Here is a 57,016-nt window from a genome sequence, read left to right as displayed (position 1 = left end):
GTGACGTCCTTGACGAACACGATCCCGTCGTACGCGGCGAGGTGCGCCGGGTCCAGCGGGGCGTACCCGAACCAGGGGGACACCCGGAGGGCGGGCCGGGCGTCGCCGAGGACGGCGGCCAGGCGGCGGGCATCGACGACGTGGCGGTCCTCGGGGAGCGCGTAGAGGAGCCCTTCGAGGGTGTCCGGGGGCGGGGCGTCCACTCCCCGGTGCCGGATCGTGCCGAGGGCCGTGGCCAGGAAGGCGAATTCCTCACCCACCTGCGCGCGCACGATCGCGCCGGAGCTCCACCACTCGAACGGGACGTCGCCCATCCGCATCGTGCTCTTGTCCCGCTGGAAATGCGCGTTGTGGCCGTGGAGCAGCGCCGGGCCCCGCTCGGCGACGGCGAGGATATTGGCGGCGATCATCGAACTCCGCAGGCCCAGCAGCCGCGGCATGCGGCCCGGTGAGGTGTCGGCCATCCACTGGTGATAGCGGAGCAGGCCGGTGGCGGCACGCCCGTACAGGCGGGCCCGGTCCCAGCCGTCCCGCGAGGAGCCCGCGATCAGCTGCGGCGTCTCCGCCTCGAGCAGCGCCACGAGGTCGTCGGCGAGCAGCAGGAGCTGCCTGGCCTCGGCCGACCGCCCCACGGACTGGGACGGGTCCATCATCGTGGCGGGATTGGCCCAGCGGTCGTCTGCGCCGAGCAGGCGGTCGAGCGTCTCCGCGTCGCAGGGAAGCAGGTCCGCGTCCACCCCGGCCGCGAGGTAGCCGTGGAGGGCGGTCAGTGCCTGCCGGGGGCTCGCGGCGTGGCTGATCTCCAGCGGGCCGTCGAGACCGGCGAAGCGCACCTGCTCGGACGCGGGGCGTCCCTCGTTGTACGCGCGCATCCAGCGCACGAGCTTGCGGTTGGCCGCGGACGCGCCCCATCCGTGGCTGAAGCCGCGTTTCATGACCTCGTCGAGGCTGCCCGTGCCCGAGGTGACGTAGTCGTCCACGACCAGGCCCATCAGGCAGTCGCTCTCGATGCCGATCGTCCGGTAGCCCTCCTGCTCGACGAGCCGCCGGAAGAGCGCGTTGCGCACGTCGAGCAGGAGGTCTTCGCCATGGGTGGGCTCGCCCAGGGCGAGCAGCCGTGGCCGGCCCCGGAGCAGCCTCATGACGGAGGCGGCCTCGACGGCCTGGACGGCGTCCTTGATGCCGATATCCATACCTTCAACGGTATCGTTGAACTTCCACGTGGAGACTTGTCTGGCAGACCACCAGGTTTTCACGGTGAAACTCTCAACTGACGGGTACAAGCACCCCGGCGTACGGCGACGCCTCGTCCGGGCCGGAAAACGCCGACGCCGCGGGGGCACGGCTGCGCGTGCGATCCCGCGGCGGTTCGTCCCCTGGGAGGGACGGCGTCAGGAGAGGTGGGCGGTGTCGTTGAGCGCCCGTACGACGGCGGGCCCGTCGGCGTAGTAGTCGATCGCCGACAGGCAGGCCAGGTCGAGGTGCATCCGATAGAGGGCCTCCGGCGGAGCGCCCAGCGCGAAGCGGACCAGCATCTTGATCGGGGTCACGTGGGAGACCACGACGACGCTGCGGCCTTCGTGGGCCTTCACGATGCGGTCCCTCGCCTGCTCGACCCTCCGGGCGGTCGACGCGAAGCTCTCCCCGCCGGGCGGCGCCGTGTCGGGGTCGGCCAGCCAGGCCGCCAGTTCGCGGGGCCAGCGCTGCTGGATCTCCGCGAACGTGTGCCCCTCCCAGTCGCCGAAGTCGGTCTCGCGGAGGTCGTCGTCGACCAGCACCGTCAGGCCCGTCCGGGCGGCGACCGCCTCCGCCGTCTGCCGGGCGCGCGCGAGCGGGGAGGCGACGATCACCTCGACCTCGTACGGCTGCCGCGACAGGCGCAGGGCGGCGGCCTCGGCCTGCGCGAGGCCGGTGGGGGTGAGCGACGGGTCGCCCAGCCCGGAGAACCGCTTCTCCACCGACAGCGGCGTCTGCCCGTGCCTGAGCAGGAGCAGCGACGTGGCGACACGGGTGGCCCGCGGCATCCATCCGTGCCCGCGCCTGTCGTGGGACGTGGCGGTTCCGGCCGCCGTGCCCGCGTCCCCGTCGGCGGTCCGCACACCGGGCGCGCCGGAAGTCCCCGAGCGCCCGTCGGCGGCGGCCGGAGCCGAGCCCACAGGAGCAGGGGCGGCCGGAGCAGGGGCGGCGGAGGGCTCGTCGAACAGCGTGGGCGCGTCGGTGTTGGGCGGCTCGGCGCCGGGCTCGACGACCGGGGCGGACTCCGGCGCCGAGGTGATCTCGCTCGCCTGCCAGGTCTCCCCGCGGGCCGCCGCGTCCATCGCCTCGTTGGCGAGCCGGTCGGCGTGGCTGTTGCGCTCGCGCGGAATCCACGTCCAGGTGACCCGGAACCGCCGGGCCAGGCCCGCCGCCTCCAGGGCGAGCGGCCGCAGGCCCTCGTGCTTGACCTTCCACCGGCCGGCCATCTGCTCGATGACCAGCTTGGAGTCCATCCGCACCTCGACCTGCCCGCCCTCGGCGCCGAGCGCGAGCAGCGCCCGGAGCCCGGCGATCAGGCCGCGGTATTCGGCCACGTTGTTGGTCGCGGTGCCGATCGACTCGGCCGCCTCGGCGAGCACCCGCCCGGCGTCGTCCTTGACCACCGCGCCGTACCCGGCCGGGCCCGGGTTGCCCCGCGACCCGCCGTCGGCCTCGACGATGAAGCCCCCCGTGGCACCCATCGCGACCGTCACAGACCGGACTCGGCCGTACGCACCAGGATCCGGCGGCACTCCTCGCAGCGGACCACCTCGTCGTGCGCGGCGGCCCGGATCCGGTTGAGGTCGGCGATCGACAGGCTCGTGCGGCAGCCGAGGCAGCGGCCGCCGTGCAGCATGGCGGCGCCGACGCCGCTCTGCTCGCGCATCTTCTCGTACAGCCCGAGCAGGTCGGCGGGAACGTCGGCGGTGATCGCGGACCGGCCGGAGGTCAGCTCGCCGGACTCCTTGTCGATCTGGGCGAACGCCGCGTCCCTGCGGTCCTCGGCGGCGCGCAGCGTGCCGGTCACCTCTTCACGCTCTGCCTTGAGCGTGGTGACCCGGGCGTCGGCCGCCTCCCGGCGCTCCATGATCTCCAGCACGACTTCCTCCAGGTCCGACTGCCTGCGCCGCAGCGAGACGAGCTCGGACTGGAGGCTCGCCAGATCCTTGGGCGAGGAGACCTGCCCGGAGTCGAGGCGCTTCTGGTCGCGCTCGACCCGGACGCGTACGGCGTCCACGTCCGACTCGGCCTTGGCCTGGTCGCGGGCGAGGTCGCCGGCCTCGGTCTCGGCGGCGATGATCTGCGTGGAGACCTGGGCCAGCCTCTTGGACAGCTCGTCGATCTCGGCGAGCTCCGGCAGGCTGCGCCGGCGGTGCCGCAACCGGTCGAGCCCGGTGTCGAGCTCAGCGAGATCGAGCAGACGCTTCTGTGCTTCAGGTGCGGCCTTCATCCCAAATCCCTCAAGATGCTCGGGGGTCCAAGTCGGTGGTCGTCGCCGTCCAGGCGTCCGTGACGGCGTCTGAGACGCGCGCCTCAACAGTAATGCCCCTGGCCGCCAACGCTGACGTCAGCCGCCGGGCGGCGTCCGCCAGCCACGGCCATTCGGTGGCCCAGTGGGAGGCGTCGACGAGCGCCGGCCCGTCCGCCTCCATGTGCTCGCTCGCCGGATGGTGCCGCAGATCGGCCGTGAGGAAGACGTCCACGCCCGCGGCCCTGGCCGTGCCCAGCAGGGAGTCGCCCGCGCCGCCGCAGACGGCGACGGTCCGCACCGGCCTGCCGGGATCCCCCGCGACCCGCAGCGGCCCCGCCGTACGGGGCAGGCCCGAGGCGGCCAGCGCCGCGAACTCCCGCAGTGGCATCGGGGCGGGCAGGTCCCCGATCCGGCCGAGCCCGCGCCGCGGGTCGGCAGCGGAGGGTTGGAGGGGCCGCAGGTCCCCGGTCAGGCCGACGGCCCGCGCGAGCGCGTCGGAGACCCCCGGGTCGGCGACGTCGGCGTTGGTGTGCGCGGCGTAGAGCGCGGCGCCGCCGCGGATGAGCCGGTGCACGACCCGGCCCTTGAAGGTGGTGGCGGCGACGCTCGTGGTGCCGCGCAGATAGAGCGGGTGGTGGGTCACGACGAGGTCGGCCCCCCAGCCGAGTGCCTCGTCCACGACCACGGCGACCGGGTCGACCGCGAACAGGACCTTCCGTGCGGCCTGCTCCGGGTCGCCGCAGACGAGGCCCACCGCGTCCCAGGACTCGGCCCACGAGGGGTCGTACAGCGCCTCCAGGCACTCGACCACCTCGGCGAGGGTGCAGGAGATCGATTCCACCCGCGCACACTACAGCCTGCTGGCGGAACGACCCGGGAAGAGTAACGTCCCCATTGACCCCGCCGTCAGGAAGGATCCCCAGCGTGCCCGTCGACACCATGCCCGTTGACCAGCAGAGCCTGCACGTCAGGTCCGTGGTCGCCGACACCCACAACGACCTGCTCATGGCCGTCTCCGCCCGGCCGCCCGCGATGTGGGCCTCGTTCTTCCGCGAGCGGTGGCTCCCCCAGCTCGTCGAGGGCGGGGTCGACGTGCAGGTGCTGCCCGTGTTCGTGGAGAGCCAGTTCCGCCCGGAGGGCGCGCTGCGCCAGACCCTGCGGATGATCGAGTGCGCCCACGTGCTGGCCGAGGGCAACCCCGACGCGGTGGCGCTGTGCCACGACGGGCGGCAGATCGACGAGGCCCTCGCCCTCGGCAGGATCGCCCTCGTGCCGGCCCTGGAGAGCATGCCGGGGATCGACGAGAGCGTCGAGCTGATCCCGGCCCTGCACCGCCTCGGGGTCCGCGTCGCCTCGATCGCCCACTGGGGCCGTACGGCTCTCGCCGACGGCAGCGGCCAGGACGGCACCGGCTCCAGGCTCACCAGCCACGGCGTCGAGGCGCTGCGCGAGATGGAGCGGCTCGGCATGCTCTTCGACATCTCGCACCTCGGCGCCACGGGAGTCGCGCACGTGCTGGAGATCGCGACCCGGCCCGTCATCGCGACCCACTCCTCCGCCCGCGCCCTGCGCGACCACCACAGGAACCTCACCGACGAGCAGCTCAGAGGCGTCGCCGCGGGCGGCGGCGTCGTCTGCGTGAACTTCCTCGCCGCGTTCCTCACCGAGGACGCCCGCTCGGCCACGATCGACCACCTCGTGGACCACATCGAGCACGTCGCGGGCGTCGCCGGCATCGACCACGTGGGCCTCGGCCCCGACTTCATGCGCGAGGTGAACGAGGACCTCACTCCGCCGTGCTGCGAGGGCTTCAGCTACTCCGGGATCGACTCGAACGCCGCCATTCCCGGGCTGGAGGGCCCGCGTGGCCTGCCGCTGGTGACCGACGCGCTGGTCAAGCGGGGCTTCTCCGAGGAGGAGATCCAGAAGATCCTGGGCGCCAACGTGATGCGCCTGTTCCGGGCAGAGCTGGGCCGCCCCGCTCATGAAAGGCCCGCGCATGAAGGGCCCGCCCGGGAACGGCCTGAGCCGGAACGGCCCCGGCGGTGAATCTGGAGGCCATGCTGGCCGACCTCGAGGAGCTGGTGCTCTGCGAGTCGTACTCCACCGACCACGAGGCGGTGGCGCGCAGCGCCCGCGTCGTCGGGGCGCTGGGCCGCAGGCTGCTGGGGGCCGAGCCGGAGACCCTGGTCGTCGGCGGGGTGACCCACCTGCGCTGGTCGTTCGGCCCGCCGCGGGTCCTGCTGCTGGGCCACCACGACACGGTCTGGCCGGTCGGCACGCTGCGCGAGCACCCGTGGTCGGTGCGGGACGGGGTGGCGCGGGGCCCGGGCGTGTTCGACATGAAGGCCGGCCTCGTGCAGCTCTTCCACGCGGTCGCCTCGCTGCCGTCCCCCGACGGGCTGACCGTGCTCGTCGTCGGGGACGAGGAGCTCGGCTCGCCGACCTCCCGCCCGCTGATCGAGTCGATCGCGTCGCGGTGCGCCGCCGCGTTCGTGCTGGAGGCCAGCGCGGACGCCGGCGCGCTGAAGACGGCGCGCAAGGGCATCTCGCGGTATGAGCTGACCGTGCACGGCCGGGCCGCGCACGCCGGTCTCGAACCCGAGCTGGGGGCCAACGCCGGCGTCGAGCTGGCCCACCAGGTGCTGGCCATCGCGGGCGTCGCGGCCCAGGTCGACTCGTCGTCCAGGGCGGGGGCGACGTCGGTGACCCCCACCATGCTGACGGCGGGGACGAGCACCAACACGGTGCCGGCCCTGGGCCGGGTGGCGGTCGACGTCCGCGTGCCGGACCGGGCGGCGCAGCGCCGGGTGGACGAGCTGATGCGCGCGCTGGCCCCGCGCACTCCGGGCGTCCGGCTGGAGCTGCGCGGCGGGCCGAACCGCCCGCCCCTCGACCCCGCCGCCTCCGCGGGGCTCTTCGAGGTCGCCGTACGGCTCGCCGCCGAGCTGGGCATGGCGCCGCTGCGCGGGGCGTCGGTCGGCGGCGGCTCGGACGGCAACTTCACCGCGGGCGCCGGCTGCCCGACACTCGACGGCCTCGGCGCGGTGGGCGGCGGCGCGCACGCCGCGGACGAGCACGTCCTGGTCGCCGAGATGCCGGTCCGCGCCCGCCTGGTCGCGGCGCTGGCCGAGTACGTGCTGTCGGGCGGGCCGATCACCGGCGGCGCCCATCCCGCACGGCGGGACATGAGACGGACCGCCGGGGATGCCGCGTGAACCCCTGCGGCCCCGCCGCCGCCTGGGACCAGGCGGCCGGGGCGGCCGAGCGGCGCGGCCTGCGAGTCGCCGAGCTGCGCACGATCGCCGAGTTCGAGCGGGTGGTCCGGCTGTTCGACGGCATCTGGCGGCCGGAGCCGTGGAACCCGCCGATCACGGCGGAGCTGATGCGGGCGCTGTCGCACGCGGGCGGATACGTGTCCGGGGCGTTCGACGGCCGGGAACTCGTCGGTGCCGCGGTCGCCTTCCTCGCCGCGCCCGCGGGGCAGGCGCTGCACTCGCACGTGACCGGCGCCGTACGGCCCGGCGCCGGGTTCGCGCTCAAGCTGCACCAGCGGGCCTGGGCCCTGGAACGCGGGCTGAGCCGGATCACCTGGACCTTCGATCCTCTCGTGCGCCGCAACGCCCACTTCAACCTGGCCAAGCTGGCCGCCCTGCCGGAGGAGTACCTGCCCGACTTCTACGGTCCGATGCGCGACGCGGTCAACGCCGGCGACGAGTCCGACCGGGTCCTCGCGGTGTGGCGGCTGGACGACCCGCGGGTGGTGCGGGCGTGCGACGGCCTGCCGCACCGGCCCGCGGGTGCGGACGGCGCGGTTGCCGTGCTCACCGAGCGGGACGGGCTGCCGGTGGCCCTGCCCGCGGACGCCCCGGCCGTGCTCGTCGCCGTGCCCGCGGACATGGAGACCCTGCGCCGCACCGCCCCGGAGACGGCCAAGGCCTGGCGGCACGCCGTACGCGACGTGCTGGGCGGGCTGATGGCGCGGGGCCGACCGGTGACGGGCTTCGCCAACGGCTGCTACGTCGTCGAGCGGCACTCCCCCGGATGAGACAGCCGGGGTGAGCTCACCGCGGTGAGACGGGCGCGGGGGACAGGCGCTGTGAGACGGGCGCGGTGAGACGTGTCGCGTGACCGGGCGCTGTGTAAGCGGCCGGACTGGGTAGGGATCGGACAGCGGCGTCCCGGCCACGGCGGCGATCTCCGGCAGAGGTAACGTGCCAGGTGAGCCGGGTGGGGACACCGGGCGGGGCCACGGGCCTCATGGATCATCTGATTACCGGGGGGAATCAGATGAGCAGGTGGCGAGGATCCTCGGTGCGGATCCGCTTGACGGTGCTGGCGAGCGCGGTGATGGCGCTGCTGTGCACCGTTGCCGTGCTGCTGGTCTTCGGCGTGCTGCACGGAACCGCCGAACGCTACAAGATTGACGAAATCACCACCAACGCCGTACGCCTCGCCTACCAGGCCAAACGCGATCGACTGCCTCCGGTGCTGCTTGATCAGGGCGTCGCCGGCGTACAGGTGATCGATTACCGCGGCCGGATCGTCTCCGTCAGCGACACCCTGACCGGCCGCCCGCGCATGGCCGCGTTCCGGCCGGAGCTGACGACTCCGGAGACGAGCAAGATGCTGTGCGCCTCACCGGCGTTCCCGGACCGGTGCATGATCATCGTCGCGTTCCGCTTCCACAACACCGGCGGACTGTGGACGATCTACGCGGCCGACGACACCGTGCCGTGGTACGTCAGCGGCCCGCTGCTCGGGGCGCTCCTCGGCGGTTCGCTCCTGCTGGTCGCGCTCACCGCGCTCGGCACGTACCAGACGGTGCGCAAGGCGCTCGGCCCGGTGGAGGCGATCACGAGCAAGCTCGCCAGGATCACCGCGACCGACCTGAGTCAGCGCGTTCCGGTGCCGAAGTATCACGACGAGATCCGGCGGCTCGCCCAGACCGCCAACCAGACCCTGGACCGGGCGGAGGCGGCCGTCGAGCGGCAGCGGCGCTTCGCCTCCGATGCCTCGCACGACCTGCGCAGCCCGCTGACCGCGATGCGTACGGAGATCGAGGAGGCGTTGCTGCACAGCGACGACGCGGACTGGCCGGCCACCGGGCGTGCCCTGCTGAGCAGCTGCGACCGCCTGCAGGCGCTCGTGACCGACATGCTCCAGCTCGCCCGGCTAGACGCCGGCGCGCCGCCCCGCTGCGAGCCCACCGACCTCGGCGGCCTCGCCGCCCGTGAGCTCGACCGCAGGTCGCGCAAGGTGGAGGTGGTCCGGCACCTGACGCCCGGCGTGGTCGTCGTCGGTGACCGGTTGGCCCTGGCGCGCCTGCTCAACAACCTCCTCGACAACGGCGAGCGGCACGCGGTGTCCAGGCTCACGGTCACCGTGCGGCGCGAGGACGGCAAGGGCATGCTTGAGGTGCTCGACGACGGCGCGGGCATCTCGCCCGACAAGCGCGAGCTCGTCTTCCAGCGCTTCACCCGGCTCGACGCCGGCCGGTCCAAGGACGCCGGCGGCACCGGGCTCGGGCTGTCCATCGCCCGCCAGATCGCCCAGACGCACGGGGGGACGCTCACGCTCGAGGACAGCGACCAGGGTGCCCGCTTCGTGCTCCGGCTCCCGCTCGCGCCCGCCCGCTGACGGGCCGGTCAGTCGTCCTCGGGCACGACGATCACCGTGGGCACCGGGACGCGCAGGGCCTCGGCGACCGCCTCCTCCAGCTCCCCCGGCGTCTTGACGGAATGGCCCCGCGCGCCGTACGCGACGGCGAGTGCGGGGAAGTCCGGCGCATGCAGGTCCACGGCGACCGGCCGCATGCCCCGCTCCCGCATCTCCTCGCGGATCTCCCCGAAGCCGCCGTTCGCGAAGACGACGACCGGCAGGCTCAGCTCCAGCTCCACCGCCGTCGCCAGCTCCTGCAGGCTGAACTGGAACGCCCCGTCGCCCGCCAGCGCCACCACGGGGAGCTGGGGCCGGCCGAGCTTGGCGCCGATGGCGGCCGGCAGCGCGAAGCCGAGTGTGCCGAACCCGGTCGGGAACAGGAACCGCCCGGGCGGGTCCATCGGCATGCCGACGAGCGCGCCGTGGTAGACGCACATCGAGTTGTCCCCCACCACGACGCTCTCCGGTGGCAGAGCCCGGCGCAGCGCCGCGAGCTGGTCCGACCATCTGCGGGTGAGCTCTTCGAGCTCCGCCTCGTGGCCGGTGCCGGGATCCCGTTCCCGGCGGGGACGCGGCACGGCGCCCTGCCCGTCGAGCCGTTCGGCCAGCCCGCGCAGGGCGAGCTCCGCGTCCCCGACGATCGCCACGTCGGCCACGTGGTCGCCGTGCATCTGCCCCGGGTCGATGTCGACGCGCACGAGGCGGCCGGAGAGGGTGAAGGTGTCGTCCCACAGGTCGGCGGGGCCCAGCTCGGTGCCCACGGCCAGCACGACGTCGCACGCGGCGAGCCACCGGCGGACGGCCGCCAGGTGCAGCGTGGTGCCGAGCGCCAGCGGGTGGCTCTCCGGCACCGCGCCCTTGCCGTTGACCGTGGTCACGACCCGTGCGCCGAGCCGTTCCGCCAGGCGCATCGCCAGACGCCCCACCGGGGGCTCGTCCTCGCCCGGGGGCCGCTCACCCGGGCATTGCGCGCCGCCGCCGAGCACGAACCCCGGGCGGCGCGCCGTGCGCAGCAGCCCGGCCGCCGCGTCGAGGGCCACCGGATCGGGCTCGCGGCGGGTGATCCGGTACGGCGGGACGGTCTTGACCGGACCGCGCAGGTCGAGCAGGTCGAAGGGGATCTCGATGTGGACCGGCCGGGGGCGTCCCTCGGCGAAGCGGCCGAAGGCGCGGGCGACGGCGGCGGGGATCTCCCGCACGGTCGTCACGCGGTGGCTCCAGGCGCACAGCGCGTCGATCGCCCGCGACTGGTCCCTGCTCTCGTGCAGGTAGCCGCGGCCGTCGCGGGGATGGCCGGTGGGGACGCCCGGGGACACGAGCAGGATCGGGGAGGAGTCGGAGTACGCCTGCCCGAGGGCCGTGGCCGCGTTGACCACGCCGGGTCCCGTGGTGGTGACGACGACGCCCGGCCTGCCGGTCACCCTGGCATACCCGTCGGCGGCGTATCCCGCGCCCTGCTCGTGCCGGGGTGTCACGCAGCGCACGCCCGATCGGTCGAGCTCCTCGTAGATCGCGAGGTTGTGGGTGCCCGGAATGCCGAAGATCGTGTCGACGCCGTGCAGCCTCAGTGCCTCGACCAGGGCGCGCGCCCCCGTGGGCGTCGTGATCGTCCCCACACGGGGGATCGGGTCATGGCCGTCCACGTATCACTTCCCGGGAGAGTGGAGGGGTTTCCCTTGGGGTTTCCCAATGGGTTTCCCCCTCCACGCGCCGCCCTACCGTTTCGCGTGCCGATTTTTCAGAAACGGGGCCGGGGACGCGTTCCCACTTCGTGCTCGTCCGATCCGCGGGTCAGCACATTTTCAATGGACTTCACCGCCTGGCGCACCATGCGGTGCATGGCCTCCGCGGTGTGGGAGGCGATGTGCCCGGTGACGAGGAGGCGGTCGGGGAAATCCCGCCGCAATTCGCCGGCCTCCTCGCATTCCCGGCCGTAGAAGCCATCGAAGACCGCCATGCTGACGCGGCCCTTCTCCAGGCCGGTGTAAAGGGCGCCGGGACTGACGATGGCCGGGCGGGCGGTGTTGACGAGGATCGCGCCCTCTGGCATCCGGCCGATCACCGACGAGTCGACCATCGACCGCGTCTCGCCCGTCTCCGGCACCATGACCACGAGGATGTCGCTGCTCGCGGCCAGGTCGAGCAGGGACAGGTAGGAGATGCCGAGGTCCCGTTCGACCTCCGGCTTGCGGGTGCGGCTGTAGTAGGACACGCGGACGCCGAAGCCCCGCCGCAGGATCTCCGCGATCCGCCGGCCGTTCGCGCCCATGCCGATGATGCCGACCTTGCGCGCGGCGAGTTCGTGGGGCAGCTCGTCGGAGCCCTGCCAGCCGGGGACCCGCTCGCCCAGGTGCCGGGGGATGCCCAGGTTGGCGTTGACGATCTGGGCGACCGTGAACGTGGCCACCGCGTCGGTGGCCGCCCCCCGCGTGTTCGTGACGGCGATGCCCAGCCGGTCGGCCGCCGCCACGTCGACGAAGTTCTCGTAGCCCACGCCGAGGAAGGCCACGACCTTCAGCGTCTTGTGCGCCTTGCGCAGGGCCCGCGCGGTCGCCCGCTCCTCGCCCCCGTGCAGATAGGCGACGGCTCCCCGCAGCTCGCGCGCCAGGAGGTCCTCGGTCAGCGGCGACGCGGGCCGCCGCACCGTGAGCCCCTGCCGGGCGAGCGGCTCCAGCAGCGCCGTGTCGATGCCGGCGCCGGTCACGAGGACCGTCCCACCCCTGAGCTCCGCTCCGGCCGCCGGCCGCGGCTGCGCGGGACGATAGTCCGTTATATCCCTTGGAGCCGCAGTTTGGGACATTTCAAATATCTCTCAGACTTAGGACATGAATGTCTGTTTTTCTCTGTGGTATCTCTGCAATCACGACAACCAGGCGGCGCATGAAATACCACGGATGGTCCAGGCGACGGAGCAGGAATCCAATGGTATAAGGGTTGTGGTGGTTCCGTCTCCACCTGAATCGGAAAAGGAAACCCCTAGGGAGGGTCTGAGGACCCCGGCCTCGTTCCCGCCCGGCCACACGAGCGGGCTTTTCTCCGCTGCGGCGGCACGGAGAGGGCGCGCACGGCGCAGCGCAGAGAGGGCCACGGATGAAAATCCAGCCGCGACAGCAGCTTCTGGAGCTGTGGGAGGCGGCCGCGCGCGCCTCCTACCGGGACGGTGTCTGGAACTGGGGAGGCCGCGACGGGTCGAACTCCATCTCGGACGCCGAACAGCTTCTGTGCTTCATGTACCCGGCCTCCGAACTGCCCGGCTTCCGCCTGGACACCCCGGACGAGACGGCCGACGACGTGCTGGCCACGCTCGCCGTCCTGGGCGACTCGGTGGAGATCCCCAAGCTGCTGCTGCGGGTGATCGGACAGTATCTGCGCACCTACACCGCCGAGGACGGGCGGCCCCTGTTCTCCGGCGGCAGCTACTTCCGGCCGCTGGACGACGAGGCGAAGGTCACCCCCGAGCAGCTCCAGCTCGACGTGGTCGACTCCTTCTCCATGTCGGTCACACTCGCGCTCGGCACACTCGGCTTCCTGAAGGTCTTCCGTCAGAGCGTGCGGCGCGAGTCGATCCGCCGCGAGATCCGCGAACTGGAGGACCTGGCCAGCAAGCGGCTGTCGGCCGCGATGGCGGGCCTGCTGCGCAGCTTCACGGTCAACGCGTTCGACCCCGGCTCCACGGCGGGCCGCGCGCTGCTGCGCACCGTGAACCAGACCGGCGCGCCCACCCGCCGCGTGCTCGAGGACCTGCGGCGCGAGCTGCGGCCCGTACGGGCCGGCCTGCGCGACCTGACCATCGGCTCGGGCAGCCAGGTGGACCTGGACAACGAGAACCTGCTGTTCGAGTGCGGGTGGACGTGGGGCATTGTGAAGGACGCCCCCGACATCGTCACGCCGCTCGACATCGGCCCCCAGCCCATGGGCGTGGCCGCCGACACCCCGTTCCTGTACTTCACCGTCAACGCCCTCGTCGGCATCGCCGACCTGTTCTCCTCCCGCACCCGCGTCCTGAGCCTGCTCAACGACGACCAGATCACCCTCGCCCAGGCCATCCAGCGCCGCTGGGACCTCACCCAGTCCTACTGGCGCACCATCGCGACGTTCGGACGGGGCACGTGGCCGCTGGAGGACATCCCCTGGCGGACGGTCGACGAGAAGGAGTCGGACTACTACAGCCTCGGCGTCACCGCCATGGTCGTGCAGAGCCTGGTCAACAACCGGGCGGCCGACGTCGACCTCGGCCGGGTCGCCGCCGTGCTGGAGGAGCTGGCCATCCGCGCCAGGATCACCCGCAGGGCGGTGGCGGGCGACCCGCCCGTGCTCATGCACTCCCCCGGCGTTCCGATCAACCTGCACGGCAGCGACACGCTCGGCCCGCACCTGCTCTGGGTCGTCTCCGACTTCTCCATCACGCTGCTGAAACGCACCATCTGGGCCGCCTCCATCGCGCAGAACACGCGGATGCGCGAGCGGCTGGTCGCCCTCGCCGACCAGATCTGGCGGCACATCATGCTGCGCCGCCACACGGACGGCCCGGCCGCCGGCCTGTGGGACCAGCCGGGCAACGCCTTCACCGACATCCAGGTGCGCGACGAGGAGCCGTCCTGGTACTTCAGCGAGCGGGTCGTCGAGTTCCTCGTCTCCGCCGCGTCCTCCAGCGGGGAGCCGCCGCTGCGCAGCCCCCAGCTCGTCGAGCTCGCCCTCCAGATGCTCGGGGAGGCCGAGCACCTGCTCGACCAGGAGCTGGTCACCCGGCCGCTGGTGGGCGGCCAGACGATCCAGCCCAAGCTGCGCTCGATCCAGGCGTCGCTGCAGCGCGCCAGGGCGATCGTCAGCGACCGGCCGGCCACCGCGCAGGCGCTGATCAGCGACGCCCTGCTCGGGCTCGAACGGCTGTCCGCCGCCCGCGACAGCGCGTCGGAGGCGATCTGAATTGCTCGTCTTCGCGATCTCCGACAAGGGCGGGACCGGGCGCTCGGTCACCGGCACCAACATCGTGTACCGCCACGCCCTGCAGGGCAACGACGTGTGCTACCTGGACTTCGACTTCGGCTCGCCGACCGCGGGAGCCATCTTCAGCGTCAGCGCGGTGGCCCGCGGCACCCGGGAGAACGGCCTGCACCACTACCTGCGGGGCGAATGCCCGCAGCCGCGGCGGGTGGACGTGTGGGCCGAGTCCGACCGCGAGGGGCTGCGCACCCGCCCGCCCGGCGCGGGGCGGCTCGTGCTGCTGCCGGGCAGCGAGGGCGGCGGCGAGCTGTCGGCCCTCACCGACGAGGTCGTCGGCCGCTGCGTCCAGTTGCTCGGGCGGCTGGACGAGGAGTTCGACCTCTGCATGATCGACGTCAGCGCGGGCCGGTCGTTCACCGCGGAGCTGGTCCTGGCGGCGACCGTGCGGATGCCCGCGATCCCGTTCCGGTGGCTCGTCTTCCACCGCTGGACGCGCCAGCACATCATCGCGGCCGACGGGCTCGTCACCGGCGCCGACGGGCTGCTCGACGTCGGCACCAGGTTCGGCCACGACACCGACGACCTGCGCGACCGCATCCGCTTCGTGCGCACGGCCGTGCTCGAACCGGACGCCGCGGAGCTCGTCGGGCTGCGCGACGAGCAGCGGGCCTGGCTGAGCGCGTGCGACAGCGAGCTGCGCGAGCTGGCCGGCCGCCACGGCGTCGGCCGCACCGCCATGCTCGGCAAGATCCCGCTGGACCCGGTCCTGCAGTGGCGCGAGCAGCTCATCACCGACGAGGACGTGCTGGCCAGCAAGATCGCCAACGCGGAGACCGCCACCGCGTTCGAGGATCTCGCCAAGAAGATCGTCGACGACAGCGCGTGGGAGGGCTTGTGACGCCGGTGCACGCGACGTTCGGCGAGGTGGCGGCCGAGCGCAGGATCGCCTCCGTGCCCCTCTCCCATGTGTCCGTCGAGCTCGGGCACCTGTACATGGAGGACTACGAGGCGGGCCCCGACCGGCTGCGCGAGCAGTTCCGCAGGGTCGCGCCGTGGCTCGCCACGGTCCGCTCCCTGTGGCAGGAGCGGGTGCCGGGCGGCCGGGCCCGGGTGAGCACCTGCTTCCTCGTGGACGACTACTTCAGCCGCTTCAGCACGCCGGCCGAACTGGTCCCGATGGTCCTGGAGGCGGCGGCGGAACACGACCTGTCCATCGACTACCTGGCCCGCGAGTCGGCCTGTGCCCAGTTCGAGGACGCGCAGTCGGGCGGCGTCGAGCTGGCCCGGCTCGTGGAGGACCGGCTCGTGGACGACCCGCCGCCGGAGACCGACGGCTCCCGCCCCCCGGTGAAGGAGACGGGCTGGCTGTGCAACGGCTCCCGCTCGCCCCGCACCGCGCCCATGCAGGCCATGGGGAAGACCCGGCCGTGGGAGCCGCCCGCGCAGAACGCCAAGCGCGGCCACTCGATCTTCGTGGACGTCGAGCTGTGGGACGAGAAGGGGCCGCGGCGCACCTGGTCGTGCCCCTTCCTCGCGGCCGTCTGGCAGCTCCTGCGGCTGGGGCTGCTGCGCAGCGACGGCCAGGTGCCGCTCCCGCCGGTCGCCCTGGACGGCGGCTGGCCCCGCGACTGGGACGGGCTGCCCGCGGTCGTCCGGCTCAACCCCCAGGCCGCGCCGTTCAGCGCGTACACCACGCTGTCCGTCCTCTCCCCCCGGTTCCTGCCCGTCGAGCTGGCCGTACGGACGATCCTGAGCCAGGTCGCGGTGGACGACGAGGTCCTGCGGCAGGTCGCCACCCGGAGTGAGAGCGAGGGAGTCCGGCTCGAAGAGGAGCTCGTCGACCGCATCTCCTACGTCTTCGTCTGAGGGTTTCGATTATGGGGGCGGCCCGATGCTGGTGATGGGGGAAGTCCACACCGGGCTGCTGCAGAACTCGGGGGAGATCTCCGAGTCGACGTGCCGTCAGGTGCTCGGACTCATGGCCGGGGAGACCGTGCGCGTCTCCCGCCGTCCCATCGTCCACGCGCTGTCGCCGGAGCGGCTGACCGGGGTGGACTGCGCGCTGCCCACCGCGTCCCGTTCCCGGGTCAGGGGCGTCGGCACGGTGGTGTCCCGCTGCGCGGTGACCGGGGGCCGGGTGGCCCAGGGATCCTCGTACGTCCGGGTGGTGCGCTCGGACGCCGACCGCAGGCTCCCCTGGTCGCACTACCTGGCCCGGCCGGGGGTCGTGGAGGTCCTGGGCAAGGCGAAGGCGGCCGACCTCGCCGAGGGGTTCACCGGCGACTCCGCGCCCGGCCGCCCCGACGGCGCCTGCCTCGATTTGGGGGCCGTCAGCGGTCGCTTCCTCGACCTCGTGCAGCAGTCCACGCTGCTGGACCGGCGGGCCCCCTTCAAGATCCCGCGTACGAGCCTGCGGTGGGTGGCCGAGACCGGCGAGCCGTCGATCCGCTTCACCCTGCACGCCGAGCAGGAGCGGACGCTGCGCCTGACGCATCCCGGCCCGTTCACCACCGCCGTGGTCGACCTGTGCGAGGACCTGGCGACGCACGACTGGCTGCTGACGTCGCTGCTGGTCATCGTCGAGCGGGCGCGGATCGGCGGGACTCCGGGAGCCCAGGCCGTGGCCCGCCTGGCACCGGCCATCGACCACCTCATGCACCTGTGGATGCCCGCCGCCCGGGTCGAGGAGTGGCTGACGCCCTTCTGGGAGAGCCTGGAGCGGCGCCCGGGGTTCACCCGGCAGTGGCGCTCCCTGGTCGACCGGGTCCGCGACCAGGTCGCGATGAACACTTTGGCCCTGCTCAACGCGACCGCAGATGCCGGACGGAGGTGACCATGACCGGAGCGACACCCGAGCCTTCCCCGTCGCTCGTCCCGAGGATCGTGCGCAAGGTCCTCGTGACGGTGCTCGTGGGCGGCGTGAGCTATTTGGTGAGCAACGCGCTCATCCACGGACCGAACGAGGACCTGTGGAGCCTGCTGCTCGCGACGTTCATCAGCGGCGTCGTCTTCGTCGTGCAGTTCCTCGCCGACGTGGACGACCAGCTCGAGACCGTGCTGCAGGAGCAGCGCAGGCAGCACACGAAGACCCACAACCTGGTGGCCGACAGCTTCTCGAAGATCAACGAAGCGAGCAAGCTGTTCGGCGTCGTGGAGATGTCCGCGCTGGAGACCAGGGGGGTGGCCGAGCTGGTGCAGAACGCCGCCAAGATCCGTGACGACATGCCCGGCCTCGTCAAGAGCCTGGTGCACCACGAGGTCACCCGGATGGCGAAGTTCCTCGGCGAGCTGTCCGACGGCAGGTACGCGCTGTACGAGGGCGAGGACCGCGACTGGCTGCTCGCGCTCGCGCGCAACGCCCGGGTCAGTCTCGACGCGATCAGCCTGACCAGCGTGGACGCCCGCGACACCGAGTTCGAGGGCGGCTTCTGGCACACCGACCTCGGGCAGCGCTACGTCAAGCTGCAGCGCGACCTCGTCCAGCGTGGGGCGCGGGTGCGCCGGGTGTTCGTGGTGGATCGTTCCGAGCGGCTCGACTCCGAGGCGTTCCGCCGGGTGTGGAAGTGGCAGACCACGGTCGGGATCGAGGTGCGCACGCTCCTGCTCGCCGACGCGCCGCCCCTGCTGCGCGGCTCGCTGTCCGACTTCATCCTGTTCGACGGGGTCGTCTACTACGAGTCCAACCCCGCCCCGCAGGTCGGCGACGGCATCGCCCCGGTGATCCACAGCACGGTCCTCGTACAGGACCAGGAGAGGGTGCGCGAGCGGGCCGAGCGGTTCACCGAGCTGTGGGAGGCGGCGACACCGGCGGCGTAGGCGAGACCGGCGTAGACGAGACCGGCGGCGTGGGCGAGACCGGCGGCGCGGCCGGGGCGGACGGAGCCGGTGCGGGCGGGAAGGGGCGGTCGGGCCGGCAGACGGCGAGCAGCTCGCTCTCCCGGGCGCCGGCGGTCCCGCCGACGAGGGCCGCCACCAGCTCCGCCGTGACGGGCGCGAGCGTGACGCCGAGGCCGCTGTGACCGGTCGCCGCCACGACGCGGCCGTGGTCGTCCACGTGGCCGATGACGGGCATGTGGTCGGCGCTGCCCGGCCGCAGTCCGGCCCAGCGCCGGCCGATGGGCCAGGTGGCCGCCCTGGGCATCAGGGCCGCGACGCCCCGCCGGATCTCCTCGATCGCCGCGGCGGTCACCGTCACGTCCCCCACGTTCTCCTCGTAGGTGACGCCGACGGCCACTCTGCCGTCGTGCCGGGGGACGAGATAGGGGAAGTACTCCCGCCCGTCCTCCTTGATCTCCGCGAAGATGTGGTGGCGCAGCGGGTAGGTGCCGGCCCCGGGCGGGCGGACGTCGAAGGCCACGCCCTTGATGGGGAACAGGTGGTCGCGGTGGCTCGGCAGGAAGACCCCGCTCAGGTGGCCGGCCGCGACGACGGCCTGCTCCGCCGACACCCGGCGGCCGTCGTGGAGGTCCACCTCGACTCCGCTCGGCCCGGTCCGCAGGCCGGTGGCGCGCACCGCGCTGAGCACCCGGATCGGCGTGCGCCCCGACAGCACGGCCGTCGCCAGGGCGGCCATGAGCACCCTCGGATCGAGCGCGAGCTCCTCGGGCAGCAGGAAACCGCCGACGACGCGCTCGCTCAGCAGCGGTTCGAGACTCCTGGCGTCGGCCGCGGTCAGCCGCTCGACGGCGAACGGCGAGTTCTTCCACTGCGGCAGCACCTTGGACTCCAGGCGCTCCATCTCGGCCTCGTCCAGCGCGACCTGGATGTCGCCGCCGTCCAGCACCGGGACCTCGACCCCGGAGTCGGCGCGGATCTCCTCCAGCCATCCCGGGTAGGCGTCGCGGCTGCGTTTGATGACGCTGCTGAGCGGGCCGAGGCAGGAGGGCTCCGTCTGGGTCAGGATGCCGCCCATCGCGCCGTCGGAGGCGCCGAGCCCGAGACGCTGCCCCGCGTCCACGAGCACCACGCTCGTGCCGCGCGCGGCGAGCCTGTGCGCGATCGCGCAGCCGATCACGCCACCACCGATGATCACGACGTCGCAGGATTCAGGCACGCGGGCTCCAATTCGCCGTCCCCTCGCTTCGACAGTAGGCGAGGGAGGGCCGTTCATGAAGGTCATACACGGGTGACCTCGCCGAACTGTACCGCGCGGAAATCTTGGCGGCCGGGAAATCCGCGGAGTCGCGACACGGCGCCCCCTTTCCCAGTTATTGGATGACTCGTACAATTGCGGCGCCGGGAGGGAGGGCGGCGTGTCCGCCGCGCCGAAGACCGCCGTGACCAGGGAAAATGATGAGCTCGTCGTCGGCGGGAGAACCCCGGGGCGGCCGCGCGGACCCGCGAATCGGTGGCCAGGGCAAGAGAGCTTTGCGCCGATCTGGGCATGATGAACTCGGTCGGCCGCCGTCTTTGGCGGGCGATGGGCATCGGGGATGAGCCGAAGGCTCAGGCGAGGGGAAACGCGTGAGGAAGACCGCCGTCGTCACGGGAGGAGCGTCGGGGATCGGGCTGGCCGTCGCCGCCGAGCTCGTACGGCGCGGCGTCCACGTGACGATCGCCGACGTCCGGGGGGCCGAGGACGCCGCCAAGGATCTCGGCTGCGCGGGCGTCGTGTGCGACGTCTCCGACGCGCAGGCCGTGCGGGATCTGGTCACCGGGGTGGCGGCCCGGCACGGGCGGCTCGACTTCCTGTTCAACAACGCCGGCATCGCGGTGGGCGGCCGTGCCGAGGAGCTCACGCTCGACCACTGGAACCGGACGATCGACGTGAACCTGCGCGGGGTGGTCCACGGCGTGCACGCGGCGTACCCGCTCATGATCGAGCAGGGCTACGGGCACATCGTCAACACCGCGTCGCTGGCGGGGCTGGCCCCCGCGCCCATGATGCTGCCCTACACGGCGACCAAGCACGCCGTCGTCGGGCTGTCGCTCGCGCTGCGGGCCGAGGCGGCGGCGCAGGGCGTGAAGGTCAGCGTGGTGTGCCCCGGGTTCACCGACACCCCGCTGCTGGACAACGCCAACCCCGGGCTGCCGCAGACCGAGATCGGCCTGCGGGCCCGCACGACGGCCGTGCGGGCCCAGGGCCGCCTGTATCCCGTGGAGTCGCTCGCCCGCGACGTGCTGCGCGGCGTGGCCAGGAACCAGGCGCTCATCGTCGCGCCCGCGTCCGCCCGCGCCACCTGGCGGGCCGTACGGCTCTCGCCCGCCCTGGCGGTGCGGGCGGCCGGCTCCGCCTTCCGCCGCATCATGGGCTGAGTCGCGGCCGGAGGCGCCGGGTCAGGGCCGGGTCACGGGCCGAGCGGCAGGTACTCGAACCAGTCGAACGCGGCGACGTTGGAGCTCGGGCGGCCGTTGGAGCTGGCGTACATGCCGACGTAGGCGCCGGTGAAGCCGCCGGCCACGGCGCTGCTGAGGATCCTGCCGTCCACCGGGTCGCCGAGGTCGGTCCACTCCCCCGCCGCCACCGCGAACCTGGCCTGGTAGGCCTGCCCGCGCGCCTCCACGCCGAGATACAGCCTCCGCTGGCCGGGCACCCGTACGGAGGCGAGCAGGTCGTCGCCGCCCGCCTTCCTGCGGACGAGTTCCAGGCCGCGTACGGTCCGTACGAGCAGCACGTGGTGGTCGTCGTTCTGCACCAGCGCGAGACCGGCGCACTCCCCGGCCGCGGGCGTGAAGTCGAGCGCGGCGTGGACGGCGAAGTCCGTGTGCTGCTGTCTGCGGGCGACCAGGCTCGGGTTGACCCGCTGGGCCAGCGTCTCGGGCCGCAGCCGCAGCCGCAGGCGGCTGTCGCCGAGGCTCCAGTAGGACGTGCGCGGGGTGCGCAGGTGGTTCCAGACGGGCGAGAGCCGGTCGGCGTCGAAGTGGTCGCAGGCGGGGACGGCGGGCCAGCGGTGCTCGGGCAGCGCCGGTCCCGCGGCCACGGGCTCGACCTGCGCGGCGACCGGCCAGCCGTCCTCCCAGGAGACCCGGGTGAGGAACGTCTCCCTGCCCAGGTTGTCGCCCCTCAGGTTGCCGGCGCCGAGGTCGCCCGGGGTGCCGTACGGGCGCGTGGCCAGCAGCACCGTCCACCACTCGCCGTTCTGGGTCTCCACCAGGTCGGCGTGACCCGTGCAGGCGATGGGATGGCCGATGCCGAGATGCCTGTGGGTGAGGATCGGGTTGCGCGGGTTCGGCTCGTACGGCCCGGTGACGTGGTCGGCCCTGGCGACCACGACCGCGTGGTCGTACGACGTGCCGCCCTCCGAGGTCAGCAGGTAGTACCTGCCGCCGATCTTGTACAGGTGCGGTCCCTCGCACCACACCGCGCCCCGCTGGACGGCCTCCCAGACGACCCGCTCCTCGCCACGCGGCTCCAGCGTGGCCGGGTCGAGCTCCAGGAGGTAGACCTCGGTGTCGCCGGGATAGCGGGCCGCCTCCTTCTCCCTGGTGCCGGTGAACCAGAGCCGGCCGTCGTCGTCGAACAGCAGCGAGGGATCCATGCCGCGGGTGCCCGGCAGCCATCGGGGTTCGCTCCAGGGGCCCGCGGGGTCGTCGGCGGTGACGATGAAGTTGCCCCGCCCGTCCACGAGGGTGGTGACGACGTAGAAGACGCCGTCGTGATGCCGGATGGTGGCGGCGTAGACGCCGCCCGAGGGCCGCATGCCGTCCAGGTCGAGCTGGGACGGGCGGTCGAGCACGTGCCCGAGCTGCCGCCAGTTGACCAGGTCGCGGCTGTGGAAGACGGGCACGCCGGGGAACCACTCGAAGCTGGAGGTCACCAGGTAGTAGTCCTCGCCCACCCGGCACACCGATGGGTCGGGGTGGAATCCGGAGATGACGGGGTTCCGGTACTCCCACCCGTCGACTTCGTCGATCATTCGTCCCTTCCTCGAACGTGAAGGGCCCGGTCCCCCATGCGGGGATCCGGGCCGTCCGGCACCGGCACGGTCCGCCAGAGCCTTTCAGCGCAGGGCCTCCCTGCGCCAGGCCCGGTCTGCCGGGCTCCGGTGTCCGATCCCGTGCCGGAGCTCAGTGCGTGAGCCCAGTGCGTGAGCCCAGTGCGTGAGCCCAGCACGTGAGCCCAGCGCGTGAGCTCAGCGCGTGAGCTCAGTGAGCTAATTCCATCCTGTTTCTGCAGGTCGGAGAGGGTGGCCTGGTCCGAGGTGGCGTGATGTCTGCTGGTAGGCGGCGAGGATCATCGCTCTTGATCGTCCGTCATGGGCAAAAGCGGATGTTCCGGGACTCGGCCGCGACGACACGAGACGGATCGTTATCGTCCATATCCGGACGCTTTCATCGGGTAACTGGTGTGTCGCAGGCCGGAGGATGCCCGTGTCGCAGTGGCTGCTGGAGGAGATCACCGCGCCTGGTCTTCACGACCGCGCACGCTGAACTGTGTACGCAGCCGACCGAGACCGAGGACGATCTGGAACGGCTCAGGGTGGCCGAGCAGGTGGTCAAGGAGATCCTGGCCGGGCACGACCAGGCCAGGGAGACAGCCGCTCCGGACGACGACCCTGAGGACGAGGGGGCGGGGTACCCGGTGGCGCTGCCCCCCCGGGACGGTGGCCGAGCCACCGGCCGCAGGCCCGCTGATCCCGCCCCGTCACCGGACTCATGAAGTTCACGATCTCCCCGCCGACTACCAGGCGCTGCTGGGGCGGTGCGCGCCGCCGGTGGCCCGATGATCTGCAAGGCGATCTGTGAGCGGCTCGGGCTGTCTGTCGAGTCGGGACAGGTGGAGGGAGTGCGGGCCAAGCTGAACCGGCTGGCCGAGCGGGGCTGGCTGCGCAAGACCCCCCAGCGGCGCGTTCGCCCCGCTGCCTTGATCAGGCCCGTTAGCGGTGTCTCGAAGCCCTGAAGCCTTGAAGCCCCTGACCAGGGCGTGCCCCCCGGGAAGCCTGGGGTGCGCCCCCGGTAGGGGCCATCGCGGCTTGTGACGACAACACCACAACCCGCCGGGGACGCGCCGTCGCTTGCCTACACCTGCAGCCTACCGCTGTCCACCCAGACCCTGACGTTCCTGGCCGACCTGCCGCGCGGCCACCTGAAGGCGATCGGCTCGCGCCGGCGCACGCCGTCTCCCGACAGGATCGCCGTCATCCCCACCAGCGAGAGCACGCCCTTAGGCCATCACACCAGAGCCATGACACCAGCGAATTCAGGATGAAACGATCTCAATGCTTACGCCCGGCCTGGAACTGCTTCCGGAATGGGTGGCTGTCCAATACGAGCTTGACCGGCTAATCGGCTGGCGTTTCAAGATTCACCCAGGGGTTTCGCCGGCGGGCTGGGGTAAGTGTTGATGACAGCCTGTGGCGAATTCGGCGACCAGTTCGAAGCGGCCGCCCATTTGTGATCCGGCGGTGAGCCGGCCTCCGGTGCGTTCGGCCAAGCCGGTCAGCCCTGATCCGCCAGGGCCTGGTTGCGGAGCTGAGGGCGGGGCTTCGGCGGCTCCATCGTTGACGACGCGCAGCCGGACTGTGTGGCCCACTGAGACGATGGTGATGGTGCAGGTTCGGGCGGTGCTGTGTCGTACGACGTTGGTGATCGCCTCGCGCAATGCCGCAGCCACCGCCGTGTCCACCTCAGGTGGCAGGGGTCCGGGCTCGATGGTGGTGACAGCCCGTATCCCGGCGGCCTCCAGGACGGTGTGCGCTGCGGCCAGCTCCTGGTTCAGGCGTAGCCCCACGGTCGCGTGGGACACTGATTCCAGTTCGGCCCGTGCACGCTCGACCAGTTCGGGCAGCGCGGCCAGTTCGGCGCGGGCGCGTGCCGGGTCGATGTCCAGCAAGCGCTCGCACAGCTCTCCCTTGAGCGCCACCGCCGACAGGCTGAAGGACAACAGGTCGTGCAGGTCGCGGGCGACCCGGGTGCGCTCCTGGATGAGGGCTTCGCGGGTCAGGTCCCGCTGAGCCTGGTGGAGCAGGACCACCAGATTCGACAGCCGGATCAAACCGTAGGAGGCCCAGGTGAGGATGGCCATGGATATCAGGTTCGCCACCATCCCCGCCAGGTTGGAGGCCGGCGGCGGGTAGAAGAAGAGTGAGACGTACAGCGCCACCGCCACACCGGTGATGGCCATGGAGCGCGGCGGCCGCATGCGGGTGAGCACCAGCCCGAGGAAGAAAGGCCACAGACAGGTGAGGAAGACGAGTTCCCAGAGCAGGTAGCCGAACGGTAGGGCGGGGACACCCAGCAGCAGCCCGAGAAGGATCATCTGTTTGCGTGACGGCTTCATCAGCAGCTGGATCACTCCGGCCGCGCACATCAACGGCACCGTCAGGAGCAGTGTCCACGGCCTGTGGTAGGTCACGACGGAGATGACCGCGTGGAGCGATGCCTGGCAGGCGAGCAGCGCGGCCAGCGTGAGGCGCGCCACCTTCGGCGACTCGATCGGCGCCGGCGGAGGGGGCGAAACGCGGTAGCCGGCGGCCGTCGCGCGGATGTCGGCCAGAGCCTGCCGGGCGGTGCCGACGGCCGCGTGGAGCCGGTTCCGTGCGATGTCCGGTTCGGCGTCGACGGCTTGCGCGAGCCGCTCCGAGACCGTCCGCAGGTGCGCGCCGACGACCGCGCCCAGTTCTCCGCCGAGCCGTCGCCGTTCCCGCAGCAGTTCCAACCGCGCCAGATCCCCGCGTGCGGCGTCTAGCCTGGCCGCCATCACCGCCAGGGCGTACAGGCCAAAGATGATCAGACCGTTGGTGGTGGTCTTCAGCGCTCTGATGATCGCCGTCAGCGCGTCGTCGCCAGCCCACAATCCGGCGACGCCCGTGGCGACCAGGATGAGCCCGAACAGCGGCCAGGCGACCCTCCCCCGGAAGGAGCACAGCACCGCGACCGCCAGCGGCCATGGCAGCCACTCCCACTGCGTGCCCGCGACGGCGAACGGCACCGCGTACAGCACCACCAGGGCCGCCAGCAGGCCGTTGCGGACGCGGAGGCCATGCGGACCGGTCAGCAGCGCCACCAGCGGCGGATAGGGAGCCATCGTGACGAGCACGACCAGCCACGCGAGCCCTTGCTCCAACGCCACCATCAGCCGGAAGGCCATGATCAAGCCGAGGGCGGCCCACATCATCGCACGCACCAACCGCAGCCGCGTATCCCGAGCGTCGTTCAACTCGTCGTCCACCGGGTCGTCCTTCACTGCCGCGGCGGCCGAGATCCCCAGCACCTTTCTCCTCCACACCGCCCGACATCGCGAGATGGCCGGAAAATGGACATTAGTGGGACCAATCATCCGGTACCACATGCTTTGCCCGACACCCCAGGGTGCTGGCGTCTTCCTTCAAGGTCAGCCGATGAGGGTCTGTCGGAAGGCCCGGTGGTACTGTTCGGCGTGATCAGGATTCTGCTCGCCGAGGACGTTGAGCTGCTGCGTTCGGCGCTGGTGGGACTGCTGTCCTTGGAAGACGACATCCAGGTGGTCGCGGAGCTCGCCTCGGGCGCGCTCATCGTGCCGACCGCGCTGGAAGTCCAGCCTGACGTGGCCGTGCTCGACATTGACCTGCCTGAGGTGGACGGCTTGACCGCCGCTGAACGGCTCCGCGAGCGGCTGCCCGGGTGCCGGGTGCTGATCCTGACCGGTCTGAACCGGCCGGGCCAGCTCCGCCGGGCGCTCGCCGCTCAGGTGGCAGGGTTCCTGCCCAAAGATGTACGGCACGCCGAGCTGGCCGATGCGATCAGGACCGTGGCCTCGGGCGACCGAGTGCTGGACCCGGCGCTCACAGCTGCGGCGCTGGAGGCGTCGGCAAGTCCCTTGTCACAGCGGGAGACGATGGCGCTCCGCCTGTCGGCCACGGGCGCTTCCCCTGGGGAGATCGCCGAACAGCTCTTCCTCACGCCCGGAACCGTCCGTAACTACCTCACGTCCGCGGCGACGAAACTGGACGCTCGCAATCGCGTCGACGCCATCAGAATCGCCACCGAGGCGGGTTGGATCTGAGGTCGGGACACCTCTGGTCGCCGGTCAACCAAGGTGAGGCCGCCCGTCCCTATGAAAAATTCACATCTCGATAGGTGACGGACACGCTATCGAGCGACACGTCAGATTTGAAAATCTCCTCCCCGGCAGTCCGCACGGCGCCTGGAGGCACCGTTTGAGCCGATAGGACCGCAGAACGTGGTCGGTCCCGGCCATCAGCGGAACGCGGGTCCTGGAGCGATCTCCAGGAAGGTCGCAGTATTCCGCAGGCGATGCCTGCGTGAGCGTGAAGGAGATTCCTGATGTCGATGGAAAAGGTCGAGTTCAGCAGCGATGGGTACCGGCTGGCCGGCGACCTTCACCTGCCCGAGCCCGGGACCGGCCGCGGCGCGGTGGTGCTGACCGGCCCGTTCTCCGGGGTGAGGGACCAGGTCACCGGTTACTACGCGGAGCGGTTCGCGCAGCGCGGATATGTGGCCCTGGCCTTCGACCACCGCAACTGGGGTGACAGCGAGGGCGAACCTCGTCAGCACGAGGACGCCTCCGCGAAGGTCTCGGATCTGCGCAACGCGGTCAGCTTCCTGGCCGCCCGGCCGGAGGTCGACTCCGACAAGATCGCGTTGTGTGGGGTGTGCCTGGGCGGGATCTACTCGGTGCAGCTCGCCGCGTTCGACCCCCGGGTCAAGGCCGTCGCGTTGATCGCGGCCGCCTACAACAACCCCGAGCTGATCCGTGATCGGTTCGGCGCGGAGAACTTTGCGGCGCTGATGGCCCAGTTCGCGCAGATAGCGCAGCGGCAGTCCGAGACCGGTGAGATCGAGTACTGGCCCGCCGTCAATCCCGAAGGCATGCCCGCGGGGAACCCCGGCCCGGAACCGTTCGACTACTACGGGACGGAGCGAGGGGCCCGGCCTGGTTGGGAGAACCGCTGCACCGCGCTCTCGGTGCTGCAGGAGCTGACACTGGACGTCGACTCCTTCCTGCCGCTGGTCTCCGCTCCTCTGTTGATCGTGCACGGCACCGGTGACCAGGCCATTCCCGTGGCGGACGCGCAAGCCGCCTTCGAGGCGGCGCCCGAGCCCAAGGAACTCTTCCTGCTCGACACTGGCAACCACATCGAGTTGTACGACGACGACCGCTACGTACTTCCTGCCATCGACTGGACTGTTTCGTTCTTCGACAGGAGCATGTGATGCGTTACCGACTGCTTGGCCGCACCGGTCTGCGAGTGTCGGAAATGTTCCTGGGAACGATGACCTTCGGACAAGAGTGGGGATGGGGCGCCTCCGTCGACGAGTGCCGCAAGATGTTCACCGCCTACGCCGAAGCGGGCGGGAACGTGATCGACACCGCCAACCGGTACACCGAGGGCAGCAGCGAGCGGATCGTCGGAGAACTGCTCGGCTCCGACCGCGACCGCTTCGTGCTGGCCACGAAGTACACCCTGACCATGGACGGTACCGACCCCAACGCCGGCGGCAACCACCGGAAAAATCTGGTCCGTTCGGTCGAGGCCAGCCTGCAGCGGCTGGGCACCGGCTACCTCGACCTCCTGTGGGTGCACATCTGGGATCCCAACACGCCCATCGAGGAGACCATGCGGGCTCTCGACGATCTTGTACGGGCGGGCAAGATACTGTACGTCGGGATCTCCGATGCGCCCGCCTGGCTGATCGCCCGGGCGAACACCATTGCCGAGTTCCGCGGATGGACGCCGTTCGCCGGCCTCCAATTGCCCTACAGCCTCGTCAAGCGCGACATCGAGAGGGAACTGCTGCCCATGGCCGCGGCCCTGGAACTGTCGGTGGCCGCGTGGTCGCCGCTGGCCGGAGGCATCCTGTCCGGCAAGTTCACCAGGTCCAGTGCCGACGGCCCCTTCCGGGTCGAGCGAGCCACCGTCTCCGAACGCGACCTGGCCATCGCCCGTACGGTGGACGCCGTGGCCGACGAACTCGACGTTTCCTCGTCGCAGGTCGCCATCGCCTGGACGCGAGCGCACCGGCCCTGGATCCACCCGATCCTCGGCGCCCGCACCCTGGACCAGCTGACCGACAACCTCTCCGCGATCGACCTGGAACTGCCCGAAGAGGCGGTGAACCGACTGGAGGAGGCCGGCGCCATCGAACTGGGCTTCCCGATGGAGTTCATCTTGGACACCACGGTCGACTTCGTGTACGGACCCAGCGGAAAGCAGGTCGACGGACGCCAGGCCGGATGACAGGGCGCAAGGTTCTGTTCGTCCCCCCTGACCAACCCCTAATGAAGAGGAGCCTCCCATGAGGTCCATTCGTCATGCCCTGCTGACCGGCGTCCGCCGGCTCTCAGCGGCCGCCGCGGCCGGTGCCGTCCTGATCACCGCGCCTGCCACCGGCGCGAATGCCGATGATTGCGACCAGGCCTGCCAGATCGACTGGGCCTGGACCGCCCAGCGGCAGAACGCCCTGCCTCGCACCGCCTTCTACGATGCGCCCGACCCGCTGCCATGGGCACCGAGCGGGACCCTGATCCGCACAGAGACCACCTCTGACTACGTGGTGGAGGACAAGCCGATTGAAGCCGTTCGCGTGCTGTACCACTCCCGTACCTCCCGGGGCCGGGACGTGGCGGCCTCCGGCGTCGTCCTGGTGCCGCAGGACCGCCCGCGCCCGGTCGGTGGCTGGAAGGTGGTCGTGGACGCGCACGGTGCCAGCGGCATCGCGGCGGGCTGTGCGCCGTCGCTGATGCGGGACCTCTACCACGGCAACCAGATGGTCCGATTCCTGGAGCAAGGGTACGCGGTGGTCGCCCCGGACTACGCGGGCCTGGGCACGACCGGCCGTCCGGAACTGCTGAACAAGACCGCCGCGGCGGAGGACATCGCCGGGGCGGTACGGTCCGCGCGCCAGGCGGTGTCAGGCCTGTCGGGCGAGTGGGTGTTGTGGGGCCACTCTCAGGGCGGCGGCGCCGCACTCAGCTTCGCCGAACGCCAGCTGACGCGTCCGGTGCCGGGTTACCGGGGCGTGGTCGTCACCTCGCCCGCCGCCGACCTGCCCACACTGGCCGCCCACGTCGCCACGACCGTCCCGTACGGCGGATTCGCCCCACTGCTGGCCCAAGGCGCTGCCTACAGCGACCAGGTGATCGACGTCGGACGCCTGCTGACCCCGGTCACCGTGGCCCGCATGGACGGTGCCCGGAACGGCTGTCTGGGCGTGACCACCACGGTGTATGGAGATCTGACCGGGCCGGCACTGATCCAGCCGGGCTACTCCAGTGACCCACACTTCACCCGATACCTGCGCGACAACAGCGTCGGTCAGAAGCGGGTCGCCGGCCCGGTGCTGTTCCTGCAAGGCGGCGCGGACACCGTCACCCCCGAATCGGTCAACGCCAAGGTCGCCGCCGAACTCCGCAGCACCGGCTCGCAGGTCACCTACCGCGTCTACGACGGACTGGAGCACGACAGCTATGGTGCTGCGACCGGGATCGACGACGGCGCGATGGCTGACATCCTCGCCTGGGTCGGGGCCCGCTTCGCCGGCCGCTGAAGCCCTGCGGGTGTCGACCACCGGCCTGCGGCCCGGCGCGGTGGTCAACTTCACCGCGGGCGTGGCCGTGAGCTTTCCGGTCCAGGAGGTCTGCGAGCCGCGGGAGGCGTCCGTGACCGCCACGACGACGTCGGTTCCGATCGGCAGCCGCGCCTCCACCCGGTAGCCGACGGTCGTCTTCCGCACGGCCACGTCGACGCCGCGCGGGTGGCCGCCGTCGCGCCGGGCGGCCGCGGCAGCGGGACGTCCTGCAAGTGGACGCAGGACTACCGCGGCCGCCCGGTGAAGGAGGCTGCGCATCGGGGGGTCTCCTCGTTCCGCGCTAGCGCGCGGCCAGGTTGTCGGTGAGAAGCCGGATCAGGGGCTCCCGCCGGGTGCAGTTGGACAGGGCGAAGGAGTCGGCGAGCGCGAGCAGTTCGTCGTCGTCCAGCCCGCGGAACAGCTCGGCGTACTCGGGCAGCAGCGCCTGGGCGATCAGGATGTGCCGGACCAGGTCGTCGGTCTGGTAGCGGGCGCCCCACGGGTAAGGGTCCCAGGACGGGAACTCCGTGTCGATCAGCCGGTGCAGCGGCGCGAGCTCGCTCGCCGTCTCCTCCATCGTCGAGCCCCACCGGTCGGCGCCGAGTCGCTTCTTCTTCGCGATGAACGGCCCGAACCGCTCCATGTAGGACCCGCCGCCAGAGACCAGGCCCTGCAGGCCGACGTCCTTGTAGGTCCAGATGGACCAGCCGGCCTCGTGCGCGTCGAAGATCTCCAGCTGGTCGCGCAGGATCTGGTAGCGCTGCTCGTCCACCATGGGGTCGCCGGTGTAGACGGGCCCGAACTCGCCGACCCAGATCGGCGTGCCGGTCTCCCGCTGGAAGGCGGTGCGGCGGGCGAAGGTGCGCTCCAGCTCTTCGCGGTCGCACCACTCGCCGCGCGTGTATCCGGGGTACGGCCCGCCGTGGGCGAAGCCGGCCAGCGCGTAGTCGTGGCAGACGAACACGGTGTTCTCGTAGACCTCGCGGAACACCGAGAAGTCGGTCGAGTAGGTGTTCCCGTCGAGGAACAGCACGTGAGCGGGGTCGACGGCGCGCAGCGCCTTGACCAGGCGGTCGTAGAAGGGCCCGACCACCTGGCCGCTCGGGTCGGCCGGCTCGTTGATCGGGTTGTAGCCCGCCACCCACGGGTTGTCCTTGTAGTGGTCGGCCATCGCCTCCCACAGGTGCACCGCCCGGTCCTGGAAGTGCCGGTGCTGCCAGAAGGAGGCGACGTGGGTGGGGTTGTCGGAGTGCCAGTGCTGGTTCTGGGCTCCCGGGAGCGCGTGCAGGTCGATGACGCTGTAGATGCCCCGCTCCCCGAGCATCCCGACGACCCGGTCGAGGTGGCGGAAGCCGCGCTCGGCGATCTCCATCGGACGGTCGTCCGCCTCGAAGTGGCGGTAATTCACCGGAATCCGCACGCAATTGACACCGACGTCCCGCAGGAGATCGGCGTCGGCCTCGGTGAAGAACGAAGTCAGGAAGCGATCGAAGAACATCTCGTAACGATCCTCACCGAGCACCTCCCGCACCGCCGCGCGCATCGAGGACTCGTCGGCCGGGTAGCCGGTGATGAAGTTCTCCATGTTGAGCCAGCCGCCAAGGCCGGTTCCCCGCAGCCTGACCGGGTCGCCCGCCTCGTCCACCAGCCGGGATCCGGACACGCGCAGCAGCGTCATCGACTCTCCTCAATCCTCGAAACCGGCGAATCCTCGAATTCAGGCGGCGTGGCCGGAGAGCGTCGGCCCCCGACTTCTCCTCGCTACCCGTTGTTGGCAGTCGCGCTGAAAGTTTCGGTCAAAATCCGAATGTTTCGTGGTCCGGAGAATAAGTAAAGCTGAGGTTAAGCGTCAAGGGCGCTTACGGCTTGATCACGGCGGTCCAGCGTCTCATCAGCGGGAACCGGTTCAGGTACCCCGAAACTTTCGGCTACGATCTGCATCATGCCAGTGAAGAGGCGGGTGACCATCGCCCAGATAGCGGAGGAGGCCGGAGTCTCCGTTCCGACCGTGTCCAAGGTGATCAACGGCCGTCCCGAGGTGGCGCCGGAGACCCGCCAGCGGGTGGAGCGCCTCCTGCAGAAGCACGGCTACCAGCGCAGGACGGGGCAGGGCGACGGCCCGGTCGGTTTACTGGACCTGGTCTTCGCCGAGATCGAGAGCCCGTGGGCCATGGAGCTGGTGCGCGGGGCCGAGCAGGCGGCACACGAGGCCGCCGCGAGCGTGGTGATCTCCGTGCTGCACACGCACGCAGGTCCCGGCCGTGACTGGCTGGAGCGCATCGCGGCGCGGCGCACCGACGGTGTGATCATCGTCAGCTCCCGGCTCTCGGTGCGCCAGCAGGGCCAGCTCAGCGCCCGATCGATCCCGTTCGTCGTCGTCGACCCCGAGGGCGAGCCGCCGCCCGGAGTGGCGTCGGTCGGCGCGACCAACTGGCACGGCGGCCTCGCGGCCACGCGCCACCTTCTCGACCTCGGCCACACCCGGATCGGCATGATCGGCGGTCCGCCCGACATGCTGTGCAGCCGGGCCAGGATCGACGGCTACCGCGCCGCGCTCGAGACCGCCGGGGTGTCCATCGACCCCGAGCTCATCCGCTACGGCGACTTCCTGGTCAACTCGGGCCACGACGCCGGCCACGCGCTGCTCTCGCTGGACAGGCCCCCGACCGCCATCTTCGCCGGCAGCGACATGCAGGCGTTCGGCGTGTTCGAGGCGGCCCGGCAGCGGGGCCTGCGGGTGCCCGAGGACCTCAGCGTGGTCGGCTTCGACGACCTGCCGCTGTCGCGGTCCGCGTGGCCGCCGCTGACCACCGTGCGCCAGCCCCTGGAGGAGATGGCCGCGCTGGCGGCGCGGATGGTGCTGGCCATGGGCCGGGGCGAGAACACCGAGGCCCGCCGCGTCGAGCTGTCCACCGACCTGGTGGTCCGGGAGAGCACCGCACGACCCCGGTGAAGCCGAGGCGCCCCCATGATCGTCCAAAATGGGAGGGCTTGGACGAATGGGGGCGGGATGGCCGACGAACGCGCTAAGGTTTCTGCGGATATCGCCGGGTTCGCGGGACGGGGCTGACGGTTGCGGAGTTCGCGTGGAGCGGCCGTCACGGCATTCGCCGCGGCGCTCATGCTTCTGGGAGGTTCCGGGTCGGCGGCCCTCGCGGCGCCGGTCCGCGACGTGGACACGACCGTGCACGCCGGGACCGTGAAAGCCGGCACGGTGCAGGTCGACACAGCGCAGGCCGGCACGGCGCAGGCCGCGCCGGAACGGGGCGGGGTGGTTCCGGGCAGGCGAGCGGCCGAGGCGCCGCCGGTCGAGGAGCATCCCTGTCCTGTCGCCGTGCCGTCCGGCACGACCTGCGGATACCTTCTCGTCCCCGAGCGGCGTGACGTCCCCAACAGCAGGACCATCAAGGTCGGCTACGCGGTGCACCGGGCGTCGCAGTCCGCGGGACAGGCGGCCGACCCGGTCGTCTACATGAGCGGCGGGCCGGGATCGGCCTCGCTCCAGCTCACCGGGTTCCTCTCCCAGATGTTCCCCGGCCGCGACGTGGTCGTCCTCGAACAGCGCGGCGGGCGTTACTCCGAGCCCCGGCTGAGCTGCCCCGAGATCGTCCGCGGGGTCGTCGACACCCTGACCACGCCCGGGCCCACGTCGGCCGAGACCGCCCCGCTCGCCCGGCAGGCGCTGGCCTGCCAGTCGCGTCTGGAGGCCCAGCACGTCGACCTGCGCGGCTACCAGACCGCCGAGATAGCGTCCGACGTCGTGGACCTGCGGGCCGCGCTCGGCTACTCGCAGTGGTACCTGTTCGGCGTCAGCTACTCCACCCGTCCGATGCTGCTGGCGGCGGCACGCGACACGCGGGGCACCCGAGGAATCGTGCTCGACTCGCTGCTTCCGGCGGGCGCCCGCTGGTATGACGAGTCGTCCGCCGCGCTCTCGGCGACGATGACCAAGCTGGGGGTCGCCGCCCGGTTCGACGCCATGGTGAAAGCGCTCAACGCGCACCCCGCGACGTACGAGACCGTGGACCCGCTGACCCGCAAGCGGCTGACGGTTCATCTCAACGGGGACGACGTGGCGACGATCCTCGGCGAGGCGCTGCACGAGACCGACGTCATCCCGATCATTCCGGCCCTCGTGGACGGGCTGGCCTCCGGGCACACCGAGCTGCTGCAGCCCCTGGTGGACGCCGCCGGCGACGGGCTGACCTCGCACGAGTGGGGCCTGTACTACGCCGTCCAGTGCCAGGACGAGACGCCGTACAACTCCTTCCCCAAGGCGCGGGGACCCCGGCTGTTCACGGGGGTCGTCGACGCGGCGGTCTGCGACACCTGGGATCTGCCCGCCGCGTGGGCGGAACCCGATCTCCTGACGCCGGGCGCGTCGGTCACCTCAGTCGTGTCGAACCGCGTCCCCTCGGAAGGGGCCTCCGCGGAAGGGGCGACACCGGAGGGAGCGTCCTCTGACGGCTCTGCGCCTGAGAGAGTGCCGTCAGAGGGGGCGACACCGCCGGTCCTGGTGCTCGGCGGCCAGTACGACCCCACCACCCCGCCGGAGGCCGCCAGGCAGGCGGTGGCAGCCGTGCCGGGAGCGCGGTTCGCCGAGTTCGCCGGGGTCGGGCACGCCGTCTTCCTGTCGAGCGCCTGCGGCCGCCAGACGATCGCCGCGTTCCTCGACGACCCGGCCGCGACGGCTCGCGCGTGCGACCCGGGCAAGGCGCCGTACCCCATCGTGCGTCCGGGCGGCCTGCTCCTCACGTCGTCGGCCTACCGGCTGTCCCGGTCGCCGATCCCGCTGGCCGTTCCCGCGGTCTTCCTGCTCGTGTCGGCCGTCCAGCTCGTCGCGGGCCTGGTGTCCCTGCTGCGTCGGCGCGGCGGCGGGCTGAGCGCGCTCGCGGGCCTGGCGGGGGTCGCGCTGTGCGCGCTGTCCGCCCTCAGCCTGTCGGCGATCCAGGACTGGACCACGCTCGCGATCGGGGTGCCGCACGCCCTGGCCTGGTACGGCCTGCTGGCCCTGGTCTCCACCGGGCTGTCGATCGTCGAGGCGTTCCGGCTGAACGCCGCCGCCGCCCGGATCGTCCCCGCCCTGACCGGCCTCGCGTTGCTCGCCTGGTTGTACGGCTGGCTGCTGTCCTGATCACGCTCGCCTCACCGGCTGGTCCGGCTCACGCCCCGGGACGTTCTCATCCGTCCGCGGCGAGGCCCCGGGCACGGCGGGCGACGTACCTCGTGACCAGCAGCATCCCGCCGACCGAGGCCAGCGTGCCGGCGGCGATGACCGGCACGACCGCCCCGAACCCGGAGGCCCCGGCGACGAAGCCGAACAGCGGAGGCCCGACGAGCGAGCCCAGGCTGCCCATCTGGGCCACCATCCCGGTGCCCACGTCGGCATGGTCGAGGCGCTCAAGCACGAAGGGGAGGGTGGCGAAGGCGAAGGCGCCCAGCAGCCCGTTCTCCAGGGAGACGATCCCCGCGCCGGTCGCCGCGGTGGCGAGCGGAGCGTCCGCGCCGTAGGCGAGCCAGGCGGCCGGTACGACCAGCAGCCCGGACACGGCGAGCCAGGCGAGCGGCACGCCCCGCCGGAGCAGGACGCCCACGGACAGCCCGCCGACGACACCGGCGAACGAGATGGCCGAGGTCAGCGCGCCGGCGGCTCCTGCCGAGCTCGCATGCTCGTCGATCAGGAGCGTGGGCAGCAGCACGACCACCGGCATCGTCACCAGCACCATCAGGCAGAAACACACGGTGAGCAGCGCGGGCCACGCCAGCGCCCGCGCACCGGGCATGGGCCCGGCGGCCGCCCCGGAGGCGGACGTCCGCGGCAATCGCACCCGGACGGCCACCGTCATCAGCAGCGTCAGCCCCGCGATCAGCAGCACCCAGCCGCGCCAGCCGAAGGCCTCGCCGGCGGCGCCGCCCGCGAGCGTGCTCAGTCCGATGCCGACGGGGACGAACGTCGCCCAGACCGACAGGGCGAGCCCCCGGTCCCGTTCCTCGGCGAGCTGGAGGATCAGCGCCGGGCAGGCGATGGAGACCACGAGATAGCCGGCGCCCTCGGCGACGCGGGCGGCCAGCAGCCAGCCGAAGCTCCCCGCGGCCGTGCTCAGCGCGCTCGCCGCCACCATCAGCGCCAGGGCGGCGACCAGCGACCTGCCCGTGCCGAACCGGCGGACCAGATAGCCGGCGGGAAGTCCGGCGACCGCGCCCACCCCGACCACCGCCGAGATCGCCCAGCCCAGCTGCGACAACGACAGCCCGAGCTCGCCGGCCATCGACGGCCCGACCGCGGAGAACTTGCCGTAACTCATCGCCGCCACAACGCCGGCGAGGTAGATGACGAGGATCGTCAGCCACGGCGAGCGCCGTGTCGGCACCTCGCTCCGCCCGGATCCGCCCACGGTCCGGCTGGGGGTCATGAGCTCCTCCTCCACGGCGGCCGTCACGACGCACGTACGGCGCCGAATGCCGGATCCGGCCGTCGTCCACTCAATCAGGGAAATGCGCACGCTGCCCGGCAGATCACCCGAAACGATCGTTTCAGGCACGGTCCGCAGCCGTCGCCGGGTCGCCGCGCGGCATGCGCGGCCCTCGATCAATGGGACCATGGCTGGGTCGGCGCCCGGCAAAAAGGAAGGCAAGACAGGTGGACCAGGTCGCCTGGATGTGCAAGGACGCCCCACCCACGCTCGGCGGTCGGCGAACGACCGGACGGACCGCACCGCCCCCGGCGGCCGCGCGCGCCGTCCCACCACGCACCCGTCCGCGGATGCTCACCGCGCCGCACGGCCGTCCACGGACACTGGCGATGGCGCACGGCCGTCTCCGGGCGCTGGTCATGCCGCGCGGCCGTCTGCGGATGCTCGCCGTGCCGCTGCTGGCCCTGCTCTCGGTGATGCTGGTCGCGACGCCCGCGCGGGCTCACGACGTGCTCGTCGCCAGCGACCCCAAGGACGGCGCGGTCCTCGGCGCCATGCCCGCCTCCGTGACACTCACCTTCGACCAGGCCGTACGCCGCGACTTCGCGCGGATCGCCGTCACCGGGCCGGACGGCGCGCACTTCGAGCAGGGCGAGATCACGGTGGACGGCAGGAACGTCTCCATCGGCGTACGGACGGGCACCCCCGCGGGGGCGTACGCGATCGGCTACCGCATCGTGTCGAACGACGGCCACCCGGTCACCGGCGCCGTGAAGTTCACCGTGACCGGCGGCGGCGCGGCTCCCGGTGCGGTCACCGCGCCGACGGTCACCCCCGCGACCGGCACGGCGACGACCGGCGCGGGAACGACCGGTCAGGGTGGCGGTAGCTGGGTGTGGGGGCTGCTGGTCGTCACCGCCGCCCTGCTGGCGCTGTGCGCCCGCGTGCTCGTGCGGCACGACCGTCGCCTGCGCGACGGGGCGATCCCGGCTCCCGCGGCCGCGGGGACGCCGCGAGCGGCCTCTCCGGGCGCCCCGGACCCGTCGGGCACAGATCACTCAGGCGCGGATCACTCAGGCGCGGATCACTTGGGCGCGGATCACTTGGGCGCAGAGCCGTCGGCGACAGAGGCGCCGGAAACCGAGTCGTCGGGCGCACCCGCGTCTGAGGCAGAGGCGGCCGGCACCTCGAATGCGGACTCCGGCGCGGAGGACACGGCAACCGGACGCTCCACCGCCGCCGGGACCGGCGCCGGAAGCTCCCCGGCCTCGGGCGGCGCCGCGTGACCACGACCTCGGAACCCCACGTCTCGGCGGGCCGGTCCGGCCCCGGGGCCGCGCACGCCCGCGCCCGGGTCCCGGTTGCGGGGCTGACCGCCGGCGCCCTGCTCGCGGTCGTGATCGCGACCTGGCTCACGCTGCCCGGAAGGGTGCCCGGACTGCCCATGCCGGGCACAATCGTGGAGTACGGACTGCCGGTCGTCCGGCTCGTGCTCGACCTGGCCGCCACCGCGACCATCGGGCTCAGCCTGCTCCCCAAGCTCCTCGGCTTCGACGACCCGGACCGGACCGAGCCGGTCGCCGCCAGAGCCCGGCACTGGGCGGTGCTGTTCTCGCTGGTCTGGTGCGCGGCCGCGCTGGTGTCGGCCGTCCTCAGCGCCGCCGAGCTCACCCCCGGCGCGTTCCCCGACGTGGCTGCGTACGTCGATGGCATCGGCGCAGGGCAGGGCATGATCGTGAGCGCGTCGTGCGCCCTGGCCAGCGCCGCCGTGGGAATGCTCGCGGTGCGGTTCGGCGAGAAGGTGCCGGCCGAGCTGCGGGTGCTCGTCGCCGGATTCGGGCTGCTGCCGCTCCCGGTCACCGGCCACGCCTCGAACTGGTACTGGCACGACCTCAGCATGGTCTCGATGGAGCTGCACGTCATCGGGGCCTGCGCCTGGGTGGGCGGCCTGGTCGCGCTCGCCGTCCTGCTGCCGCGCCATCGCGATCTGCTCGCCGGCACGCTGCCCCGGTTCTCCCGGCTGGCGACGTACGCGCTGGTCGTCGTGGGGCTGTCCGGGCTCTTCAACGGCCTGGTGGAGCTACTGCTCACGCCCGGCGAGAGTTTCCCCGCATCGCTGGTCACGACGGGGTACGGGCGGCTCGTCGTCGCCAAGGCGGTGTTCACTGCAGTGATCGCACTGCTGGGGGGCAACATCCGCTGGCGGCTGCTGCCGGCGGTCACACGTCAGGCCCCGACGGCGTTCGCCGCCTGGGCGGCTCTGGAACTCACCGTGATGGGTCTCGCGTTCGGCGTCGCGGTGACACTGACCAAGACCCCGGTCGCCTGACCCACCGCGCCTGCCTGCCGCACTGCCCACCGCCGTGCCCACTGCCCTGCCCACCGTACTGCCTGCCGCACTGCCTGCCGCCCTGCCTGCCGGCCCGGGCGCGGCCACCGCCCCCGAGACGCCGAGAGCCGCCCCCCGGGGAGGGAGCGGCTCAGGAGAGGCGGGTGAGCGCGGGCGCGGGCCGTCAGGCGGTCGGCTCGGACACGGCGGCGGGCGCGGGGGTCGCCTCGGACTCCGCCTCCGGCGCGGCATCGCGAGACGCGCCGGGCTCGGCCGTGATCTCCCTGTCCGCGGGCCGCGCCTCCGCGGCGATCCGGTCCTCCGCGGCGGCGGCCGTCAGCCCCCTGCGGCCGGCGAACCACTCCACCGCGTACCACACGACGACCAGCCCGGCGAGCGCCACCGGCCAGGCCTCAGGCGCGTACGGCGGGGCTTCGAGCACCCGGTCCTGCACCAGCAGCCCTCCGTACACCCCGGCGATGGCGAGCACCGCGCCCACGAGCGGCCGGAGGTGCCTGATCGGCACCAGGAAGGCCAGGTCGACGCCGAGTCCGGCGAGCAGGAGGAAGAACGGGATGGTCGAGGGCGGGAACCCGCCACCGACGAGCAGGGGCCAGATCAGGCACCGGTAGGCCACGTACACCCCGGCGATCGCGGTGGCGGTGTAGCGGCGGCCGACCATGACGCGGGCGAAGACCAGGACCGCGACGCCCATCACCCCCGCGTACACGGCGTAGACGACGTCCGGGATCGGCAGCGAGAACTTGAGCACCATGGCGCGGTCGACGGCCTGGCCCATCTGGTTGGCCGCGAACTCGAGCAGCGTCGGCTCGGCGTACGGCTGTCCGCGGTCCCAGGAGGCCAGCTCCAGCACGCCGTACTCCTGCTGCAGCTCGGGGAAGTGCACGTTCTCCAGGAGGAACGCGAACAGGCCGCCCAGCACCAGCGCGCGCCGGCCGCGGGTGATCTCGGCGTAACGGCCCGAGCCGAGGTACCAGCCGCGGATCGCTCCGACGAGCATCAGCGCGGTGCCGATGTACAGCAGCGCGTGGGAGGGGCTCCACGCGGTGATGTCGATCCCGTTGACCCGGTGGTTGATCAGGTCGAGCGGGATCGCGATGAGGAAGACCCCGGTGCCCCACACGATGAGGCGGGAGGCCGTGCGGTCCACCCCGTAGCCGGTGTACCAGTGCACGATAGTCAGCGCCACGGCGATCACCGTGCCGACCGTGTTGAGCAGGTGCGGCGGGGCCAGGTCGTCGCGGAGCCACTTGAAGTGCCACGACACGTCCCAGCTCGATCCGAGCACCTTGAGGACGAACGCCGCGAGCCAGCCCAGGTAGAGCACCCGGAAAAGGTCCTGCGGCGTCTGCCGGCCCGCCTCCCCCCGCGTCCAGTACGGAAGAGCCCACTCGATCGCGCGAGCGGGAATCTGCTTGAGCGGCGTTCCATTCACCCGCGAAATGATGCCGTTCCCTATGGTGGGGCGCAATCAGGGATTACCCCGATGCATCATCACGATTCATGCGCGGACCGGCTCCGCGCACGCCGTCGCGGCAGTTATCCACAGGTGCGAGGGCTCCTCAGCGGTCTCTCAGCGGAGACAAGTAGCATCGCGACATGGCGTTTCCGGGTGGGCGGCGTGCCCTCGCGATCGTGGTCACGCTGGTCATCCTGGTGGCCGGCTGCGTGACGTGGGCACTGTGGCCCTCCGGCTCCGTGGTGAAGGGGCGTGACCTGGTCATCCCCGTCGTGGACGGGCCGGCCGACGACCAGCACGTGGATCTCGACGCCACCTTCTATCCTCCTGCCTCCGGCGGCAGGGCTCCGGCCGTGCTGCTCGCCCACGGCTTCGGCGGCAGCAAGGAGAGCATGCGCGAGCAGGCGGGACGGCTCGCGGAGCAGGGCTACGCCGTGCTGACCTGGTCGGCCCGCGGCTTCGGCCGCTCGACCGGGCAGATCGCGCTCAACTCTCCCGACTACGAGGTCAAGGACGTTCGGCGCCTGATCGACTGGCTCGCCGGACGGCCCGAAGTGCGTCTCGACGCCCCCGGCGACCCGCGCGTCGGGATCGCCGGCGGCTCCTACGGCGGGGCGATCGCGCTGATGGCCGCGGCCTACGACAGCCGGGTCGACGCGATCGTCCCCCAGATCACCTGGTACGACCTCGCCGACGCGCTCTTCCCCGACGCCTCGGGCAAGGGTCCGCTCAACGGCGTCTTCAAGAAGATGTGGGCCGGCATCTTCTTCAGCGCCGCCGCCGACCGGCTGGCCCCGGACGGCGGCCTCGGCGCGGGCGGCCTCGCCGGCCTCACCGGCGCGGCCGCGGGCTCCGGCGGCGACGCGTCCGGAGGCCGGGAGACCGGGCGGACGCCCGGGGCCGAGCAGGTCCAGTGCGGGCGGTTCCTGCCGCAGATCTGCGACATGTACCAGAAGGTGGCCGAGACCGGGCGGGCCACCGAGGAGGCGGTCGATCTCCTGCGGCGGTCGAGCCCGGTCTCGGTGCCCGGCCGGATCAAGGTGCCGACGCTGCTGGTCCAGGGCCAGCGCGACTCGCTGTTCCCGCTCTCCCACGCCGACGCGAACGCCCGCGCCATCGCCGCCACCGGCGCCCCGGTCGAGGTCGCCTGGTTCAACGGCGGCCACGACGGCGGCGACGGCGAGGCGGACTGGCTGTCCGACCGTACGACCGGCTGGTTCGACCGCTACCTCAAGGGGGCCTCCGCCGACGGGGGCGACCCGACGGCGTTCACCGTGACCAGGGACGGCGGACGCGACCCGGGCACACGCCGTCCCGTGCTTCTCCACGCCACCGCCGGCCGCTACCCGGGCCTGGCGGGCGGGGAGCGCACCACGGTCGCGCTCAACGGCCCCCAGCAGTCGATCGCCAACCCGGCGGGCGGGTCGCCGTCGTCGATCTCGGCGGTCCCCGGCCTCGGCGGGCTGCTCGGCGGAAACGGCGGCGGCGGGTCGATCGCGCTGGACATGCCCGGCCAGGCGGCGGTCTTCGAGTCCGCCCCGATGGCCGCGCCCACCCAGGTCACCGGCAGCCCGACCGTCACGATCAGGGTGTACGGCACGGGTGAGGCCACGCTGTTCGCCAAGCTCTACGACGTCTCCGGAGGGTCGCTTCCGGTGCTCCCGTCGAGCCTGGTCTCGCCGCTGCGGGTCACCGCGAGCGAGGCGGGCACTCCGGTCACCGTGACGCTTCCGGCCATCGACAGGAGCTTCGACGCCGGGCACCGGATGCGGCTGGTGGTGTCCACCACCGACCTCGGGTACGCCACGCCCGCCGCCCCCGCCGTCTACCGGGTCGCGCTGGAGTCCCCCACGCTGGAGGTGCCCGGGGACGCGGCGCTGCGGACGCCCGCCACCGGTCCCGCCTGGTGGACGTGGGCCATGCCGCTCGCCGCGATCCTGGTCGCGGCCATGCTCCTGCTGACCGGCAGGGGCAGGCGCCGCGAGGAGGCCGGCGACGATACGGCGGCGGATGCCGAGCCGTCCGAGGTGCCCTTGGTGATCAGCGGGCTGGGCAAGCGCTACCGCAACGGCGAGAAGGCCGTCGACGGCCTCTCGTTCCGGGTCGAGAAGGGCCAGGTGCTCGGCCTGCTCGGGCCGAACGGCGCGGGCAAGACCACCACCATGCGCATGCTGATGGGTCTCATCCACCCCGACGAGGGCGAGATCCGGATCTTCGGCAGCCGGGTGCGCCCGGGGGCCCCTGTGCTGTCGCGGCTCGGGTCGTTCGTCGAGGGGCCGGGATTCCTGCCGCACCTGTCCGGCCGGGCCAACCTTGAGCTGTACTGGCAGGCCACGGGACGGCCGCCGCAGGACGCCCACATGGATGAGGCCCTGGAGATCGCCGGGCTCGGCGCGGCCCTGGAGCGCGCAGTGCGCACCTATTCGCAGGGCATGCGCCAGCGCCTGGCCATCGCGCAGGCCATGCTCGGCCTCCCCGACCTGCTCGTGCTGGACGAGCCGACCAACGGCCTCGACCCGCCGCAGATCGCGGAGATGCGCCGGGTGCTCAAGGCGTACGCCGAGCGGGGCCGCACCGTCATCGTCTCCAGCCACCTGCTCGCCGAGGTCGAGCAGACCTGCACCCACGTGGTCGTCATGCACCGCGGGCGGCTGGTGTCGGCCGGGCCGGTCGGCGACCTGCTCGGCACCGCGCCGGTCGTCAACGGCGCCGGCCCCCGCCTTGAGGACGTGTTCCTCGACCTGATCGGAGAGAACCGTTGAGCCCGGCGAAGCGACCTGCCCCGGACCCGACAGGACACGTCCCCGGCGGCGGGCGGGCCACGCCGGACACCCCGGACGGACCGGACAGGCGCGCGGACGGCGCGGGGGGCCGGGCGCCCGGCTACGCTCCCGGACGCACGCTGCCGCTGCGGGTGGAGTTCGTACGGCAGCTGCGGCGGCGCCGGACCATGGCGATGTTCGGCGTGCTGCTCGCCCTGCCGTGGGTGCTCGTGGTGGCGTTCCAGTTCGGGCCGGCCGGTCGGGGCCAGGGCAGCCTGCGGCTGTCGGATCTGGCCACGGCGGGCGGGCTCAACTTCGCCGCGTTCGCCCTGTCGGTGTCGGCCAACTTCCTGCTGGTCGTCGCCGTGGCGCTGTTCTGCGGCGACACGGTGGCGAGCGAGGCGAGCTGGTCGTCGCTACGCTACCTGCTGGCCGCGCCGGTTCCCCGCGACCGGCTGCTGCGCCAGAAGCTGGTGGTGGCGCTGGCGTACTCGGCCGCCGCGGTGACCGTGCTCCCGCTGATGGCCCTGCTCGCCGGCACGCTGGCCTTCGGGTGGAACGACATCACCGTGCCGGGGACCGGCGAGGTGATCCCCGCCGCCGACGTGCTGCCCAAGTTCGCCGTCGTCATCGGCTACGCCCTGGTCAGCCAGCTCGTGGTCGCCGCGGTCGCCTTCCTGTTGTCGGTCGGCACCGACTCCCCGCTGGGCGCGGTCGGCGGCGCGGTCGGCCTGGTGATCGTCAGCAGCATCCTGCAGGCGGTCGAGGCGCTGGGCTCGCTGCGCGAGTTCCTTCCCACGTTCTGGAACTCCGCGTGGCTCGACGCGCTGGCGCCGGAGCCCGACTACAGCGGCATGGTGAAGGGTGTAGCGGTCTCCGTGACCTACTCGGCGGTCCTCATCGCCCTGGCCTTCCGCCGCTTCCGCCGCCGGGACGTCGTCTCCTGACGGGCCCCGGCCGGCGCAGTGCGCGGATGGACCCCGAGTCGCCGCCTTCACGGCCGGCCGCCCCGTGCTCGCGATGGCGCACGCCGTCCAGGGAGCCGGTGCGGCGGGGGGCCGGGCGAAGGGCCACGCGGCCCGGCGTCCCCCGGGCATTCCAGCTAGCCGGAATATCCCGGCATGGCTGACAGCAGGGCCTGATGGAGGCTGCCCCGGCTGACGGCCAGGGCCCGGCTGGGCCATCGTGGTGAACGGGCCCAGAACCGGCGCCCGCACGCCCGCCGGGCCGACCTGTTGACGAGGTCACTGCACCGCGCGCCCGGACGGACGTACGTACGAGACCGCCGCTGCCACAGAACGCGGTTGTGTAGCCGGAGGTGCGCGATGCAGAGAACGGTCATGAAAGCAACGAGAGCCGCGCTCCGGCGACCACGACCGATCCGGCACCGATGAGATGAGCGTCATGCACCGGCACTCCCACACGGCCGTCGGCGATCCGTCGGGGCGCGCCCGCGATCCGCACGACGAGAGTCAGGTCTCCCTGTCGGCGGACGCCGCCGAGAGCGTGCTGAGGCAGCTCTCCTCCGCCAGGAGAGAGCTGGAGCGGACCGCCGACCGGCAGCGCCGATTCCTGGCCGACGCGTCCCACGAGCTGCTCACGCCCCTCGCCGGACTGCGGACGCAGTTGGAGGTGGCCCGGCTGCACCCCGACGAGACGGATCTCGCCGAGCTCGTCGACCACACGCTGCGCGACGTGGACCGCCTCCAGACGGTCGTCTCCGACCTGCTGACACTCGTAAAGGCGGCGACGATACCCCCGCAGGGGACACGAGTCGCCGACCTGAAGGAGCTGGTCCTGGCGGAGGTCTCCACTCGGACGCCCCGGACGCCGACGCTGCTCCGGCTCATCCCCGGAGTGGCGATCCACGCCGTCGAGCACGAGATCCACCGCCTGCTGGGCAATCTCTTGGACAACGCGCAGCGCCACGCCAGAGGCAGCGTGCTGGTGGAGGTGCGCCAGGAGGGCGCCCACGCGGAGATCACGGTGTCCGACGACGGCGACGGCATCGCCGAAGCCGATCGGGAGAGGGTCTTCGAGCCGTTCATCCGGCTGGACCAGTCGCGCGGCCGAGGCCGGGGCGGCCCCGGCCTCGGCCTCGCCATCGCACGCGAGATCGTGCGGGCCCACGGCGGGACCATCGGTGTGGAGGACGCGCCGGAGGGCGGCGTCCGCTTCGTCGTCCGCCTGCCGCTCGCGGAACCTCCCGCCCGGCCGGGTCCTGAGGGGCACCCGCGACCACGCTCCGGCAGCCCGGACGCGGACCGGGTGGTCAGCGGTCGCCGACCGGGATGACGGCCGTCAGCGTGGTGCCCTGGCCGGCCGGGCTGGTGATCTCGATGGTCCCGTCGAGCGCCTGGACGCGGTCGCTGAGACCGATGAGCCCGGAACCCTTGGCCGGGTCGGCGCCGCCTGTCCCGTCGTCGCGGATCACGACCGTCGCCCTTCCGCCCGTCGCGTGGACGTCGATGTCCACCAGCGAGGCGTGCGCGTGCTTGGCCACGTTCGTCAGCGACTCCGAGACGATGTAGTAGACGGCCACCTCGACCCGCTCCGGCAGGCGTTCCCGGACTCCCACCCGCAGGTCGACGGGGACGGACGAGCGGCGCGCGAGCATTTTCAGGGCCGGTCCGAGACCACCTTTGGACAGAATCGCCGGGTGGATGCCGCGCGACAGCTCCCGCAGGTCTTCCAGCACCAACGCCAGGCCCTCGGCCGTGTGGGACAGCTGCCGCCTGAGCTCCGGCAACTCCGGCGGCACGGCGGTCTCCGCCATGCGCAGCTGCAACCCCAGGGAGACGAGGCGCTGCTGCGCTCCGTCGTGCAGATCGCGCTCGATCCGGTGCCGGGTCTCGTCCGAGGCGGCGACCACACGAGCGCGTGAGGCGGCGAGCTCGTCGCGGGTCAGGGCGTTGGAGATGGCCGTCACGACGAGTTCGGTGAAGTCCTGCATGCGCTCCTCCACGCCCTCCGGCTGCCGCTCCACGCCCCGGAAGAAGGCGATCATCACGCCCCACAGGCGCCCCTCGACGAGGATGGGGCCGCCGATCGCGACGCCGTTCTCCTCGTCTCTGGCCCACCTGCCCAGCTCCCCGGCCGTCCTTTCGTCCACCATGATCCTGCCCGTCTGTCCCGATCGCAGGACGAGGGCGGACAGGCCATCCTCGTGAAGCCGCCGGCGCGCGCCCACCGGCGGCGGGCCCCCGCCGCTCGACGCGCTCCAGGAGCTCATCAGGACGACCGTGCGGTCGGGCTCGTATCGTTCGATCGCCGTGTGGTCCGCGTTCACGATCAGGCCCATCTCACCGGCGACCGCGTTGAAGATCTCCGTCGGGCTGACTCCGCGTGCGACCAGTGTCGCCACCCTCCGCAGGGCGGCCTGCTCCTCGGCCACCCTGGCCAGCTCGTCCCGGCTCGCCGCCAGGGCACAGGCGACGGCCTCACGACCACGCGCCGCCACCAGCGCCGCCTCCAGTGAGGGCACCACGCGCTCGCGCAGGCGGCGCAGCGTCGCCTGCGGCAGATCCGCGGGCACGACGAGCGAGCCGAACCGGGCACCCTCGTCACTGAGGGGCAGTGCGGCGCGGCGCCGGTCGCCGCCGGCCGGCCCGAGCTCGATCGCCACGGACGGCAGACCGAGGTCCTGCGCCAGACGCCGGGCCACGACCGGCAGCGCCGCGCGCAGCTGCTCGGCACGCAGGAGGAGACGGGCCGTGCCGGCGCTGACGTCGGCCTCGCAGCGGCGCTCGTCGGCCTCCAGGAGCAGCGATCGCAGCAGCGCCGCGGCACCGCTGACCAGCAGCGCGACCACCAGGAAGACCAGCAGCGCAATCCACGACCAGCTGCTGAAGAGCGTGACCTGGTGCGTCGGAGGAACCAGGAAGAGGTCGTAGGCCAGAGCACTCCCCAGCGCGGTCGCCATGCCGAGCGGCAGGCCCCACATGTACGAAACCAGGAGAATTCCGAGCAGATAAACTAGGCCCAAGGGACTTGTGGAGGCCACCCTGACCAGCAGGAGGGCCAAAAGCGTCTCCGCCGTCACGCATACGACGCCGACGACGACGCCCAGAACAAGGGGCGGACGTGCCATCCGGAGCAGCGACGACAGCCATCGCGCGCGCATAATCCAACGTTACGCGGCCATATGTACCACATCGACGCTGATCGGCCGCGCATGGTGCGACTGCCCGATCGCCGACACGATCGAGGTACGGTCCCTGCGCGGCGCGAAAGGCGGCGGAACGGTGAACGAGGCCCCGGCACGAGTGGTCCTGGCGGACGACGACGTCCTGTTGCGCGAGGGGCTGGCGAGCCTGTTGGAGCGATCGGGGTTCGAGGTCGCCGGCCAGGCGGGAAACGCGCCCGAGCTGATCGCCCTCGTACGGCGGTGCCGCCCCGACCTCGCGATCATCGACATCCGGATGCCTCCCCGGCACACCACGGAGGGCGTAGAGGCGGCCAAGGTCATCCGAGCGGAGCTCCCCGAGGTCGGCATCCTGCTGCTGTCGGCGCACATCGAGGTCGATCAGGCGATGGAGTTGCTCGCCACAGGCCAGCGGATCGGCTATCTGCTCAAGACCCGGGTGACCGCGGTGTCCGAGTTCGTGGGGACACTGAAACGCATCGTCAGCGGCGGCTCGGTCGTCGACCCCAGCCTCGTGGCGGAACTGATCAACGCCCGCCGCCGGCATGATCCGCTGGAGCAGCTCACCCAGCGCGAGCGCGAGGTGCTCGCCCTCATGGCGGAGGGCCGCTCCAACGCGGGAATCGCGCACAAGCTGTGGATCACGGAGGGCACGGTGGAAAAGCACGTGCGCAGCATCATGGCGAGGATGCGGCTGCCGGAGACGGAGGACGACCACCGCCGCGTGCTCGCGGTGCTCGCGTTCCTCGACGCCCGCTGACGCCGCCCACGACAAGGAGGACCCAGAGGGAGGCAACGGTGACCGGGACCGGTCGGCCGGCGGTACCGGCGCGGCACGGACCCGTGCGGACCGGTCAGGCGTTCGCCTTCCGGAGGATGTCGTCGATCGCCCGGCCCGAGAGGTGCGGCTTGGACAGGAAGGCGACGGCCGGGCTGGTCGCGATCAGTTCGGCGTAGTCCTGCTCGTCGTAGGTGGAGATCAAGATGATCCGCGGGCGACGGCCCTCCGCCTCCTCCCACAGCCTCATGACCAGGTCGAAGCCGCTCTCCTCGCCCAGGTCGACGTCGACCAGCACGAGATCGGGCCGCAGCTCGTGAAACCGCCGCAGAGCCTCGGCAAAGGTGGCGGCCGTGCCCACGACAGCGATGCCGTCCGCCTCCAGCAACAGGCGGGCGGCTTCCTTGAAGTGATCGCTGTCGTCAACGATGAGACACCGCAGGGCCACACGTTCAGAGTGACATCGGAGCATCTCTGAGTCATTGCAGGTAGCCGCCATCCCGGAGTCCGGCGGACAGGCATGCGAGATGGGGGCTTCCGGCGCAGACAGCGAGCCTTTCGTCCGGAATCGTGGGATGTGCAAGGAGTGCGAACCGGCCTTTCGTGAGCTGTCCGCCGTTCGCCGATGGATCGAGGTGACACGCATGTGCCCGCACACCCCGCCGTGTCCGCCCGCGTACGCCCCGGGTCACGACGCCGCCCGTCTCGTGGCCTTCCACCCGGAGCAGGGGTGGGGGCTGCTCTGCAACGGTGTCGTGGTGTTCGAGGACACCGGCGAACTGCTGCCCGACGGCCGGAGCCTTCTGCCGCACCGGGCCCGCTGTGCGCAGGCAGCGTGAGCCCATGAACGCGACGATGCTCGTCCCCGCGCCCCGGCGGCCGTACGGCGCCCTGCCGGGGGAACCGCCTCTCGCCGCGCCGGACGGCGCGGACGGCGACAGCGTGCCCGGGGCGTGCCGGGCCTCGTGGGTCCTCCCCGCCGTCCCGTCGTCCACGAGCCGGGCACGCCGGCTCGTCCGCGCCGTGCTACGGGACTGGACGGGCAGCGCGGAGGGCGAGGTGGCCGACGTGGCCGAACTGCTCGTCAGCGAACTGGTCGCCAACGCCGTGCGGCACGGGCGGGGGGAACCGGTCCTCGCGCTCGTGCTGCGGGACGGCGTCCTACGGTGCGAGGTCGAGGACGAGGACGAGGCCCCCGTTCCGCTGCGGGCCCGCGACAGATCGCCGGACGACGCGGAGGGCGGCCGGGGGCTGCTGATCGTCGAGTGCCTGTCCCGCTCCTGGGGCGTACGCCCGACGAGCAGGGGAAAGGCCGTGTGGTTCGAGCTGGCGCCCCGGTCCTGAGCTAGCCCAGAGCTAGCCCCAGTGCGGCGGGCGCTCCTCCAGCAGGTGGGAGACGTCGGAGTCGGAGCGCCAGTCGCCCCACCCGAGGTCGGTGTCGTCGCTCGTCTGGTCGGGCAGCACCGGCAGCCCCTCGTCGAAGAGGTCCACCGGACGCATGTCATCCGGATGCTGCGCACTCACGCCGCCAATGTTACTGGCTCCGTCCGGGAGCCGCGGAGCCACGGCGCCACGGGAGCGGGACAGCCGCGGAGTCCCGGGCGAGCGCCGGGCGCGGCCCTGGAGTCCGGGCGCGACGGCCGGGCGGCGCTGGGACTCCTTCCGCCGAGGGGAGATCACGCCGCCTCATCGCCGGGCAAACGTCACGCCCGTACCACCGGACAGCCAACCGCACGCAAAGGTACGATGCGGGAGCAGGGAGCACGCCGGACGAACCCCCCGTGAGGCGGCATGGCAACGCCAGCAGGATGGCGGCAAGAGGGCAACCTGCCCGTGGAGCTGACGAGCTTCGTCGGGCGCACGCGGCTGCTCGCGTCGCTGCGACAGAAGCTGCAGGAGCACCGGCTGATCACCGTGACGGGCATCGGCGGGGTCGGCAAGTCCCGCACCGCGCTGCGTGTCGCGCATCAGGTGCGGCGCCAGTTCAGGGACGGCGTCTGGTACGTCGACCTGGCCCGGCTGCAGGACCCCGCGATGGTCTACCACACGATCACGGCCGCGCTCGGCATCGCCGACCAGTCGCCGCGGGAGGGGTCGGCCACCCTCACCGAATGGCTGGCCGACCGGGAGCTCCTGCTCATCCTGGACACCTGCGAGCACCTGGTCGACGCCTGCGCCCAGCTCACCCAGGATCTGCTCAACACCGCGCCGCACCTGCGCATCCTCGCGACGAGCCGGCGGTCGCTCAACGCGCCGGGCGAGTACACGGCCGCCGTGCCGCCGCTGACGGTGCCCGGCGACAAGCCGTCGGAGAATCCGTTCACCAACGAGGCCGTCGAGCTGTTCGGCATCCGGGCCTCCGCCGTCGTGCCCGACTTCGTGGTCGACGAGGACAACGTCACGGCCGTCGCCGAGCTGTGCCGCCGTCTCGACGGAATCCCGCTGGCCATCGAACTGGCCGCCGTACGCCTGCGCACGCTGTCGGTGGAGCAGATCCTCGCGCTGCTCGCCGATCGGTTCAGCCTGCTCGCCGGGGCCAGCCGTACGGCGCTGCCGCGGCACCAGACGCTGCGCGCGGCGATCGGGTGGAGCCACGAGCTGTGCGAACCGGCCGAGCGGCTGCTGTGGGCGCGGCTGTCGGTGTTCGCCGGCGACTTCGACCTGGACGCGGCCCGGAGCGTCTGCGCCGGCGAGGCACTGCCGTCCGAGCGGATCCTCGACGTGATCGGCGGCCTGGTCGACAAGTCGGTCCTGCTCAGCTTCCCCACCCCGGCCGGGCAGCGCTACCGCCTGATCGACACGCTGCGGCAGTACGGCGGCGAGTGGCTGGACAAGCTCGGCGAGACACAGGACCTGCGGTGCCGCCACCGCGACTACTACCTGCAGCTCGCCGAGCGCAGCGAGCACTCGTGGTCGGGACCGCGCCAGGTCCACTGGTACACGCGGATGCGCCAGGAGCACGACAACATCCGCGTCGCGCTCGACTACTGCCTCTCGACGCCGGGCGAGGAACGCGTCGGGCTGCAGTTGCTGTCGGCCCTGTGGTTCCTGTGGGTCGCCTGCGGCTTCGCCCGTGAGGGCGTGGTCTACCTGGAGCGCGCGCTCAAGATCAGTCCCTCGCCCAGCAAGGAGCGCTGCAAGGCCCTGTGGGTGCTGGCCTACATCCGCAGCGCCCAGGGCGACATGGCGGGCGCGCTCGCCGCGGCCGAGGAGTGCAGCACCGACGCGGTGCGCGTGGGCGACTCGGGCGCGGTGCTGCTGGCCACCAAGATGCAGGGCACCGCGGCCATGCTGCAGGGCGACGCGAAGAAGGCGACGGCGCTGCTCGGCGTCGCGATCGAGTTCCACCGCGGCGGCCGGGAGCTGAACCCGGGCCTGCTGCCCGCGATCGTCGAGCTGTCCATGGTGTTGTTCGCGCAGGGCGAGTTCGAGGAGGCGGAGACGCTCCTGGCCGACTGCCTGCAGGTCTGCCAGGAGCGCGGCGAGCTGTGGCTGCGGTCCTACTCCTGGTACGTCTCCTCCCTCGTCCACCGTGCGACCGGCAGGCGCGACGAGGCACTGGTGGCGTGCAAGGAGGCGCTGCGCATCAAGCGGCACTTCCACGACGTGCTCGGGATCGTCCTGTGCGTGGACAACCTCGCCACCCTGAACCTCGAGGCCGGCGAGCCGGGACGGACGGCGACCCTCCTCGGGGCGGCCCAGGCCAACTGGCGGACCTTCGGGCTGCCCCAGTTCGGGTCGCCGTTCTTCACGACCGAGCACGAACAGTGCGTCAAGGAGTGCAAGAAGCTGATCGGCGACGCCGCCTACGACGAGGCGTACACCGTCGGGACCCGGTTCAGCCTGGGCGACCTCGTCGAGTACGCGCTGGACGACCTCGACGACTTCCACCTGGACTGACCGGGTTCACCGCGGCCCCCGATCGCCGATGGGTGGTCACTGCCAGGCGCCGAAATACCGGGAGCTGGTCAGCGAGTAGTCCACGCTGCCGCTGATCCAGTACTGCAGGCCTCTCACGTACGCGTCGACGGCGGGCGAGCCGAGCGCCTCGGCGGCAGGGGCGAGCGCCGCCATCGCGGCGACCGCCTCGTCGCGCATCGCGCCGATCCGGTCCATCGCCTCCTGGACCGTGCACCCGGTGTGCCCGACCAGCACGCTGACGAGGTTGTTGCGGATGTTCGCCTCGCCCCGCTCCTTGGCGTACGAGATGAGGTCGTTGTCCCAGACGACCACGTCGTTGGCGTGCTCGGTCATCTCGTGCACCACCGGATGGCGCCACTCGTCCGTGGTGAGGCAGACCTCCGCGGCCACGTCGATCAGCGCGAAGACGGTGAGCATCGCGCCGGTCCTGCGGCGCATGAAGATGTAGTCGTCGATGGTCGGGACGACGTCGTCCTCCCGGTTGGCGGCCTCCCAGACCTGGGCGAACAGGTAGTCCTTGATCGTCGCGCGCCACCGGTCGAGCTGGTCGGCGGTGCCGTTCTTCCTGATCCGTGTCTTGATGTCGAGGAGCGAGCGGGCGAAGACGTTCTCGACCGGTTCGCCCCCCTCGTTGTCCTCGACGACGCTGTAGAGCTGGGGCAGGGCCCGGGCGATCTCGGCCGCCCGCCGGTCCGACTCGCAGTAGGCGTCGTCGAACGCGAACAGCCACACGCACCAGTCCGTGACGAGCTGGCACAGTTCCTGGGAGGCGTACGGGTAGGTCCGGGCGCCGAGCCATCCGTAACGAGCGAGCCGGAAACGCTCAAGCTGGCCGTCGTCGGCGATCATGCCGGAGGCGGCCAGCCAGGCCAGCGTGTCCCGGTTCACCTCGTCGACGTGCGGGTTCACCGCACTCGGGAAGGGGCAGGTGAGCGAGGGAAGGCGGAGGGGGCTCCCACTGAGGGAATCCGCTTTCGCAGTAGCCATCCGACAAGCATGGTCCTAGCAGATGATCGGCGCCAGCCTTGCCATAATTACGGACACACCGGCCAGATAGATCTATCCAGACAGATCTATTCAGCCGGATGAGCCCTCGATGAGCGTGACGATCTCCGCGTCCCCGAACATGCGGGCGGCGTCGACGGCCGAGGGCGTCCCGGCGTAGCGGTCGGCTCCCAGCTCCAGCAACGCCCGCACGACCTCGGGCTCCTTCTTGAACACCGCGCCGGCGAGCGGGGTCTGCCCGCGGTCGTTGGCGAGGTCGGGGTCCGCACCCCGCTCGCCCAGGGCGCGCACGGTGGCGGCGTGCCCGTGGTAGGCCGCCAGCATGAGCAGGGTGTCGCCCTTCTGGTTGCGCAGGTCGACGGGCACGCCCGCGTCGACGTACGCGCACAGCGCCTCGGTCCGCCCCGACCTCGCGAGGTCGAAAAGCCTGGTGGCGAACTCCTCCATCTCAGGGTCCGGCTCCATGTTCCCCATAGTCCAACGGTAAGGTCGCCGCTACCCCTCCGGATCGAGCACGGAACGGGCCGGAATCGACCGGGGGTCCCGTAGGTTCAGTAGGTAAAGACCTCGCGAGAAAGGCTGGGACACGTGTCCGACCCCACGGATCTCTATCGGCTCGACGTGGACCTGCCCGAGCTGACCGATCCGGTGCTGCTCTATCACTTTGAGGGGTTCGTCGACGCCGGCGCCGCCGGGCGGCTCGCCCTGGGGCACCTCCTCGCCGAACTGGAGCACCGGGTCATCGCGACCTTCGACGTGGACCGGCTGATCGACTACCGATCCCGCCGCCCGGCGATGACCTTCGACACCGATCACTGGAGCGACTACGACACCCCTGAGCTGGCCGTCTACCTGACCAAGGACGTCACGGGCACGCCGTTCCTCATCTTGAGCGGCCCGGAGCCCGACCGGGAGTGGGAGCTGTTCACCGAGGCCGTCGGCATGCTGGTGACCCGGCTCAACATCGGCAGGCTGGTGACCGTCCACGGCATCCCGATGGGCGTTCCGCACACCCGGCCGCTCGGCATGACGGCCCACGCCACCCGCCCCGACCTCGTGAACGGGCAGACCAGCCCGTTCGGCAAGGTCCGCGTGCCGGGGAGCCTCGCCGCGCTCATCGAGTTCCGGCTCGGGGCGAAGGGTCACGACGCGCTCGGCTACGCCGTTCACGTGCCCCACTACCTCGCCCAGGCGGAGTACCCGCAGGCCGCCGTGGCGGCGCTGGAGGCCGTCACCCGCGGCACCGGGCTGGTCTTCCCCATGGACGCGCTCAGGGAGGCGGCCGACAAGACCAACGTCGAGATCGAGGAGCAGATCGCGGCGTCCGACGAGCTCGCCGGCGCCATCCGCGGCCTGGAGCAGCAGTACGACGCGTTCCAGTCGGGCGCCGAACGGGAGAGCCTGCTGGCCGAGGAGGCGCAGATGCCCACGGGTGACGAGCTCGCCGCCCAGTTCGAGGCGTTCCTCGCCGAACGGGACGACGGCGACGCCTGAGCCGCCGCGAAGCCCGCCGCCCCGACCCGCCCGAAGGACTCCCCGCGCCTCATGCCGTCCTCAGATTTGCCCGAAATTCGCGTCGGACTGGCTGGTTTCGGTCCGGCCGGATCCTTTTTCCACGCGCCGCTGATCGCCGCCACGCCGGGACTGCGCCTCGCCGCCGTCGTCACCCGCGACCCCGGCAGGGCCGAGCGTGTCCGCGCCGGCTATCCCGGCGCGGCCGTCGTCCCCGCCGTGGACGACCTGTGGGACCGCTGCGATCTCGTGGTGATCGCGACGCCGAACCGCACCCACGTGCCCATGGCGGCCGAGGCGCTCAAGGCCGGGCTTCCCGTGGTCGTCGACAAGCCGCTGGCCGGCGCCGCCGCCGAGGCCCGCGACCTCGTACGGCTCGCGCGCGACCGCGGGCTGATGCTGACGGTCTTCCAGAACAGGCGCTGGGACGGCGACTTCCTGACGCTGCGCCGGATGCTGCCCGAGCTGGGCGAGGTCCACCGGTTCGAGTCGCGGTTCGAGCGGTGGCGGCCGGTGCCCAAGGGCGGCTGGCGCGAGTCGGGCGGCCCGGAGGAGGTCGGCGGCACCCTCTACGACCTCGGCAGCCATCTGGTGGACCAGGCGCTGCGCCTGTTCGGCCCGGTCTCCGGCGTGTACGCGGAGACCGACGTCAGGCGGGCCGGGGTGCGCAACGACGACGACGCGTTCGTCGCGCTGACCCACCGGAACGGGACCCGCTCGCACCTGTGGATGAGCGCGGTGGCCGCGGACCTCGGCCCGAGGTTCCGGGTGCTCGGCTCCCGCGCGTCGTACGTCAAGTGGGGACTGGACCCCCAGGAGGAACGCCTGCGGGCGGGCGAGCGCCCGGACGCCGCCGAATTCGGCCCGGGCGGGAGTTCCGGCGCGGGCACCGGATGGGGCGTGGAGGCCCCGGAGCGCTGGGGCATGGTCGGGGCCGGGGGCGACACCCGCCGGGTCCCCACCGAGCCCGGGGCGTACCAGCGGTTCTACGAGGGCGTCGTGGCCTGCCTGCGCGACGGTGCGCCGCCCCCGGTCGAGCCCGGCGACGCCGCGGACACCATCGCCGTCCTGGAGGCCGCCGCTCTGTCGGCCGCCCGTGGCCAGATGGTCGCCCTTCCCGTCGCGGAGGAGTAGCGGCCGCTCACTTCGGCGGCCGCTCACTCCGGCGGCCGCTCACTTCGGCGGCTGCTCACTCCGGCGGGGTGGCCAGCCTGCGGGCGGTTTCGATCACCGTCTCGCGACGGCGGGCCAAGGCCGCCTGCTCGGTCTCCTCGTCCAGAACGAGGCGGCACATCCGGGGCACCGCGAAGTTCCAGGAGATCAGTCCCATGATGGTGAACAGCAGGTCCTGGGAAGCGCGGACCCGCGCGTCCTCCACAAGGTCGCCGGCCGCGCCCGCGTCGATGAGTTGGCCGACCTTCTCGCGGAAACCGTCGCGCCACTCCTGCTCGCCCTCGCCGGGTTCGTCGCCCACCTCCAGCGCATCCCACAGCAGCAGCCTGATCAGCTCCGGGTGTTCCCGATACCAGTCGAACATCTGCCCGACCGACTCGGCCACCGCGTCGGGATCGACGGAGACGGAGGCGCGGACGTCCTCCAGCTTCGCCCGCAGGACGGCGGCGAACAGCTTCTCCTTGCTGCCGTAATAGAGGTAGATGGCCTGCTTGTTGGCCTTGGCGGCCGCGGCGATGCGGTCCACCCTGGCCCCGGCCAGGCCGTGCTCGGCGAACTCGACGGCGGCGGCGTCGAAGATCCTCCGTCTGGTGTCCTCCGCGTCGTAGGCCATGCACGAATTAAACCATCCGGTTGACTCCTCCCCCCTCCGGGCGGCAGTATCGGGGCGAGCAATAAAACAACCAGATGGTTTATTCCACCGAAAGGCTCTCCCATGAGCACTGCGACACCCATCCCCGTCCGGTCGCCGCTGCCGGGCACCCTCTCCGGCACGACCGCCGTCCTCATCGGCGGCAGCTCGGGCATCGGGCTGGCGGCGGCCGTCCTGCTGCGTTCGGTCGGCGCCCGCGTCGTGCTGGTCGGCCGCGACCCCGACCGGCTGAAGGCCGCCGTCGCCCGCGTGCGCGAGGCGGGCCCGGCCGGGGATCCCGACGACGCCGTGCTGGGCGTTCCCGGCGACGCCGGGGACGAGCGGATCCTCACCGAGGCGTTCGACAGGGCGGGTCACGTCGACCACGTGTACGTCACCGCCGGCGGCATCAGCGGCGCCGGTCCGCTGACCGGGCTGTCGGCCGACGACATACGCACGACCCTCGGCTCGGGCCCCCTCCAGACGGTCTTCGCCGTCGCCCGCGCGGCGGCGACCCGGCTTCCCGCGGGAGGTTCGCTCACGTTCAGCTCGGGGATTCTCGTGGTCCGCCCCTACCCCGGGATGACCGTCCCGCTGTCGGCCGCCGGCGCCGTGGAGACCCTCACCAGGGCCCTCGCCGTGGAGCTCGCCCCTGCTCGGGTGCGGGTGAACACCGTACGCTACGGCCGGATCGACACCCCGCTCCTGCGTTCACTGCCGGGGCTGGACTCCGACGACGCGATCGCCGCCGCCGGAACGTCCACGCCTCTCGGCCGCTTCGGCACCGCCGAGGAGGCCGCCGCCGCGGCCGTCTTCCTCATGGCCAACAACTACGTCACCGGCCAGGTCATCACCGTCGACGGCGGCGAAACCCTCGCCTGACCCCGCCTCCGGCACCGGCCGGAGGATGCTCTTATGGTTGTCAAGCCGCGATTTCGTGATCATTCGTTGTGATGATCCGGTAGAGCTCTCGGGCGATGTAGCGTTGCCTGCCGGTCGCCCCCGCGGTTGAGCCGGTGCCGGGTGGTCTTGCCTGAGGAGGCCGGGATGGGGGCGGCGCCGCAGAGCATGGCGAAGGCGGCCTCCGAGCGCAGCCGGTCATGGTTTTCACCAGCGGTGACCAGCAACTGGCCGGCGACGTCGGTGCCCACCCCGTGGGCGGCGACGAGGCGGGGATTGATCGCGGCGACCAGGGGCTGCAACAGCTCGTCCAGGTCGGCGATCTCGGCGGACAGCTGCTGGTGGCGGCGGGCCAGCGAGCGCAGGGCGATCTGGGCGGCGGTGGCGGGCATGGCGGTGGCGGGCATGGCGGTGGCGGGCATGGCG

At 71.9% G+C, this 57,016-nt stretch carries 50 protein-coding genes and 1 pseudogene (1 of these 51 cut by a window edge); 31 read left to right on the top strand and 20 right to left on the bottom strand.

Annotation, left to right across the window (positions count from 1 at the left end; all coding sequences use genetic code 11):
* From BXA11_RS12195 to BXA11_RS12180, 4 genes are all read right to left on the bottom strand, one after another.
* Positions 1-1,193 carry the 5' portion of an erythromycin esterase family protein gene (locus BXA11_RS12195; RefSeq protein ID WP_076434607.1) on the bottom strand. Its footprint begins 10 nt before the window's first position, so only the first 1,193 of its 1,203 coding nucleotides appear in the window; its start codon is at positions 1,191-1,193; its stop codon lies beyond the left edge, outside the window.
* A 198-nt stretch (positions 1,194-1,391) separates the two neighbouring features.
* A complete protein-coding gene (locus BXA11_RS12190; RefSeq protein ID WP_076434758.1) occupies positions 1,392-2,717 on the bottom strand; it encodes a bifunctional RNase H/acid phosphatase in 1,326 nt (441 codons plus the stop codon).
* An 8-nt stretch (positions 2,718-2,725) separates the two neighbouring features.
* A complete protein-coding gene (locus BXA11_RS12185; RefSeq protein WP_076434606.1) occupies positions 2,726-3,466 on the bottom strand; it encodes a zinc ribbon domain-containing protein in 741 nt (246 codons plus the stop codon).
* A 10-nt stretch (positions 3,467-3,476) separates the two neighbouring features.
* Positions 3,477-4,328, bottom strand: a complete 852-nt coding sequence (locus BXA11_RS12180) for a Nif3-like dinuclear metal center hexameric protein (protein WP_083744176.1) — start codon at positions 4,326-4,328, stop codon at positions 3,477-3,479.
* A gap of 83 nt (positions 4,329-4,411) precedes the next feature.
* On the opposite strand from BXA11_RS12180, the gene BXA11_RS12175 reads away from it, so the two are divergent.
* The 4 genes from BXA11_RS12175 to BXA11_RS12160 all read left to right on the top strand — a co-directional run bounded on the left by BXA11_RS12175 (position 4,412) and on the right by BXA11_RS12160 (position 9,127).
* Positions 4,412-5,536 (top strand): dipeptidase, encoded by a 1,125-nt coding sequence (locus BXA11_RS12175; RefSeq protein WP_231513705.1) that lies wholly within the window; start codon positions 4,412-4,414, stop codon positions 5,534-5,536.
* 11 nt (positions 5,537-5,547) lie between these two features.
* Complete coding sequence (locus BXA11_RS12170; RefSeq protein WP_083744200.1) at positions 5,548-6,705, top strand: M20/M25/M40 family metallo-hydrolase; 1,158 nt, start codon at positions 5,548-5,550, stop codon at positions 6,703-6,705.
* Positions 6,702-7,535: a GNAT family N-acetyltransferase gene (locus BXA11_RS12165; protein WP_076434605.1), complete on the top strand. Its 834-nt coding sequence runs from the start codon at positions 6,702-6,704 to the stop codon at positions 7,533-7,535. Before BXA11_RS12170 ends, BXA11_RS12165 begins: the two co-directional genes overlap by 4 nt.
* Positions 7,536-7,801: 266 nt before the next feature.
* Positions 7,802-9,127: a HAMP domain-containing sensor histidine kinase gene (locus BXA11_RS12160; RefSeq protein ID WP_239104960.1), complete on the top strand. Its 1,326-nt coding sequence runs from the start codon at positions 7,802-7,804 to the stop codon at positions 9,125-9,127.
* A gap of 8 nt (positions 9,128-9,135) precedes the next feature.
* Here the strand turns inward: BXA11_RS12160 and BXA11_RS12155 are convergent, their stop codons facing one another.
* Positions 9,136-10,791, bottom strand: a complete 1,656-nt coding sequence (locus tag BXA11_RS12155; protein WP_204053625.1) for a thiamine pyrophosphate-binding protein — start codon at positions 10,789-10,791, stop codon at positions 9,136-9,138.
* Positions 10,792-10,886: 95 nt separating this feature from the next.
* Positions 10,887-11,852: a 2-hydroxyacid dehydrogenase gene (locus BXA11_RS12150; protein WP_076434603.1), complete on the bottom strand. Its 966-nt coding sequence runs from the start codon at positions 11,850-11,852 to the stop codon at positions 10,887-10,889.
* Positions 11,853-12,238: 386 nt separating this feature from the next.
* On the opposite strand from BXA11_RS12150, the gene BXA11_RS12145 reads away from it, so the two are divergent.
* From BXA11_RS12145 to BXA11_RS12125, 5 genes are read left to right on the top strand one after another with little or no spacing between them, the layout of a single operon-like run.
* A complete protein-coding gene (locus BXA11_RS12145; protein WP_030505538.1) occupies positions 12,239-14,074 on the top strand; it encodes an SCO2524 family protein in 1,836 nt (611 codons plus the stop codon).
* A 1-nt stretch (position 14,075) separates the two neighbouring features.
* The gene (locus BXA11_RS12140) at positions 14,076-14,990 is read left to right on the top strand and encodes an SCO2523 family variant P-loop protein (RefSeq protein ID WP_030505539.1); all 915 of its coding nucleotides are present in this window, start codon (positions 14,076-14,078) and stop codon (positions 14,988-14,990) included.
* Positions 14,987-15,958, top strand: coding sequence for an SCO2522 family protein (locus BXA11_RS12135; protein ID WP_030505540.1), 972 nt, complete (start codon positions 14,987-14,989; stop codon positions 15,956-15,958). The genes BXA11_RS12140 and BXA11_RS12135 overlap by 4 nt, the downstream gene beginning before the upstream one ends.
* A 34-nt stretch (positions 15,959-15,992) precedes the next feature.
* Positions 15,993-16,925: an SCO2521 family protein gene (locus BXA11_RS12130; protein WP_143734215.1), complete on the top strand. Its 933-nt coding sequence runs from the start codon at positions 15,993-15,995 to the stop codon at positions 16,923-16,925.
* Between the two features lie 2 nt (positions 16,926-16,927).
* Entirely contained in the window at positions 16,928-17,908 is a 981-nt protein-coding gene (locus tag BXA11_RS12125) for a hypothetical protein (RefSeq protein WP_076434602.1), read from the top strand.
* Here the strand turns inward: BXA11_RS12125 and BXA11_RS12120 are convergent.
* Positions 17,871-19,145 carry an NAD(P)/FAD-dependent oxidoreductase gene (locus tag BXA11_RS12120; RefSeq protein WP_159454769.1) on the bottom strand — a complete coding sequence of 425 codons (1,275 nt, stop codon included), beginning with the start codon at positions 19,143-19,145 and terminating at the stop codon, positions 17,871-17,873. The genes BXA11_RS12125 and BXA11_RS12120 overlap by 38 nt on opposite strands.
* Positions 19,146-19,555: 410 nt before the next feature.
* Here BXA11_RS12120 and BXA11_RS12115 point away from each other — a divergent pair, with 410 nt between their 5' ends.
* Positions 19,556-20,347, top strand: coding sequence for an SDR family NAD(P)-dependent oxidoreductase (locus BXA11_RS12115; protein ID WP_076434600.1), 792 nt, complete (start codon positions 19,556-19,558; stop codon positions 20,345-20,347).
* A gap of 32 nt (positions 20,348-20,379) precedes the next feature.
* On the opposite strand, the gene BXA11_RS12110 is transcribed toward BXA11_RS12115, so the two are convergent.
* Positions 20,380-21,948 (bottom strand): glycoside hydrolase family 43 protein, encoded by a 1,569-nt coding sequence (locus tag BXA11_RS12110; protein WP_076434599.1) that lies wholly within the window; start codon positions 21,946-21,948, stop codon positions 20,380-20,382.
* A 563-nt stretch (positions 21,949-22,511) separates the two neighbouring features.
* Here BXA11_RS12110 and BXA11_RS43080 point away from each other — a divergent pair.
* Positions 22,512-22,691: a hypothetical protein gene (locus BXA11_RS43080; RefSeq protein ID WP_076434598.1), complete on the top strand. Its 180-nt coding sequence runs from the start codon at positions 22,512-22,514 to the stop codon at positions 22,689-22,691.
* Between the two features lie 63 nt (positions 22,692-22,754).
* A complete protein-coding gene (locus tag BXA11_RS43075; protein WP_159454768.1) occupies positions 22,755-22,931 on the top strand; it encodes a hypothetical protein in 177 nt (58 codons plus the stop codon).
* A gap of 119 nt (positions 22,932-23,050) precedes the next feature.
* Here the strand turns inward: BXA11_RS43075 and BXA11_RS43070 are convergent, their stop codons facing one another.
* Both BXA11_RS43070 and BXA11_RS12095 read right to left on the bottom strand, forming a co-directional pair.
* Positions 23,051-23,191 (bottom strand): hypothetical protein, encoded by a 141-nt coding sequence (locus BXA11_RS43070; protein ID WP_159454767.1) that lies wholly within the window; start codon positions 23,189-23,191, stop codon positions 23,051-23,053.
* A gap of 145 nt (positions 23,192-23,336) precedes the next feature.
* Positions 23,337-25,244, bottom strand: a complete 1,908-nt coding sequence (locus BXA11_RS12095) for a sensor histidine kinase (RefSeq protein WP_076434596.1) — start codon at positions 25,242-25,244, stop codon at positions 23,337-23,339.
* Positions 25,245-25,409: 165 nt separating this feature from the next.
* Between BXA11_RS12095 and BXA11_RS12090 the strand changes: the two genes are divergently transcribed.
* The 5 genes from BXA11_RS12090 (at position 25,410) to BXA11_RS43065 (ending at position 29,687) form a co-directional block, all read left to right on the top strand.
* Complete coding sequence (locus tag BXA11_RS12090; RefSeq protein ID WP_076434756.1) at positions 25,410-26,015, top strand: response regulator transcription factor; 606 nt, start codon at positions 25,410-25,412, stop codon at positions 26,013-26,015.
* A 281-nt stretch (positions 26,016-26,296) separates the two neighbouring features.
* Entirely contained in the window at positions 26,297-27,187 is an 891-nt protein-coding gene (locus BXA11_RS12085; RefSeq protein ID WP_076434595.1) for an alpha/beta hydrolase, read from the top strand.
* Positions 27,187-28,212: an aldo/keto reductase gene (locus BXA11_RS12080; protein WP_076434594.1), complete on the top strand. Its 1,026-nt coding sequence runs from the start codon at positions 27,187-27,189 to the stop codon at positions 28,210-28,212. The genes BXA11_RS12085 and BXA11_RS12080 overlap by 1 nt, the downstream gene beginning before the upstream one ends.
* A gap of 58 nt (positions 28,213-28,270) precedes the next feature.
* A complete protein-coding gene (locus BXA11_RS12075) occupies positions 28,271-29,521 on the top strand; it encodes an alpha/beta hydrolase (RefSeq protein WP_076434593.1) in 1,251 nt (416 codons plus the stop codon).
* 10 nt (positions 29,522-29,531) lie between these two features.
* Entirely contained in the window at positions 29,532-29,687 is a 156-nt protein-coding gene (locus tag BXA11_RS43065) for a hypothetical protein (RefSeq protein ID WP_159454766.1), read from the top strand.
* 156 nt (positions 29,688-29,843) lie between these two features.
* Here BXA11_RS43065 and BXA11_RS12070 read toward each other — a convergent pair whose 3' ends face one another.
* Positions 29,844-31,220 carry a glycoside hydrolase family 5 protein gene (locus BXA11_RS12070; RefSeq protein ID WP_076434592.1) on the bottom strand — a complete coding sequence of 459 codons (1,377 nt, stop codon included), beginning with the start codon at positions 31,218-31,220 and terminating at the stop codon, positions 29,844-29,846.
* A gap of 264 nt (positions 31,221-31,484) precedes the next feature.
* On the opposite strand from BXA11_RS12070, the gene BXA11_RS12065 reads away from it, so the two are divergent.
* Together BXA11_RS12065 and BXA11_RS12060 are read left to right on the top strand one after the other, a co-directional pair.
* Positions 31,485-32,495, top strand: a complete 1,011-nt coding sequence (locus tag BXA11_RS12065) for a LacI family DNA-binding transcriptional regulator (protein WP_030505548.1) — start codon at positions 31,485-31,487, stop codon at positions 32,493-32,495.
* Between the two features lie 168 nt (positions 32,496-32,663).
* Complete coding sequence (locus tag BXA11_RS12060; RefSeq protein ID WP_076434591.1) at positions 32,664-34,676, top strand: alpha/beta fold hydrolase; 2,013 nt, start codon at positions 32,664-32,666, stop codon at positions 34,674-34,676.
* A gap of 46 nt (positions 34,677-34,722) precedes the next feature.
* Here BXA11_RS12060 and BXA11_RS12055 read toward each other — a convergent pair whose 3' ends face one another.
* Entirely contained in the window at positions 34,723-35,955 is a 1,233-nt protein-coding gene (locus BXA11_RS12055; protein ID WP_159454765.1) for an MFS transporter, read from the bottom strand.
* 389 nt (positions 35,956-36,344) lie between these two features.
* Between BXA11_RS12055 and BXA11_RS12050 the strand changes: the two genes are divergently transcribed.
* Both BXA11_RS12050 and BXA11_RS12045 read left to right on the top strand, forming a co-directional pair.
* Complete coding sequence (locus tag BXA11_RS12050; RefSeq protein ID WP_239104959.1) at positions 36,345-37,241, top strand: copper resistance CopC family protein; 897 nt, start codon at positions 36,345-36,347, stop codon at positions 37,239-37,241.
* Positions 37,238-38,284 carry a copper resistance D family protein gene (locus tag BXA11_RS12045; protein ID WP_076434589.1) on the top strand — a complete coding sequence of 349 codons (1,047 nt, stop codon included), beginning with the start codon at positions 37,238-37,240 and terminating at the stop codon, positions 38,282-38,284. Before BXA11_RS12050 ends, BXA11_RS12045 begins: the two co-directional genes overlap by 4 nt.
* 184 nt (positions 38,285-38,468) lie before the next feature.
* Here the strand turns inward: BXA11_RS12045 and BXA11_RS12040 are convergent, their stop codons facing one another.
* Entirely contained in the window at positions 38,469-39,740 is a 1,272-nt protein-coding gene (locus tag BXA11_RS12040) for a hypothetical protein (protein ID WP_076434588.1), read from the bottom strand.
* 164 nt (positions 39,741-39,904) lie between these two features.
* Between BXA11_RS12040 and BXA11_RS12035 the strand changes: the two genes are divergently transcribed.
* The 3 genes from BXA11_RS12035 (at position 39,905) to BXA11_RS12025 (ending at position 44,821) form a co-directional block, all read left to right on the top strand.
* The gene (locus tag BXA11_RS12035; protein WP_076434587.1) at positions 39,905-42,526 is read left to right on the top strand and encodes a CocE/NonD family hydrolase; all 2,622 of its coding nucleotides are present in this window, start codon (positions 39,905-39,907) and stop codon (positions 42,524-42,526) included.
* Entirely contained in the window at positions 42,523-43,473 is a 951-nt protein-coding gene (locus BXA11_RS12030; protein WP_083744172.1) for an ABC transporter permease, read from the top strand. Before BXA11_RS12035 ends, BXA11_RS12030 begins: the two co-directional genes overlap by 4 nt.
* Before the next feature lie 448 nt (positions 43,474-43,921).
* On the top strand, positions 43,922-44,821 hold the full coding sequence (locus BXA11_RS12025; RefSeq protein ID WP_076434586.1) for a sensor histidine kinase: 900 nt from the start codon (positions 43,922-43,924) through the stop codon (positions 44,819-44,821).
* Here the strand turns inward: BXA11_RS12025 and BXA11_RS12020 are convergent.
* Complete coding sequence (locus tag BXA11_RS12020) at positions 44,799-46,649, bottom strand: sensor histidine kinase (protein ID WP_083744171.1); 1,851 nt, start codon at positions 46,647-46,649, stop codon at positions 44,799-44,801. The two genes, BXA11_RS12025 and BXA11_RS12020, sit on opposite strands and share 23 nt — an antisense overlap.
* A 121-nt stretch (positions 46,650-46,770) precedes the next feature.
* On the opposite strand from BXA11_RS12020, the gene BXA11_RS12015 reads away from it, so the two are divergent.
* The gene (locus BXA11_RS12015) at positions 46,771-47,430 is read left to right on the top strand and encodes a response regulator (RefSeq protein WP_076434585.1); all 660 of its coding nucleotides are present in this window, start codon (positions 46,771-46,773) and stop codon (positions 47,428-47,430) included.
* Between the two features lie 94 nt (positions 47,431-47,524).
* On the opposite strand, the gene BXA11_RS12010 is transcribed toward BXA11_RS12015, so the two are convergent.
* Positions 47,525-47,896: a response regulator transcription factor gene (locus BXA11_RS12010; protein ID WP_239104958.1), complete on the bottom strand. Its 372-nt coding sequence runs from the start codon at positions 47,894-47,896 to the stop codon at positions 47,525-47,527.
* Between the two features lie 196 nt (positions 47,897-48,092).
* On the opposite strand from BXA11_RS12010, the gene BXA11_RS12005 reads away from it, so the two are divergent.
* Positions 48,093-48,287, top strand: a complete 195-nt coding sequence (locus tag BXA11_RS12005; protein ID WP_030505560.1) for a DUF5999 family protein — start codon at positions 48,093-48,095, stop codon at positions 48,285-48,287.
* A gap of 4 nt (positions 48,288-48,291) precedes the next feature.
* On the top strand, positions 48,292-48,792 hold the full coding sequence (locus BXA11_RS12000; RefSeq protein WP_076434583.1) for an ATP-binding protein: 501 nt from the start codon (positions 48,292-48,294) through the stop codon (positions 48,790-48,792).
* Positions 48,793-48,804: 12 nt separating this feature from the next.
* Here BXA11_RS12000 and BXA11_RS43060 read toward each other — a convergent pair whose 3' ends face one another.
* On the bottom strand, positions 48,805-48,972 hold the full coding sequence (locus BXA11_RS43060) for a hypothetical protein (protein ID WP_156080707.1): 168 nt from the start codon (positions 48,970-48,972) through the stop codon (positions 48,805-48,807).
* 267 nt (positions 48,973-49,239) lie between these two features.
* Between BXA11_RS43060 and BXA11_RS11995 the strand changes: the two genes are divergently transcribed.
* Positions 49,240-51,348, top strand: a complete 2,109-nt coding sequence (locus tag BXA11_RS11995) for an ATP-binding protein (RefSeq protein ID WP_076434582.1) — start codon at positions 49,240-49,242, stop codon at positions 51,346-51,348.
* Between the two features lie 36 nt (positions 51,349-51,384).
* Here BXA11_RS11995 and BXA11_RS11990 read toward each other — a convergent pair whose 3' ends face one another.
* Both BXA11_RS11990 and BXA11_RS11985 read right to left on the bottom strand, forming a co-directional pair.
* Positions 51,385-52,278, bottom strand: a complete 894-nt coding sequence (locus BXA11_RS11990; RefSeq protein ID WP_030505563.1) for a 4-epi-cubebol synthase — start codon at positions 52,276-52,278, stop codon at positions 51,385-51,387.
* Positions 52,279-52,446: 168 nt separating this feature from the next.
* Positions 52,447-52,848 (bottom strand): ankyrin repeat domain-containing protein, encoded by a 402-nt coding sequence (locus tag BXA11_RS11985; RefSeq protein ID WP_030505564.1) that lies wholly within the window; start codon positions 52,846-52,848, stop codon positions 52,447-52,449.
* Between the two features lie 114 nt (positions 52,849-52,962).
* Between BXA11_RS11985 and BXA11_RS11980 the strand changes: the two genes are divergently transcribed.
* Both BXA11_RS11980 and BXA11_RS11975 read left to right on the top strand, forming a co-directional pair.
* Positions 52,963-53,868 carry a proteasome assembly chaperone family protein gene (locus BXA11_RS11980; RefSeq protein WP_143734214.1) on the top strand — a complete coding sequence of 302 codons (906 nt, stop codon included), beginning with the start codon at positions 52,963-52,965 and terminating at the stop codon, positions 53,866-53,868.
* A 66-nt stretch (positions 53,869-53,934) separates the two neighbouring features.
* Positions 53,935-55,020, top strand: a complete 1,086-nt coding sequence (locus tag BXA11_RS11975; protein WP_244303582.1) for a Gfo/Idh/MocA family oxidoreductase — start codon at positions 53,935-53,937, stop codon at positions 55,018-55,020.
* Between the two features lie 55 nt (positions 55,021-55,075).
* On the opposite strand, the gene BXA11_RS11970 is transcribed toward BXA11_RS11975, so the two are convergent.
* On the bottom strand, positions 55,076-55,672 hold the full coding sequence (locus BXA11_RS11970; protein ID WP_076434579.1) for a TetR/AcrR family transcriptional regulator: 597 nt from the start codon (positions 55,670-55,672) through the stop codon (positions 55,076-55,078).
* Between the two features lie 102 nt (positions 55,673-55,774).
* Between BXA11_RS11970 and BXA11_RS11965 the strand changes: the two genes are divergently transcribed.
* Entirely contained in the window at positions 55,775-56,572 is a 798-nt protein-coding gene (locus tag BXA11_RS11965; protein WP_076434578.1) for an SDR family NAD(P)-dependent oxidoreductase, read from the top strand.
* A 104-nt stretch (positions 56,573-56,676) separates the two neighbouring features.
* On the opposite strand, the pseudogene BXA11_RS44490 reads toward BXA11_RS11965, so the two are convergent.
* A pseudogene (locus tag BXA11_RS44490) lies at positions 56,677-57,016 on the bottom strand (transposase); the annotation flags it as partial.

Source organism: Microbispora rosea, from assembly GCF_900156315.1.
Classification (GTDB): domain Bacteria; phylum Actinomycetota; class Actinomycetes; order Streptosporangiales; family Streptosporangiaceae; genus Microbispora; species Microbispora rosea.
This window is presented reverse-complemented; position numbering and strand designations above follow the sequence as displayed.

What these genes read in the sequence shown, in the direction of transcription:
- BXA11_RS12190 (WP_076434758.1), bottom strand. Translation starts at nt 2,717, where the DNA reads ATGGGTGCCACGGGGGGCTTCATCGTCGAGGCCGACGGCGGGTCGCGG.
- BXA11_RS12185 (WP_076434606.1), bottom strand. Translation starts at nt 3,466, where the DNA reads ATGAAGGCCGCACCTGAAGCACAGAAGCGTCTGCTCGATCTCGCTGAG.
- BXA11_RS12170 (WP_083744200.1), top strand. Translation starts at nt 5,548, where the DNA reads ATGCTGGCCGACCTCGAGGAGCTGGTGCTCTGCGAGTCGTACTCCACC.
- BXA11_RS12145 (WP_030505538.1), top strand. Translation starts at nt 12,239, where the DNA reads ATGAAAATCCAGCCGCGACAGCAGCTTCTGGAGCTGTGGGAGGCGGCC.
- BXA11_RS12130 (WP_143734215.1), top strand. Translation starts at nt 15,993, where the DNA reads ATGGGGGAAGTCCACACCGGGCTGCTGCAGAACTCGGGGGAGATCTCC.
- BXA11_RS12125 (WP_076434602.1), top strand. Translation starts at nt 16,928, where the DNA reads ATGACCGGAGCGACACCCGAGCCTTCCCCGTCGCTCGTCCCGAGGATC.
- BXA11_RS12110 (WP_076434599.1), bottom strand. Translation starts at nt 21,948, where the DNA reads ATGATCGACGAAGTCGACGGGTGGGAGTACCGGAACCCCGTCATCTCC.
- BXA11_RS43075 (WP_159454768.1), top strand. Translation starts at nt 22,755, where the DNA reads ATGATCTGCAAGGCGATCTGTGAGCGGCTCGGGCTGTCTGTCGAGTCG.
- BXA11_RS12085 (WP_076434595.1), top strand. Translation starts at nt 26,297, where the DNA reads ATGTCGATGGAAAAGGTCGAGTTCAGCAGCGATGGGTACCGGCTGGCC.
- BXA11_RS12080 (WP_076434594.1), top strand. Translation starts at nt 27,187, where the DNA reads ATGCGTTACCGACTGCTTGGCCGCACCGGTCTGCGAGTGTCGGAAATG.
- BXA11_RS12075 (WP_076434593.1), top strand. Translation starts at nt 28,271, where the DNA reads ATGAGGTCCATTCGTCATGCCCTGCTGACCGGCGTCCGCCGGCTCTCA.
- BXA11_RS12070 (WP_076434592.1), bottom strand. Translation starts at nt 31,220, where the DNA reads ATGACGCTGCTGCGCGTGTCCGGATCCCGGCTGGTGGACGAGGCGGGC.
- BXA11_RS12065 (WP_030505548.1), top strand. Translation starts at nt 31,485, where the DNA reads ATGCCAGTGAAGAGGCGGGTGACCATCGCCCAGATAGCGGAGGAGGCC.
- BXA11_RS12060 (WP_076434591.1), top strand. Translation starts at nt 32,664, where the DNA reads ATGCTTCTGGGAGGTTCCGGGTCGGCGGCCCTCGCGGCGCCGGTCCGC.
- BXA11_RS12055 (WP_159454765.1), bottom strand. Translation starts at nt 35,955, where the DNA reads ATGACCCCCAGCCGGACCGTGGGCGGATCCGGGCGGAGCGAGGTGCCG.
- BXA11_RS12050 (WP_239104959.1), top strand. Translation starts at nt 36,345, where the DNA reads ATGGCGCACGGCCGTCTCCGGGCGCTGGTCATGCCGCGCGGCCGTCTG.
- BXA11_RS12035 (WP_076434587.1), top strand. Translation starts at nt 39,905, where the DNA reads ATGGCGTTTCCGGGTGGGCGGCGTGCCCTCGCGATCGTGGTCACGCTG.
- BXA11_RS12025 (WP_076434586.1), top strand. Translation starts at nt 43,922, where the DNA reads ATGAGCGTCATGCACCGGCACTCCCACACGGCCGTCGGCGATCCGTCG.
- BXA11_RS12020 (WP_083744171.1), bottom strand. Translation starts at nt 46,649, where the DNA reads ATGCGCGCGCGATGGCTGTCGTCGCTGCTCCGGATGGCACGTCCGCCC.
- BXA11_RS12005 (WP_030505560.1), top strand. Translation starts at nt 48,093, where the DNA reads ATGTGCCCGCACACCCCGCCGTGTCCGCCCGCGTACGCCCCGGGTCAC.
- BXA11_RS12000 (WP_076434583.1), top strand. Translation starts at nt 48,292, where the DNA reads ATGAACGCGACGATGCTCGTCCCCGCGCCCCGGCGGCCGTACGGCGCC.
- BXA11_RS11995 (WP_076434582.1), top strand. Translation starts at nt 49,240, where the DNA reads ATGGCAACGCCAGCAGGATGGCGGCAAGAGGGCAACCTGCCCGTGGAG.
- BXA11_RS11985 (WP_030505564.1), bottom strand. Translation starts at nt 52,848, where the DNA reads ATGGGGAACATGGAGCCGGACCCTGAGATGGAGGAGTTCGCCACCAGG.
- BXA11_RS11970 (WP_076434579.1), bottom strand. Translation starts at nt 55,672, where the DNA reads ATGGCCTACGACGCGGAGGACACCAGACGGAGGATCTTCGACGCCGCC.
- BXA11_RS11965 (WP_076434578.1), top strand. Translation starts at nt 55,775, where the DNA reads ATGAGCACTGCGACACCCATCCCCGTCCGGTCGCCGCTGCCGGGCACC.